52 protein-coding genes and 3 tRNA genes (1 of these 55 running past the window's edge) are annotated in these 57,671 nt (G+C 51.7%); 25 read left to right on the top strand and 30 right to left on the bottom strand.

Annotation, left to right across the window (positions count from 1 at the left end; translation table 11 throughout):
- The 5 genes from BMW31_RS07395 to BMW31_RS07375 form a co-directional block, all read left to right on the top strand.
- Positions 1–1,283: the 3' portion of a UvrD-helicase domain-containing protein gene (locus BMW31_RS07395; protein ID WP_091823392.1), read on the top strand. 2,035 nt of this gene lie to the left of the window's left edge; the window shows 1,283 of its 3,318 coding nt (coding positions 2,036–3,318); its start codon lies off the left edge, out of view; its stop codon occupies positions 1,281–1,283.
- 11 nt (positions 1,284–1,294) lie between these two features.
- Positions 1,295–4,198, top strand: a complete 2,904-nt coding sequence (locus BMW31_RS07390; RefSeq protein ID WP_091823390.1) for a PD-(D/E)XK nuclease family protein — start codon at positions 1,295–1,297, stop codon at positions 4,196–4,198.
- Between the two features lie 57 nt (positions 4,199–4,255).
- Positions 4,256–4,343, top strand: a tRNA-Ser gene (locus BMW31_RS07385).
- A 473-nt stretch (positions 4,344–4,816) separates the two neighbouring features.
- Positions 4,817–5,383: a xanthine phosphoribosyltransferase gene (gene xpt / locus BMW31_RS07380; protein ID WP_091823388.1), complete on the top strand. Its 567-nt coding sequence runs from the start codon at positions 4,817–4,819 to the stop codon at positions 5,381–5,383.
- A 42-nt stretch (positions 5,384–5,425) separates the two neighbouring features.
- Positions 5,426–6,769, top strand: a complete 1,344-nt coding sequence (locus BMW31_RS07375; RefSeq protein WP_091823385.1) for a nucleobase:cation symporter-2 family protein — start codon at positions 5,426–5,428, stop codon at positions 6,767–6,769.
- Between the two features lie 83 nt (positions 6,770–6,852).
- On the opposite strand, the gene BMW31_RS07370 is transcribed toward BMW31_RS07375, so the two are convergent.
- From BMW31_RS07370 to dnaB, 7 genes are all read right to left on the bottom strand, one after another.
- Positions 6,853–7,539 carry a tetratricopeptide repeat protein gene (locus BMW31_RS07370; protein ID WP_091823382.1) on the bottom strand — a complete coding sequence of 229 codons (687 nt, stop codon included), beginning with the start codon at positions 7,537–7,539 and terminating at the stop codon, positions 6,853–6,855.
- 88 nt (positions 7,540–7,627) lie between these two features.
- A complete protein-coding gene (gene leuB / locus BMW31_RS07365) occupies positions 7,628–8,686 on the bottom strand; it encodes a 3-isopropylmalate dehydrogenase (protein WP_091823379.1) in 1,059 nt (352 codons plus the stop codon).
- Between the two features lie 11 nt (positions 8,687–8,697).
- A complete protein-coding gene (locus tag BMW31_RS07360) occupies positions 8,698–10,257 on the bottom strand; it encodes an alpha-isopropylmalate synthase regulatory domain-containing protein (RefSeq protein WP_091823377.1) in 1,560 nt (519 codons plus the stop codon).
- A gap of 3 nt (positions 10,258–10,260) precedes the next feature.
- A complete protein-coding gene (gene leuD, locus BMW31_RS07355; protein ID WP_091823374.1) occupies positions 10,261–10,854 on the bottom strand; it encodes a 3-isopropylmalate dehydratase small subunit in 594 nt (197 codons plus the stop codon).
- A gap of 37 nt (positions 10,855–10,891) precedes the next feature.
- Positions 10,892–12,283 (bottom strand): 3-isopropylmalate dehydratase large subunit, encoded by a 1,392-nt coding sequence (gene leuC / locus BMW31_RS07350; protein ID WP_091823372.1) that lies wholly within the window; start codon positions 12,281–12,283, stop codon positions 10,892–10,894.
- Positions 12,284–12,294: 11 nt separating this feature from the next.
- Positions 12,295–13,794, bottom strand: coding sequence for a 2-isopropylmalate synthase (locus BMW31_RS07345; RefSeq protein ID WP_091823370.1), 1,500 nt, complete (start codon positions 13,792–13,794; stop codon positions 12,295–12,297).
- A gap of 315 nt (positions 13,795–14,109) precedes the next feature.
- Entirely contained in the window at positions 14,110–15,624 is a 1,515-nt protein-coding gene (gene dnaB, locus BMW31_RS07340) for a replicative DNA helicase (RefSeq protein ID WP_091823367.1), read from the bottom strand.
- Between the two features lie 132 nt (positions 15,625–15,756).
- On the opposite strand from dnaB, the gene ispE reads away from it, so the two are divergent.
- Entirely contained in the window at positions 15,757–16,596 is an 840-nt protein-coding gene (ispE, locus tag BMW31_RS07335) for a 4-(cytidine 5'-diphospho)-2-C-methyl-D-erythritol kinase (RefSeq protein ID WP_091823365.1), read from the top strand.
- A gap of 117 nt (positions 16,597–16,713) precedes the next feature.
- Here the strand turns inward: ispE and BMW31_RS07330 are convergent, their stop codons facing one another.
- The 11 genes from BMW31_RS07330 to hcp form a co-directional block, all read right to left on the bottom strand.
- Positions 16,714–16,872: a DUF4295 domain-containing protein gene (locus tag BMW31_RS07330; protein WP_091823362.1), complete on the bottom strand. Its 159-nt coding sequence runs from the start codon at positions 16,870–16,872 to the stop codon at positions 16,714–16,716.
- A gap of 16 nt (positions 16,873–16,888) precedes the next feature.
- Positions 16,889–17,077, bottom strand: coding sequence for a 50S ribosomal protein L33 (gene rpmG, locus BMW31_RS07325; protein WP_091823359.1), 189 nt, complete (start codon positions 17,075–17,077; stop codon positions 16,889–16,891).
- 5 nt (positions 17,078–17,082) lie between these two features.
- Entirely contained in the window at positions 17,083–17,346 is a 264-nt protein-coding gene (gene rpmB, locus BMW31_RS07320; RefSeq protein ID WP_091823357.1) for a 50S ribosomal protein L28, read from the bottom strand.
- A 196-nt stretch (positions 17,347–17,542) separates the two neighbouring features.
- A complete protein-coding gene (locus BMW31_RS07315) occupies positions 17,543–18,070 on the bottom strand; it encodes a CinA family protein (RefSeq protein ID WP_091823354.1) in 528 nt (175 codons plus the stop codon).
- Positions 18,071–18,078: 8 nt separating this feature from the next.
- A complete protein-coding gene (gene tsaD, locus BMW31_RS07310) occupies positions 18,079–19,122 on the bottom strand; it encodes a tRNA (adenosine(37)-N6)-threonylcarbamoyltransferase complex transferase subunit TsaD (protein WP_091823351.1) in 1,044 nt (347 codons plus the stop codon).
- A gap of 19 nt (positions 19,123–19,141) precedes the next feature.
- Positions 19,142–20,005 (bottom strand): type I methionyl aminopeptidase, encoded by an 864-nt coding sequence (map, locus tag BMW31_RS07305; RefSeq protein WP_091823348.1) that lies wholly within the window; start codon positions 20,003–20,005, stop codon positions 19,142–19,144.
- A gap of 242 nt (positions 20,006–20,247) precedes the next feature.
- Entirely contained in the window at positions 20,248–20,862 is a 615-nt protein-coding gene (locus BMW31_RS07300) for an HAD family hydrolase (RefSeq protein ID WP_091823345.1), read from the bottom strand.
- Positions 20,859–23,645 (bottom strand): methionine synthase, encoded by a 2,787-nt coding sequence (gene metH, locus BMW31_RS07295; RefSeq protein ID WP_091823343.1) that lies wholly within the window; start codon positions 23,643–23,645, stop codon positions 20,859–20,861. The genes BMW31_RS07300 and metH overlap by 4 nt, the downstream gene beginning before the upstream one ends.
- Before the next feature lie 39 nt (positions 23,646–23,684).
- Positions 23,685–24,164 carry an SsrA-binding protein SmpB gene (gene smpB, locus BMW31_RS07290; protein WP_091823340.1) on the bottom strand — a complete coding sequence of 160 codons (480 nt, stop codon included), beginning with the start codon at positions 24,162–24,164 and terminating at the stop codon, positions 23,685–23,687.
- A 21-nt stretch (positions 24,165–24,185) separates the two neighbouring features.
- Positions 24,186–24,692 (bottom strand): DMP19 family protein, encoded by a 507-nt coding sequence (locus BMW31_RS07285; RefSeq protein ID WP_091823337.1) that lies wholly within the window; start codon positions 24,690–24,692, stop codon positions 24,186–24,188.
- Between the two features lie 410 nt (positions 24,693–25,102).
- Positions 25,103–26,755: a hydroxylamine reductase gene (gene hcp, locus BMW31_RS07280; RefSeq protein ID WP_091823334.1), complete on the bottom strand. Its 1,653-nt coding sequence runs from the start codon at positions 26,753–26,755 to the stop codon at positions 25,103–25,105.
- Positions 26,756–27,077: 322 nt separating this feature from the next.
- Here hcp and BMW31_RS07275 point away from each other — a divergent pair, with 322 nt between their 5' ends.
- The gene (locus tag BMW31_RS07275; protein WP_091823331.1) at positions 27,078–27,860 is read left to right on the top strand and encodes a ZIP family metal transporter; all 783 of its coding nucleotides are present in this window, start codon (positions 27,078–27,080) and stop codon (positions 27,858–27,860) included.
- Between the two features lie 258 nt (positions 27,861–28,118).
- Here BMW31_RS07275 and BMW31_RS07270 read toward each other — a convergent pair.
- The 8 genes from BMW31_RS07270 to BMW31_RS07235 all read right to left on the bottom strand — a co-directional run bounded on the left by BMW31_RS07270 (position 28,119) and on the right by BMW31_RS07235 (position 33,224).
- Positions 28,119–28,192 (bottom strand) — tRNA-Asp (locus BMW31_RS07270).
- A 40-nt stretch (positions 28,193–28,232) separates the two neighbouring features.
- Positions 28,233–28,306: transfer RNA gene (locus tag BMW31_RS07265), tRNA-Asp, on the bottom strand.
- Between the two features lie 77 nt (positions 28,307–28,383).
- Positions 28,384–28,893, bottom strand: a complete 510-nt coding sequence (locus BMW31_RS07260; protein WP_091823562.1) for a GNAT family N-acetyltransferase — start codon at positions 28,891–28,893, stop codon at positions 28,384–28,386.
- Positions 28,890–30,086, bottom strand: coding sequence for a glycosyltransferase family 2 protein (locus BMW31_RS07255; RefSeq protein ID WP_091823328.1), 1,197 nt, complete (start codon positions 30,084–30,086; stop codon positions 28,890–28,892). Before BMW31_RS07255 ends, BMW31_RS07260 begins: the two co-directional genes overlap by 4 nt.
- A gap of 7 nt (positions 30,087–30,093) precedes the next feature.
- The gene (locus BMW31_RS07250; protein ID WP_091823325.1) at positions 30,094–30,531 is read right to left on the bottom strand and encodes a hypothetical protein; all 438 of its coding nucleotides are present in this window, start codon (positions 30,529–30,531) and stop codon (positions 30,094–30,096) included.
- Between the two features lie 36 nt (positions 30,532–30,567).
- Positions 30,568–31,179 carry a recombination mediator RecR gene (gene recR, locus BMW31_RS07245; RefSeq protein ID WP_091823322.1) on the bottom strand — a complete coding sequence of 204 codons (612 nt, stop codon included), beginning with the start codon at positions 31,177–31,179 and terminating at the stop codon, positions 30,568–30,570.
- Positions 31,179–31,664 (bottom strand): outer membrane beta-barrel protein, encoded by a 486-nt coding sequence (locus BMW31_RS07240; RefSeq protein WP_091823320.1) that lies wholly within the window; start codon positions 31,662–31,664, stop codon positions 31,179–31,181. The genes recR and BMW31_RS07240 overlap by 1 nt, the downstream gene beginning before the upstream one ends.
- A gap of 36 nt (positions 31,665–31,700) precedes the next feature.
- Positions 31,701–33,224 carry a carbon starvation CstA family protein gene (locus tag BMW31_RS07235; RefSeq protein ID WP_091823317.1) on the bottom strand — a complete coding sequence of 508 codons (1,524 nt, stop codon included), beginning with the start codon at positions 33,222–33,224 and terminating at the stop codon, positions 31,701–31,703.
- Between the two features lie 108 nt (positions 33,225–33,332).
- On the opposite strand from BMW31_RS07235, the gene BMW31_RS07230 reads away from it, so the two are divergent.
- Together BMW31_RS07230 and BMW31_RS07225 are read left to right on the top strand one after the other, a co-directional pair.
- A complete protein-coding gene (locus BMW31_RS07230) occupies positions 33,333–35,012 on the top strand; it encodes a glycoside hydrolase family 10-like protein (RefSeq protein WP_091823314.1) in 1,680 nt (559 codons plus the stop codon).
- Positions 35,013–35,041: 29 nt separating this feature from the next.
- Positions 35,042–35,560 (top strand): hypothetical protein, encoded by a 519-nt coding sequence (locus BMW31_RS07225; protein WP_143049171.1) that lies wholly within the window; start codon positions 35,042–35,044, stop codon positions 35,558–35,560.
- Between the two features lie 271 nt (positions 35,561–35,831).
- On the opposite strand, the gene BMW31_RS07220 is transcribed toward BMW31_RS07225, so the two are convergent.
- A complete protein-coding gene (locus BMW31_RS07220) occupies positions 35,832–36,674 on the bottom strand; it encodes a DUF5715 family protein (protein WP_091823308.1) in 843 nt (280 codons plus the stop codon).
- Positions 36,675–36,834: 160 nt separating this feature from the next.
- On the opposite strand from BMW31_RS07220, the gene BMW31_RS07215 reads away from it, so the two are divergent.
- The 15 genes from BMW31_RS07215 (at position 36,835) to BMW31_RS07145 (ending at position 54,271) form a co-directional block, all read left to right on the top strand.
- Positions 36,835–37,836 (top strand): PhoH family protein, encoded by a 1,002-nt coding sequence (locus BMW31_RS07215; RefSeq protein ID WP_091823305.1) that lies wholly within the window; start codon positions 36,835–36,837, stop codon positions 37,834–37,836.
- Positions 37,837–37,907: 71 nt separating this feature from the next.
- Positions 37,908–38,861: a phosphoribosylaminoimidazolesuccinocarboxamide synthase gene (locus tag BMW31_RS07210; protein WP_091823302.1), complete on the top strand. Its 954-nt coding sequence runs from the start codon at positions 37,908–37,910 to the stop codon at positions 38,859–38,861.
- A gap of 28 nt (positions 38,862–38,889) precedes the next feature.
- A complete protein-coding gene (ubiE, locus tag BMW31_RS07205; protein ID WP_091823559.1) occupies positions 38,890–39,624 on the top strand; it encodes a bifunctional demethylmenaquinone methyltransferase/2-methoxy-6-polyprenyl-1,4-benzoquinol methylase UbiE in 735 nt (244 codons plus the stop codon).
- Between the two features lie 29 nt (positions 39,625–39,653).
- The gene (locus tag BMW31_RS07200; RefSeq protein WP_091823299.1) at positions 39,654–40,412 is read left to right on the top strand and encodes a shikimate dehydrogenase family protein; all 759 of its coding nucleotides are present in this window, start codon (positions 39,654–39,656) and stop codon (positions 40,410–40,412) included.
- A gap of 27 nt (positions 40,413–40,439) precedes the next feature.
- A complete protein-coding gene (locus BMW31_RS07195) occupies positions 40,440–41,609 on the top strand; it encodes an AIR synthase-related protein (RefSeq protein ID WP_091823296.1) in 1,170 nt (389 codons plus the stop codon).
- Between the two features lie 30 nt (positions 41,610–41,639).
- On the top strand, positions 41,640–42,752 hold the full coding sequence (prfA, locus tag BMW31_RS07190) for a peptide chain release factor 1 (RefSeq protein ID WP_091823293.1): 1,113 nt from the start codon (positions 41,640–41,642) through the stop codon (positions 42,750–42,752).
- 210 nt (positions 42,753–42,962) lie between these two features.
- Entirely contained in the window at positions 42,963–43,160 is a 198-nt protein-coding gene (locus BMW31_RS13440; RefSeq protein WP_091823290.1) for a hypothetical protein, read from the top strand.
- A complete protein-coding gene (pyrF, locus tag BMW31_RS07180) occupies positions 43,157–43,981 on the top strand; it encodes an orotidine-5'-phosphate decarboxylase (RefSeq protein ID WP_091823287.1) in 825 nt (274 codons plus the stop codon). Before BMW31_RS13440 ends, pyrF begins: the two co-directional genes overlap by 4 nt.
- Before the next feature lie 371 nt (positions 43,982–44,352).
- Positions 44,353–45,573 (top strand): HD domain-containing protein, encoded by a 1,221-nt coding sequence (locus BMW31_RS07175; RefSeq protein WP_091823285.1) that lies wholly within the window; start codon positions 44,353–44,355, stop codon positions 45,571–45,573.
- Between the two features lie 48 nt (positions 45,574–45,621).
- Positions 45,622–46,659: a UDP-3-O-(3-hydroxymyristoyl)glucosamine N-acyltransferase gene (gene lpxD, locus BMW31_RS07170; RefSeq protein WP_091823282.1), complete on the top strand. Its 1,038-nt coding sequence runs from the start codon at positions 45,622–45,624 to the stop codon at positions 46,657–46,659.
- Positions 46,660–46,766: 107 nt separating this feature from the next.
- The gene (locus BMW31_RS07165; protein ID WP_091823279.1) at positions 46,767–48,158 is read left to right on the top strand and encodes a bifunctional UDP-3-O-[3-hydroxymyristoyl] N-acetylglucosamine deacetylase/3-hydroxyacyl-ACP dehydratase; all 1,392 of its coding nucleotides are present in this window, start codon (positions 46,767–46,769) and stop codon (positions 48,156–48,158) included.
- Position 48,159: 1 nt separating this feature from the next.
- The gene (gene lpxA / locus BMW31_RS07160) at positions 48,160–48,930 is read left to right on the top strand and encodes an acyl-ACP--UDP-N-acetylglucosamine O-acyltransferase (RefSeq protein WP_091823276.1); all 771 of its coding nucleotides are present in this window, start codon (positions 48,160–48,162) and stop codon (positions 48,928–48,930) included.
- A gap of 65 nt (positions 48,931–48,995) precedes the next feature.
- Positions 48,996–49,892 (top strand): tRNA (adenosine(37)-N6)-dimethylallyltransferase MiaA, encoded by an 897-nt coding sequence (miaA, locus tag BMW31_RS07155; RefSeq protein WP_091823273.1) that lies wholly within the window; start codon positions 48,996–48,998, stop codon positions 49,890–49,892.
- Between the two features lie 65 nt (positions 49,893–49,957).
- Positions 49,958–52,459 carry a transglycosylase domain-containing protein gene (locus BMW31_RS07150; RefSeq protein WP_091823271.1) on the top strand — a complete coding sequence of 834 codons (2,502 nt, stop codon included), beginning with the start codon at positions 49,958–49,960 and terminating at the stop codon, positions 52,457–52,459.
- A gap of 45 nt (positions 52,460–52,504) precedes the next feature.
- Entirely contained in the window at positions 52,505–54,271 is a 1,767-nt protein-coding gene (locus tag BMW31_RS07145; RefSeq protein WP_410524433.1) for an AAA family ATPase, read from the top strand.
- A gap of 24 nt (positions 54,272–54,295) precedes the next feature.
- On the opposite strand, the gene BMW31_RS07140 is transcribed toward BMW31_RS07145, so the two are convergent.
- Positions 54,296–54,694, bottom strand: a complete 399-nt coding sequence (locus BMW31_RS07140; protein ID WP_091823265.1) for an L-rhamnose mutarotase — start codon at positions 54,692–54,694, stop codon at positions 54,296–54,298.
- 205 nt (positions 54,695–54,899) lie between these two features.
- Here BMW31_RS07140 and BMW31_RS07135 point away from each other — a divergent pair, with 205 nt between their 5' ends.
- A complete protein-coding gene (locus BMW31_RS07135; RefSeq protein ID WP_091823262.1) occupies positions 54,900–56,381 on the top strand; it encodes an alkaline phosphatase family protein in 1,482 nt (493 codons plus the stop codon).
- Positions 56,382–56,636: 255 nt separating this feature from the next.
- Here BMW31_RS07135 and BMW31_RS07130 read toward each other — a convergent pair whose 3' ends face one another.
- Both BMW31_RS07130 and BMW31_RS07125 read right to left on the bottom strand, forming a co-directional pair.
- The gene (locus BMW31_RS07130) at positions 56,637–57,215 is read right to left on the bottom strand and encodes a 30S ribosomal protein S16 (RefSeq protein WP_091823259.1); all 579 of its coding nucleotides are present in this window, start codon (positions 57,213–57,215) and stop codon (positions 56,637–56,639) included.
- A 175-nt stretch (positions 57,216–57,390) separates the two neighbouring features.
- Positions 57,391–57,671, bottom strand: a 281-nt coding sequence (locus BMW31_RS07125; protein ID WP_143049170.1) for an IS30 family transposase, incomplete at its 5' end; no start/stop codon positions are given.

The following is a 57,671-nucleotide window of genomic DNA, read 5'->3' as shown; positions in this document are numbered from 1 at the left end:
ACTTCCGCCACGAAGACAGGCTCAAACTGCAGTCTTTGTCTGTCTACGACCTGTCCGAAGAACTTATCCGACGGTTTCAGCTGAATTCCATTAACGGGCAGTCGGCCTATCTCTGCGTGTTCCTGGACAAGCTCAACGAATACCTGACAGACAACACAGCCAACCTGAATGACGTTATCCGGGAATACGATGAGAACATCTGCAAGGTCAGTATTCAGGTCGACAATGCAGATGGCATTCGCATGCTCACCATCCACAAGAGCAAGGGACTGGAGTTCCCGCATGTCATCATTCCCTTCTGCGACTGGGCGTTGGAGCGCGACAGCAACACCATCTGGTGCTCTCCCACCGAGCAACCGTACTGTGACATGCCGTTGATACCGGTCGATTATCAGGCCAACCGGATGCAGCAATCAATCTACAGGAATGACTATTACGAGGAACACCTGCAGAACATTGTCGACAATCTCAACCTGCTGTACGTGGCGTTTACCCGGGCAGGGAACAATCTTTTCGTTTACGGCAAGGCCGACCCAGGCCAAAAAGGCAGGGAGAACCGCTCCGAACTCATTGCAAAGTGTCTGGACAGCATGGCAAACGAGAAGCAAATGGGACAACTGGAAGCAACTGAAAAAGGCGAAAAGGCCTACCGCTACGGCCGGCTTTACATCGAAGAGCCCGACAGGAACATAGCCACTGCGAGCCTGAATGTATTCAACCAGAGCAGCACCCAGGAGTCCTTGCAGCTGGAACTCTTCGATAACCACGTGCAGTTCAGGCAAAGCAACCAGAGCCGAGATTTCCTCATGCCCGAAGACGAAACAAAACGCAGCCAGTACATCGAAATGGGCAACATCCTGCATCAGCTCTTCTCAAACATCCAGACCTTAGAGGATATCGAGCCACAACTAAACAAGATGGAAGCCGACGGCATTCTCTACGACCGCGAACTCACACCGGCAAAGCTGAAGGAGGTCCTGCAGGAGAGTTTCCGCTCACCTGTTGTACGCGAGTGGTTCTCGCCCAAATGGACGTTGTACAACGAGTGCAACATCCTTTCCGTTGACCCTCAGACCCACGAAGTGGTCAAGCACCGCCCCGACCGCATAATGACTGATGGCCGGCAGATGATAGTCGTAGATTTCAAATTCGGCAACAGGCACCGCGAATACGAGTCGCAGGTAAGGCAGTACATGACGCTTCTCACCGCCATGGGGCATGAGCATGTTCAAGGGTTCCTGTGGTTTGTCAGATTAAACGAAGTCGTTGAAGTAAAACTTTAATAGCAGCAAGCATGAAATCATTCTTAGAATACGTAGCTACCGATATATACCAGCAGTTCAACGGCAACCTCCAGCGGGTTGCGGTGGTATTTCCCAACAAGCGTGCCGCCATTTTCATGGACGAGTATCTGGCACTACAAACCCGCCAGCCGCTCTGGAGTTCGGCTTATACCACCATCAGCGACCTCTTCCGCAGTCACTCTTCGCTCACCGTGGGCGATCATCTCATACTTATCAGCTTGCTCTACCAGGTGTTCTACAAGCATACCCGGGAAGCCCGCATGCAAGAGGGCATGACCGACGAAAGCCTCGACAAGTTCTGGGGATGGGGCGAGTTGCTCCTGTCCGATTTTGACGACATTGACAAGAACCTTGCTCCTGCAGCCAGCGTTTTCAGGGAGTTAAAGGACTACCACGCCCTTGATGGCGACCCCACTCTCAGCGAGCAGCAGAAAGAGAGCCTCAACAAGATATTCTCCGAGTACCGGAGAGAGAACCACGACACGGCCCTGCAACGCAGGTTCGAGCGGCTGTGGTCGCACCTGTACGATATTTATGCCGACTATCAAACCGTCTTGCGCAGTCACGGCACGGCCTATGAGGGCATGCTCTACCGCGACGTCATTGGCCAGGCCGACCTCAACTTCGAGTATGACGCCTATCTGTTCGTGGGTTTCAACATGATGCAATGCGTTGAACGCGAGCTCTGCAAGAAGATTGAAGCGGCCGGCAAGCAGGTACGCTACTACTGGGACTACGACCATTATTATCTTGACAACCCCATTAACGAAGCCGGCCACTACATACGCCAGTACCTGCCGCACCTGAAAAACGCGCTGCCTGACAACGATACCGACATCTACGACAATTTCCGCAAGCCTAAGGATATAACCTACATCAGCGTGCAGACGGCCAACATCCAGGCCCGCTACATCAGCCGGTGGCTACGGGAGAACAACCGGATAAAGGACGGCAGGCGCACTGCCATCGTGCTGGCCGACGAAAGCCTGCTGCCTACGGTCATCCACAGCCTGCCCGACGAGGTCGACAAAGTGAACATCACCACGGGCTTCCCGCTCTCGCAAACGCCCGTGGCCTCACTGGTAAGCCTGCTCTTCAAGCTGCAGACGGAGGGCAATCCGGGGCATGGAGACATCTTCCGCCTGCGCAATGTGAACGATGTGCTGCGCCATCCGCTGGCCCGATACATCTCACCCGGTGTGCTGAACTTACGCAAGAAACTGATTACGCGCCGCAACAACCACCTTCGGCGCAACCTCCTGCAGGCAGGCGACGACGGGCGCAAGCTGCTCTTCAGTGCCATTTTCGATGGTGCCGAAGGCAATGGAAACCTCCAGCTCATTGACTGGATGCAGGAGATAGTGAAGTACATAGGCGCGCAGGCCTTGGCAGAAGCGGAGCAAAACGGCGAAAACGAAAACCCGCTGCTGCAGGAGTCGGTATTCCGAATGTACACGCTGCTTAACCGCATGCGTACACTCATCGAACAAGGATATCTGGAGGTAGAGACATCCACCCTGCAGAAACTGCTCACACAGCTCATCGCCGGCACCACCATCCCGTTCCATGGCGAGCCTGCCATAGGTGTTCAGATTATGGGAGTGCTCGAAACCCGCAACCTTGACTTTGACCATGTGCTGGTTCTCTCGTGCAATGAGGGAAACATGCCCCGCGACGTCAACGACTCCTCCTTTATCCCCTATTCCATCCGCAAGGCCTATGAACTCACCACGATAGACAACAAGGTGGCCATTTACGCCTACTACTTCAACCGCCTCCTGCAACGGGCCGGCGACATCACCCTGATGTACAACTCCTCTACCGAGGGCACCCACACGGGAGAAATGAGCCGCTTCATGCTCCAGCTCATGGTAGAAAGCAACCACCCCATCCGTCGGGTTGCCCTGCAGGCAGAGCATGGCAGCGTGGAGCAGCAACTGCGCAGCGAGATTGCCAAGTCGCAAACCGTGCTCCAAATACTCAATGACATGAGCTACCTGTCGCCCTCGGCCGTGAACGACTACCTGCGCTGCCCCACCAAGTTCTACTATCACTACGTGGTCAAGCTGCAGGAACCCGACAACGAGGACAGCGAGATAGACAACATTCTCTTTGGAACCATCTTCCACGAGGTTTGCCAGAAGATTTACGAAGGCTACATAGGCCAAACCGTAGACAGCCGGATAATAGACAACATCCTGAAATCCAAGGACGTCATTCCACGCCTGGTTGATGAGGCTATAGCCCGTAACCTCTTCAACATCAGCGGCAGCATGCCCCGCAACGGCATCGAGCTCAACGGCCTCCAGCTCATAAACCGGCAGGTGATAATGGACTTCGTGCGGCGCCAGCTGAACATTGACAAGGCCGTACCCTTCCGTATCGTAGCCCTGGAGGAGAAAATCATCGGCCAGATAGCTATCGACGGAGGCAGAAACTTGCAGATAGGCGGCATCGTAGACCGCCTTGACGAAATTGACGGATACCTCCGCGTAGCCGACTACAAGACCGGAAAGGCACCCACCGGCTGCCCGGCAGACGTGGCAGACGTCTTTACCTTCAACAAGCGCAAGCACACCGACTACTACCTGCAGACGCTGTTCTACTGCTCGCTCATAAGGCACAACGAGACCTACAACCCGCAGCACCTCAAGGTGAGCCCGTCTCTGCTCTTCGTGCAGAAGAAGGCCGCCCACCCTGCCGACTACATGCTCCGCTTCAACAAGGACCGCAAGAGCACCCCAATAGAGGACATTGCCGATTACGAAGACGAATTCCGCGAAAACCTGACGCGTGTCCTGACCGAGATATTCAACCCCGACGTGCCCTTTACCCTTACCTCCGACGCTGATTCGTGCCAGTATTGTCCGTACCGGAACCTGTGCAACAGATAAAAGTAACAAAAAGTTTTGGCAGTTCGTAAAAAAAGAGTTACTTTTGCACCAGCTAAAGGAAGAATGGCAGAGTGACCGAATGCGCTGGACTCGAAATCCGGTATACCCTTTCCGGGTATCGGGGGTTTGAATCCCTCTTCTTCCGCACAAGGTTTCCGGTTGCCCGCTCGGCAGGCAACGGTTCACTTCTTTACAAAAACCAAATCGCTGCCGGTTCAACGCCAGGCAGCGATTTTCTTTTTACCGTCAGCCACAGGCGTCTCCCCCATCTTTAGCATTCAACGCATCTGCTCCTATCCTTTAAGCCTCCCGAATGTGTGATTTGGGGGTGCTGAACGGCACCTTCATGAACTTTCGACACTTGTCGTACGATTGTGCGACACTTGTCAAATTCATGTGCGACACTTGTCGAAAGTTCATGAAGCATACCTTTTACAACTCCGCACGCGGTTTTTCAGGCCCGGAAGCCGCACGAAACATCACCTTTCCGCCACGCACGGCAACCAAGCCTTACTGTAAAGCGGCCAATACGCAAAACTACAGGGATTTATTGCCCCACGGACTTTGCCAGTTCGTTGTTTTTTGCTAATTTTGCGGGCATTATCATCAAATAATGTAATGAAAGCATTGAAAGAACGCATTCTCAAGGACGGCAGGTGCTATCCCGGGGGCATCTTGAAGGTTGACAAGTTCATCAACCACCAGATGGATCCACAGTTGTTGAAGCAAATCGCCATTGAATTCATACGCAGATATGCCTCGACAGAAATCAACAAGATACTTACCATCGAGGCCTCGGGCATTGCACCGGCCATTGTCATGGGCTTGCTGCTCGACCTGCCGGTGGTGTTTGCCAAGAAGAAACAGCCCTCGACGATGGAGAACATGCTCTCTACGACCGTATTCAGCTTCACCAAGCAGCGCGAATACCATGTGGTGATATCGCAGGACTACCTGAACAAGGACGACAAGGTGCTCTTCATAGACGATTTTCTGGCCTACGGCAATGCCGCCAAGGGCATTATAGACCTGTGCAAGCAGGCCGGCTGCGAGCTTGTGGGCATGGGTTTCATCATAGAGAAGGCCTTCCAGAACGGGCGAAAGGTAATAGAAGAGGCGGGCGTGAGGTGCGAGAGCCTGGCCATTATCGAGTCACTGGACAACTGCGAAATCAAAATCAGATAGCGGGCTTACGGCCGTGCACCTGCAGCCGGGCAAACAACAACTATGAATAAAGAACTCATTTACGGCCTGAATGACAGGCCGCCACTGCGCGAGACCATTTTCGCCGCGCTCCAGCATCTGCTGGCCATCTTTGTAGCCATCATCACCCCGCCGCTCATTATATCGAGTGCACTGGGCTTCGACATCCGGACCACGGGCTTCCTGGTATCCATGTCGCTGTTCGTATCGGGCTTAGCCACCTTCATCCAGTGCCGCCGCATTGGCCCTGTAGGCACCGGACTGCTGTGCATTCAGGGAACCAGCTTCTCGTTCATCGGCCCCATCATCGGTGCCGGAACTTTAGGGATGATAGGCGGCAAGCTGAATGTGGAAATGGCGCTGAGCTACATCTTCGGGGCGTGTATGCTGGCCTCGGTGGTAGAGATGCTGATATCGAGAGCACTGAAATATACCAAGAAGATTATTACTCCGCTCGTTTCGGGCATTGTGGTCACGCTCATTGGCATGAGCCTCATCAAGGCCGGCATCAACTCCTGCGGTGGCGGAGCGGCTGCACAGGCCAATGGCACCTTCGGAAGTTTCATGAACTTGGGCCTTGCGGCACTGGTGCTGGTAAGCATCATCTTCTTTAACCGCAGCTCGAACCGCTTTCTGCGCATGAGTTCCATTGTGCTGGGACTGGTCATAGGCAGCACTGTTGCCTATGCGTGCGGCATGATTGACTTCGCCCAGGTAAAGAGCTACGCCGGCATCAACGTACCCGTACCGTTCAGGTACGGCATCAGGTTCGACGTTTCGGCCATCATTTCCTTGGGTCTCATCTACCTTATCACAGCCATAGAAGCCTACGGCGACATCACTGCCAACTCGCTTATATCGGGCGAACCCGTTGAAGGGCCCGTCTTCATGAAGCGTGCCTCGGGCGGCATCCTGGCCGACGGCTTCAACTCCTGCTTGGCAGCAGTCTTCAATTCCTTCCCCAATTCCATCTTTGCCCAGAACAACGGCATGATACAACTCACGGGAGTGGCATCGCGCTACGTGGGCTACTACATTGCCGGTGCCCTGCTGTTGCTGGGACTGTTTCCTGCCGTGGGGCTGGTGTTCTCTCTCATTCCCGACGCCGTTCTGGGTGGTGCAACGCTGCTCATGTTCGGTACGGTGGCCGCGGCGGGCATCAGAATCATCGCCAGCCAGAACATTAACCGCAAGGCCATACTCGTAATGGCGCTGAGCTTTGCCATGGGCTTGAGCGTTGAGATGGTTCCGGGCATACTGGACCAGATGCCGGAAACCGTCAGGAACATCTTCTCGAGCGGCATAACGACGGGCGGACTGACGGCCATCATTGCCAACGCAGCCATCAGAATTAAAGAAACGGAATAAGCCCAAACGGCATATCATGCAAACAGCGGAGGCCGGCATTGCTGCTGGCTTCCGCTGTTTGCTTAGCTGAACCGCCGTAATGGTTACGGCAGAGCCTTCAGCCGTTTGTAAAAATCGGCCAAAGCAGCCCTTGGAACGCCGAGCGACAATAGGCGTTCAAGGTCGGTGCGCGCTTCTTCACGACGGCCCAACAAGAGGCGGATGTCGGCCCGGCTAACCAGAAAGTCAACCTCGTCGGGATTGCGCTGCAAGGCCTCGGTATAGTCATACTCGGCCAGTTCCAACATACACCTGCCCTTCTCCATCCCTGCCCTTGCTGCATAAGCAATGGCACTGTCGGGATATTGGTCAATCAGGCTGTTTATCTGGTCGTAAGCCTCGGTGTAATGCTTGTCCTTCTCATTGAGAAGCGCCAGCCCCAACTGTGCCTCGAAGTTGCCCGGAACCACCAGCAACAGGTTTTCGTAATCCAACCGGGCAAAGTTGAAACGGTTGAGTTTCTCGTTCACATAAGCGCGATAATATAGCCCGGCAATGTTGGCAGGCTGCTTGGCCAGCACATAGTCGTATTCGTCTTTGGCATAGCTCCACTGCTCCAGCTGGATATTCCACGCGGCTTTCTTGAGCCGCAGGTCGATGGAATCAGGATGATAGGCCAGTATCTCGCTGGCACGCGACAGCGAATCGCGCAACTCCTGATGGCTCTGTGCCGATAATGACGTTGCAACTGAGAGAGAAGCTGCAACAAGGAATGATGTCAATAACCTCATGCTACATGATTTTGAGTACAAAGATAAACAAAAAGGCAGGACCCACATGTCATGAGCCCTGCCTCTTATAGTTTTTAATCTTTAATTGTCAACCTTTAATATAATCAACAATCCACTGGCCTACTTCGCTTGTGCCGTAATGCTTTCCGCCTTCGACCTGTATCTCTGGAGTACGGACATTGGCATCAAGGCTGGCTGTAACGGCATCGCGTATGCACTTGCCTTCGGCCTTCAGGCCAAAGTGCTCCAGCAACATGGCAGCTGAAAGTATCTGTGCTATGGGGTTAGCCAAATTCTTGCCTGCGGCCTGCGGCCATGAACCATGAACGGGCTCAAAGAGCGGCGTGTGCTCGCCCAAGGAAGAAGAAGGCTGCAAACCCATGCTGCCTGTTATGCAACTCGTTTCGTCGGTAAGGATGTCGCCAAAGGTATTCTCGGTTACAATCACGTCAAAGAAACGCGGTTCCGTCAGCACCCGCATGGCTGCATTGTCTATAAACATATAGTCGGTGGTAACGTCAGGATACTGAGGTTCCATCTCTTTGGCTATCTGTCGCCACAGGCGGGAGCTGGCAAGCACATTGGCTTTGTCTACAACCGTGAGATGATGACGGCGGCTACGTGCACACTCAAAGCCCACTTTCAGGATACGCTCAATCTCGGGGCGGGTGTAGATATCAGTATCGTAGGCCTTGTCGTTGTCCTGATACTTCTCACCGAAATACATACCGCCCGTTAGTTCGCGGATAACCACGAAATCGGCACCCTTGATAAGATGCTCTTTCAGGGGCGACATGTGTAGCAAACAGTCGAAAGTCTCTACCGGGCGCACGTTGGCATAGAGCCCGAGTTTCTTGCGCATGGCCAGGAGGCCGGTCTCCGGCCGCACCTTGATGGTGGGATTGTTGTCAAACCTGGGGTCGCCTACGGCGGCAAAGAGCACGGCATCGGCATCCATGCAAACCTGGAAAGTTGCGTCAGGAAACGGGTCGCCCACCTCGTCAATGGCGTGAGCACCGCAGATGGCTTCGTGATACTCGAACTCATGACCGAACCTGGCGGCCACGGCATTCATTACGGCAACACCCTGTTCCATAACCTCGGGACCTATTCCATCGCCCGGCAAAATAGCAATATTCAGTTTCATATATTTGTGGTTTAATGTTTACTTGACTGATGTTCTTCTACAATATTCAGCATCTTGAAAGTTGCCTTGATGGCAGCTTCGGTCTGGTCGGCGTCCAGTCCGCGCGTCCGCAGCAGCCCATTGTCAGTATGCCACGAAATGACTGTTTGCACCAAGGCATCGGTACGGCCTCCCGGAGGGATACTTACGGCATAGTTGGCCAGCAACGGGAAAGTGCGCCCCAAGTTCTCCTTGTAAATCTTGCGCAATGCTTTTACGAAGGCATCGTACTGACCGTCGCCGGTAGCATCGGCCGTATAGTCCTTGCCATTCACTTCAATCTTGATGCTGGCGATGGGCTTCAGGCCGTAGCTGGTTGTCACCATATAGCTAAGGAGTTTTACACGGTCTTCCTTGACATCGTGCTTCAATACATCGGCAACAATGTAGGGAAGGTCGTCCTGCGTAACTCGCTCCTTGCGGTCGCCAAGCTCCGTTATACGTCTCGTTACTTTCTTGGTCTGCTCGGGGGTTAATTCCAATCCTATTTCCTTGAGGTTCTTGGCAATATTAGCTTTGCCCGAGGTTTTACCCATAGCGTATTCGCGCTTGCGCCCGAACCGTTCCGGCATCAAATCATTGCAGTAGAGGTTATCCTTGTTATCGCCATCGGCATGAACACCGGCCACCTGCGTAAACACGTTTTCACCCACGATAGGCTGGTTGGGCGCCACGGCTATGCCGCTGTAACTTTCTACCAACTGGCTCACGTCATTGAGTCGGCCTTCGTCGATGTTTGTTCGGGCATGGAACTGATCCTTCAGTATCACCTGCACACTGGCCATGGGAGCATTGCCGCAACGCTCGCCCAAGCCGTTAACTGTTACATGGAGGCCCTTGCATCCACTCAGAACGGCAGCCAGGGAATTGGAAACTGCCAAATCGTAATCGTTGTGTGCGTGGAAGTCGAAGTGTTTATCAGGATAGCGACGCACCATTTTGCGAACATACTCTACACATTGCAGCGGATTCATGATGCCCAGTGTATCGGGTAGCAAGAAACGCTTTATCCTTGCATCTTTGAGCGAGTCCATGATGTGATAGACGTACTCGGTACTGTCTTTCATACCTGAGCTCCAGTCTTCGAGATACAGGTTAACCGTCAGTCCTTGTTTTTCGGCATAATCGAGCGAATCCTTGATGTCGGCAATATGTTCGTCAACGGTTTTGTGAAGCTGCTGCTCACAATGCTTCCTGGAACCTTTGGCAAGCAGGTTGATAACCCTTCCTCCGCAGGAACGAATCCAATCTATCGAAATATGGCCGTCTACAAAGCCAAGAACTTCTACCTTGTCGAGTTTGCCTATGCGCTGGGCGTAACGGCAAATCATCTCCACCGCTTCGCGCTCTCCCTCTGAAACTCTGGCCGAGGCAACTTCTATTCTGTCTACCTTGATATCTTGAAGAAGCATGCGGGCAATCATCAGTTTCTCGTGCGGCATGAATGAGACCCCGTTGGTCTGTTCGCCATCACGGAGCGTAGAGTCCATGATTTCGATGAAGGGAGACAAAGAAGAGAAATTCTTTTTCATCTTTCAGTGTTTGTTTTTCTGTTCCCAGGCTATGGTTTTGTCTTGGTTCTGCATCAGGAAATCGATGTCATCAAGCCCATTCATCAGACAATGCTTCTTGTAACTGTTGATTTCGAAATGCTCCTGCCTGCCCGTAGCCAGATTGGTAACCGTCTGGTTAGGCAGATTTACCCGCACCTGGGTGTGGTGATCTTGCTCTATGGAGGTAAAAAGTTCTTTCAGGAAATCTTCGGTTACAACAACAGGCAGAACAAAGTTGTTGAGCTCGTTATTCTTGTGGATATCAGCAAAGAAAGAACTGATGACCACACGGAAACCATAACCGGCAATGGCCCAAGCCGCATGCTCGCGACTTGACCCGCTGCCAAAATTCTTACCGGCCACCAAGATGCAGCCTTTATAAGAAGGGTCGTTAAGTACAAAATCCTTTTTCAACGTTCCGTCTTTGTTGTAACGCCAATCACGGAACAGATTATCACCAAAACCTTCCTTGTCAGTTGCCTTCAGGAAACGGGCAGGTATTATCTGGTCAGTATCTACATTTTCGAGTGGAAGGGGAATGCAGCTACTCGTTATGATGTCAAATTTTTGTTTCATTGTCTTTTCTTTTAAAAAAAGCATTACACGACTTGGCTCAAAGCATTCTCGGGTCTGCAAGTACCCCGGTTACTGCAGCGGCGGCTGCTACCAATGGACTGGCAAGAATTGTGCGTGAGCCGGGGCCTTGCCGGCCTTCAAAATTACGATTGGATGTAGACACTGCGTACTTGCCTGCCGGCACCTTGTCATCATTCATGGCAAGACAGGCAGAGCAACCAGGCTGGCGAAGTGTGAAGCCTGCCGTCTCCAGAATTTCGTCAAGTCCTTCTTTCTTTATCTGTTTCATCACCTCCCAAGAACCGGGTACCAGCCAGGCTGTTACATTCTCAGCCTTCCGCTTGCCCTTTACAAGTGAAGCAAAAGCCCTGAAATCTTCGATACGACCATTGGTGCAAGCGCCCAAGAAGACATAATCAATAGGGTGACCCAGCAGTTTCTCCCCCGGTGCAAAGCCCATATACTGCAACGATTTCAGGAAAGAAGCCCTGCTCTCTTCATCAATTTCATCAATCGTAGGAATTGACTCTGTTATACCCATGCCCATACCGGGATTGGTTCCATAGGTTATACGCGGGGTTATGTCAGCTCCATCAAAATAAAGTTCCTTATCAAAAACTGCGTCGTCGTCGCTTTTCAAAGTTCTCCATTCAGCCACAGCTTTGTCCCACTCACGTCCTTTGGGGGCATATTTCTTACCTTTTAGATAGGCAAAAGTTGTCTCATCAGGTGCCACAAAACCGCCACGCGCACCCATCTCAATGGACAGATTGCACAGTGTAAGACGGCCTTCCATACTCATGTTGCGAACTACATCGCCCGCATATTCAACGAAATAACCCGTAGCACCAGATGTTGTCAGCTGCGACATCAGATAGAGTGCCACATCCTTGGCCACGACCCCCGGGTTCAATTTACCATTAATATTGATACGCATGGACTTGGGCTTTTGCTGTAAGATGCACTGTGAAGCCATAACCATTTCGACTTCAGACGTGCCGATGCCGAAAGCTACCGCACCCACAGCGCCATGCGTAGAAGTGTGAGAATCGCCACAGACAATCGTCATGCCGGGAAGACTCAAGCCGGTTTCGGGTCCTACAACATGAATAATTCCGTTTTCGGGCGTATTCATCTTGAACTCTTGCAAATCAAAGTCGCTGCAATTCTTGTCCAAAGTATCCACTTGTTTCTTTCCAATGGGGTCTTCAATAGGTTTATCTTGATCGTGCGTAGGGATATTATGGTCGGGCATACAATATATTTGCTCAGGTCTGAAACATTTCAACCCTCTTTTCCGCAAACCTGCGAAAGCCTGGGGAGAAGTAACTTCATGGCAATACAGGCGGTCAATATACAGCTGTGTTGGTCCTCCCTCAACAATTTGCACGACATGCTTGTCCCAAATTTCATCAAATAACGTATTCATTCTTATTATAATTAATTTCTGAACTTATTAATGCAATCAATGTATGCCTCTACAGATGCAGTGACTATATCGGTATTGGCACCAAAGCCATAATAGAGGTTCCCGTCATATTCTACCTGCATGTGTACCTTACCAACATCATCAGAGCCTTTGGAAATGGCTTGAATAGTAAACTCCTTCAGAACCATCTTTCTGTGAATAATACATTTCAGAGCTCTGATGGCTGCATCGACGGGACCGTTGCCGGAAGATGCAGCTTCAAACTTCTCGCCACTGATGTCAAGACCGATGCTGGCGACACTCTTTACTCCCTTGCCTGTAGTAACCTGGAGGAAATCGAGACTCACAGCATGCGTCTCTGCCGTGTCAGCTCCTGCAAGCATCAGTATGTCTGCATCGGTAACTTCTTTTTTCTTATCTGCAAGTTTCAGGAAAGCCTGATAAATCTTATCCAAGCGGCTTTCATCTTCAATATCTACTCCATTGACATGCAAGCGATATTTCAAGGCAGCCCGGCCACTTCGCGCTGTCAGCACGATAGCGTTGTCCTCCAATCCCACATCCTTAGGGTTCATGATTTCGTAAGTCTGCACATTCTTCAGCACCCCGTCCTGATGAATACCGCTCGAATGGGCAAAAGCATTTCTGCCTACAATGGCTTTGTTGGGCTGAACAGGCATATTCATCAAACTAGAAACCATTCTTGATATCGGATATATCTTGGTTGTATTGATATTGGTATCGATTCCGATGCCTTTATGGCACTTCAATATCATGGCAATTTCTTCCAAAGAAGTATTTCCGGCACGCTCTCCGATACCATTGATAGTCACCTCCACCTGCCGTGCTCCATTCAGCACGCCTTGCAAGGTGTTGGCCGTTGCCATGCCCAAATCGTTGTGGCAATGCGTAGATATCTGTGCTTTTTCGATACCGTCTACATGCTCCATCAGGTATTTTATCTTGTTGCCGTACTCCGTAGGCAAGCAGTAGCCGGTAGTATCGGGAATATTCACGACCGTAGCTCCGGCCTTGATAACGGCCTCAACAACACGAGAAAGATATTCGTTCTCGGTTCTTCCTGCATCTTCTGCATAGAATTCTACATCCTCTACATATTTCTTGGCATAGGCCACGGCTCTCACAGCCGTCTCCAATATCTGCTCGCGAGTAGAGTTAAATTTATATTTGATATGAGAATCGGACGTACCGATGCCGGTATGAATACGCTTGCGCTTGGCATACTGCAAGGATTGGGCAGCTACGTCAATATCTTTTTCCACTGCCCGTGTCAAGGCGCAAATGGTAGGCCAGGTAACTGCCTTACTGGTTTCAACAACCGAATTGAAATCCCCTGGGGAAGAAATAGGGAACCCGGCCTCTATAACATCCACGCCAAGTTGCTCAAGCTGCTTGGCTACCTGTATCTTTTCCACTGTATTCAATTGACAACCAGGAACTTGTTCGCCATCTCTTAATGTCGTATCAAATATAAATAATCTGTCACTCATATAGTTTTTTGTTATTATGTCATCATCGAAAAGAGCCTTTCACACTCCGGAAGTGAGAAAGGCTCAATATATTCTGCCATCTGAGAATTTATAAGCACACCTCAACACTTCCGCCTACCTGTTGCAGTCGAATTCGTAGAGTAATGCTTATAATAATCTCTGATATGTTCATCTTCATTTCTTGTTTTGTGAGCACAAAGGTAATCATTCCAACCAACAAAAACAAATAAATCATCAGATTTTTACCATAAAATATTCCAATCACACACAAAACACATACGATTAGCTTACGATTGCGTCCCAACCTGGGCAAAATCAGAAAGGTGTTACGGTATCGGGAACACCTCCGAGCGGGTCATCCTCGTTCATGCGGCTGCCCATGATTTCTCCTTGCGGGAGCCCTGCACCCGAAGCTGCAGCAGGATAATCGTTGTCCGGATTCTGAAAACGCGTAAACTCTCCACGAAATCTCAACAGCACATCGCCTGTTGCACCCTTACGGTGCTTGGCAATGATAATCTGTGCCATGCCTCGAAGGTCGTTACCCTTCTCATCTTCATAGATATGATAGTATTCCGGACGGTGTACGAAAAGTACCATATCGGCATCCTGCTCAATAGCTCCTGACTCACGGAGGTCACTCAGCTGCGGGCGTTTGCCTTCCAGCCCCTCACGGTTTTCTACCGTTCGGTTCAGTTGCGAAAGTGCTATAATAGGAATATCAAGTTCCTTGGCCAGCCCCTTCAGAGAACGAGAGATGGTTGAAACTTCCTCCTGCCGGCTGTTGAACCTCATGCCATTTGCATTCATCAGCTGCAAGTAGTCAATCATAATGAGCTTTACTTTCTGTTCGCGAACCAACCGGCGAGCCTTTGTACGCAATTCGAATACCGACAATCCCGGTGTGTCATCTATATAAATAGGTGCATTGGTAAGTTGGATAAGGTTCTTGTCCAACCGCTCCCAGTCGTCGGGCGACAGCTGTCCGTTCAGTATCTTGCTGCCGGGAATCTCGCAGGCATTTGAAATCAGACGGTTCACCAACTGTACGTTGTTCATTTCGAGCGAGAAGAAAGCTATCGGTTGCTGATAATCTACCGCCACATTCTTGGCTATACTCAGCGCAAACGAGGTTTTACCCATGGCAGGTCGCCCTGCAATGATAACCAGATCTGAGGGCTGCCAACCAGCAGTAATATCATCGAGTTTTGTATAACCCGAAGGAATTCCGGTGATGCCGCCGGCATTGGCCGATGCTTTCTGAATAATCTCAATAGCCTGCTTTATCACAGGATTAATCTGAACATAATCCTGCTTCATGTTTTTCTGCGAAAGCTCGAACAGCTCTCCTTCGGCAGTCTGCATCAGTTCGTCCACATCCACGGACTCGTCAAAAGCATGGGTTTCCAGCTTGCTTGCGTATGAAATGAGCTGACGGGCCAGAAACTTCTGTGCCAATATCTTGGCATGATACTCGATGTGAGCCGAAGAAGCCACATGCGAACTCAACTCGATCACATAATCCATACCACCCACATCCTGCAGCGTTCCCTCATGTTTGAGTTCTTCTATGACTGTGGCAATATCTACAGGCTTCTCGTCCATGTTGAGTGTCTGTATGGCTTGGAACACTTTCTGATTACGCGGCTCGTAGAACGTTTCTGGATAAATGATTTCCGAGATAACCGAGAAGGCATCCTTGTCTATCATCAGTGCACCCAGCACCAGCTTCTCTATATCGAGCGCCTGGGGCTGCAAGTGCGCATACGTACTGTCAATAGGAGTAGACCTGCGTTTCTTGTTGGAACTTTGGCTGTTATTTTCTGGCATATTCATTTATATTGGATTGCAAATCTACAAAAAAATATCCAATAGCAAACGGCCAAATCCTTATTTTTATTATCTTTGCAACATAATAACTGCAAACCACAAAACCCAGAACTAACGTAAGAACAGACAAAGATGATAACATTTCCCTGTGCAAAAATAAACCTGGGGCTCAACATTACCAGCGTGCGTCCCGACGGATACCACAATATAGAAACGGTATTCTACCCCATTCCGCTTTGCGATGCGCTCGAAATCAAACACATGGACGAGCGTTTCCCGTCAGAAGTTGACTGCGACCTCAAGGTTTCAGGCAATTCGCTCGAAGGCAACGAGACCGGCAACCTGGTAGTAAAGGCCTACAATCTGCTGGCAAAGGACTTTGAACTCCCACGCGTCCATGCCCACCTATACAAACGAATACCCTCGCAGGCTGGCTTGGGTGGCGGCTCTTCCGATGCTGCGTTCATGATACGACTGCTCGATGAACGCTTCCGACTCAACATGGGAAATGCCGAAATGGAGCGTTATGCAGCCAGGTTAGGTGCCGACTGTGCATTCTTCATTACTGCCGAGCCGTCGTTTGCCACCGGCATTGGAGACATCCTTGCCCCGGCCGATAGCCCGCGCGGAAACCTGAAAGGCTACCATATAGCCATTGTAAAACCGCAAGTAGCCGTTTCTACCAAGGAGGCTTATCAGCTGATTACGCCACAACGACCGGCAAAGTGCTGCAGGGATATTGTCAAACAACCCATTGCCACTTGGAAAGACGAACTGACAAACGACTTTGAAGTTCCCGCTTTCCGGCAACATCCGGAGCTGCTTGCCATCAAACAGAAGCTGTACGAGCTTGGTGCCGAATATGCCGCAATGAGCGGAAGCGGAAGCGCTTTATTCGGCATTTTCAGAGCCCAACCCACTGATGTTGTGCATCAGTTCAGCGATTGCTTTACGTTTGCAGCAGAGCTGTAGCCCTGTTGCCGGTCATAAGCTAACAAGTACGCCCTTTACAACAACCTCCGAACTGGATACAAAAGAAAAAGGCCGGAAGCTGATCGCCTCCGGCCTTTGATATGATATTGATAAGAATTAATCCTTGAAGAAATCCTTAACAGCCTCGTTGGGTACCATCTGCTCATCAAAAACATAGGCGCCGGTCTTCGGGCTCTTAACCATCTTGATTACTTTTGTGTATGCGCGACCGTCCATAGAACCTTCATGGAGGGTAGCAACCGCTTTCTTTGCCATACTTTAATTCTCCTTGTTACTTAATTTCCTTGTGAAGAGTCATCTTCTTCAGGATGGGATTATACTTCATAAGCTCCATGCGCTCAGGCGTATTCTTACGATTCTTGGTGGTTATGTAGCGGCTCGTGCCGGGCATGCCGGAGTTCTTCATCTCCGTGCATTCCAAAATAACCTGTACCCTATTACCTTTAGCTTTCTTTGCCATGACGATTATTCTCCTATAACTTTAATGTCCTTCCAGTCACAATAGCCCTTGGCAACAGCCTGCTTCAAGGCTGCATCAAGACCTACCTTATTAATAAGACGAAGACCAGCGGCACTGATCTTAAGGCTAATCCAGCAACCTTCTTCTACATAGTAGAATTTCTTGCTGAAAAGGTTTACATCAAAGCTGCGCTTTGTACGGTGCTTTGAGTGAGACACATTATTACCTATCTGTGCCTTCTTTCCTGTAATCTGACAAATCTTAGACATCGCTATCTTTAATTTTTCGTTTCTAATGTTGATACTTATTCCAAACAGGGTGCAAAATTACAAATATTTTTGGATTATACAAAACAAATCTTGAAAGAATGTAGACAATTAAGGATTTTTTGTATTTTTGCGATGCAAATTCCTGAAGAACATGCACTTTTGCACACTTCGCAGCTTCCGATTGGTGCATATCAACTTATTCAGCTGACACCTGCCCCATGTCCGAATTTGCGGCGGTAGCCTCTTTCAGATAGTCCAGAAACAGCCGCAACGCCATGTTGGTTGCAGTGGCCAGATTTCTGTCACGGCCCAAATCCTCCGACAACATGAAGGCTCTCACGTCGTCCTTGGTGCCGTAGCCTATCCAAATGGTGCCTACGGGTATGGCAGGCGTACCCCCGGTTGGGCCTGCTACGCCTGTTGCAGATATGGCATAGTCGCAGTCCAGCGCCTCGCAGGCACCTACCACCATTTCTCTGGCAACCTCCTCGCTCACGGCCGTGTGGGCTTCCAGCGTGTCGTGACTCACGTGCAGCAGCCGTTCCTTCACCTCGTTGGTATAGGAAATGATGCCGCCCTTGAAGTAGTTGGAAGCTCCGGGAACGGCTATAATGGCTTCGGCAATGCGGCCGCCCGTGCAGCTCTCTGCAGTACACAGCGTTTTTCCACTGTCGTAGAGAAGTTCCTGAATTTCTCTGCTCAATATTTTAGTTCCGAATTTCATCTGTAATCTTAATTGAATGTTACTTTACTGAATGCGGGCATATCTATCGTTGCGAAGTCCCCGTCTCGATATTTAAAAGTTCCAACGCTGGCTATCATGGCAGCATTGTCCGTTGTATAGCTGAACTTGGGGATGTATATCGTCCATCCGTACTTTGCAGCGTGCTCTCTGAAGGCGTTGCGCAGCCCGTTGTTGGCCGATACTCCGCCTGCCACGGCAACATGCTTGATACCTGTTTGCTTCACGGCAAGGCGCAGTTTCTTCATCAGAATATCCACTATCGTGTGCTCCAGGCTGGCAGCAAGGTCCTCCTTGTGGTGAGCAACGAAGTCGGGATCCTCTGTCGTCCACTTGCGCAGACTGTAGAGGAACGATGTCTTCAGCCCCGAGAAGCTGTAATCCAGCCCGGGTATGTGCGGCTCTGAGAACTGATAGGCCAGCGGATTGCCCTGACGGGCCAGCTTGTCAATAATAGGACCGCCGGGATATCCGAGCCCCATTACCTTCGAGCACTTGTCAATGGCCTCTCCGGCGGCATCGTCTATCGTCTGCCCCAGCACTTCCATGTCGTTATAGGCATTCACCTTTACTATCTGAGAGTTACCTCCCGACACCAGCAGGCAGATAAAAGGGAACGGCGGCATGTGGCTGTCGTCCTCGCTCTCCTTGATAAAATGAGCCATGACGTGCCCCTGCAGATGGTTCACATCTATCAGCGGAATTTCCAGCGAGCGGGCAAAGCCTTTGGCAAAGCTCACTCCCACCAGGAGCGAACCCATCAGTCCGGGGCCGCGAGTGAAAGCAATGGCACTCAACTGCTCCTTTGTAACACCGGCCCGCTTGAGCGCCTGGTCCACCACCGGCACCACATTCTGCTGGTGCGCACGCGATGCAAGCTCGGGCACAACGCCTCCGTAGGCCTTGTGAACCTCCTGCGAAGCCGTTACATTGCTCAGTATCACCCCGTTCTTCAACACGGCAGCCGAGGTGTCATCACAGCTGGACTCTATGCCCAGGATAACTACATCGCCTGCGGATTTATCTGTTTCCATACGTTCCTCCAGTATTTTTCTAATAGGTAAGCACCTCTACGCCGTGTTCGGTCATCAGGAATGTATGCTCCCATTGTGCCGATGGCATCTCGTCTCCTGTTATTATCTCCCATCCGTAGGGGTCATCAGCATCCAGAAACACCTTCCACGTGCCCATGTTTACCATCGGTTCGATGGTAAAAACCATACCGGGAACCAGCAGCATGCCGGTACCTTTGTGGCCGAAGTGCATCACGTCGGGCTCTTCATGGAAGTCGAGGCCCACGCCGTGGCCGCACAAATCGCGCACGATACCATAGTGATACTTCTCTGCATGCTTCTGGATGGCATGGCCGATATCGCCCACGAAGCTATAGGGCTTGGCTGCCTCGGCGCCTATCTCCAGACATTCCTTGGCAACGCGAACCAGTTGTTCCTTCTCCGGAGTCGTCTTGCCGACAATGAACATGCGGCTGGCGTCGGCATAATAGCCGTCAAGTATGGTGGTCATGTCCACGTTCACGATGTCGCCCTCCTGCAGTACATCCTCTTTCTTGGGAATGCCGTGGCACACCACTTCATTGATGGAGGTGCACACACTCTTCGGAAAGCCCTCGTAATTGAGGCATGCGGGCGTGGCATGATGTTCCTTGCAGAAAGCCATGCAGATATCGTCTATCTCCTGCGTGTTCATACCCACGTGTATTTGTTCGGCCACCGCGTCCAGGCATCCTGTATTTACAACGCCGCTGCGGCGTATTCCTTCTATCTGTTCTGCAGTTTTTATCAAGCTGCGAGTAGGCACTTCCTTGCCTTTGTTTTCCCAATACATCACCTTCTTGTCAAGCTCCGTAGGTTCTTGGCCCGGCAGGCAATGCCATCTTCTCTTCTTGTTGAAAATCATCTTAAAAGCCTTTAATTGCATGCAAAGATAGTGCAAGTTATGCAATTGACCAAATAAAGTTGTAAAAACGACCTGCAAAATCACACCTGCCGATGCCGGACAGGAACTTTCGACAAGTGTCGAACGATGGTGTGACAAGTGTCGAATTCATGTGCGACACTTGTCGAAAGTTCCCGAAGCATAGCTTTTGCACCGTCGCCTGAAATCTTGAAGAACCGCGGAGTGGCGGTTCGGGCACGGGATTACAGAAGATCGAGAAGCCGTTGCGTCCAGTCCTGCCCGTTTACTGGGCAAAAGGTGCGGATGCCCAGCTTGCCGGCAGCCTCGCAGTTTCGCGGGCCATCGTCCACGAAGAGCATGTCGGCAGGCGCCACTGCTTCCTTGTTGAGCATGAAACGGAAAAAGCCTTCGCCGGGTTTCATCTCCTTTATCTCGTAGCTTCGGTACATGGCATCGAAGTAATCGGCCATAGCGTGCCCCTCGCCGTCAAAGTCTCGGTCGGCCCACTCCATCATGCAAGGGTTTGTGTTTGATGCCAGCACCACCCTGTAGCCCTCCTGCCGAAGCCGGCGGAGCAGTTCCAGGTTCCTTGCCGGCACCTCTTTCTTGTATCCCTGCCACGCATAGCGGCAGTCGGAGATGGTCAGGGGGCGCCCCGTCAGCCGTTCCAGGGCTGTCCGGAATTCCTCTTCGTCTATCTTGCCGGCCTCCAAATCGCCGAAGATTCCTGTCTGCGTATAAGCGTCAAGGCGCGTCTCGGCGTCGGCAAGTCCCAGTTCACGGAACCTCCGGATGGCCTGCATACGGTCTATGGTTATCACAACACCGCCCAGGTCGAAAGCTATTACTTTTATCATTCGTCTTTATCAAATAGGTTCAACTTGTTTTTCCGCGCCTCTTCCAGCGAGATTATCTGCTGCTGTTCCCGGTCGTAATCCTGCCTTAACTGCTCGTATTTGTCGTTGAGTTCCTGCTCATAGGCCTTCTCTTCCTTTGCATTGAGCAGCCGGGCAGCCGCCAGCGCATTCTGCGAGGCATCCTTCATCCACACCACAGGGCCGCCATAAACGGGCGCTATCTTCAGCGCCACGTGCAGCTGACTGGTGGTTGCGCCCCCTATCATGATGGGTATGCGCAGCCCGGCTCGCTGCATTTCCTTGGCCACATGCACCATTTCTTCCAGCGAGGGGGTAATGAGACCGCTCAAGCCTATCATGTCCGCCTGTTCGTCTATGGCCTTTTGCACTATCTGCTCGGCCGGAACCATCACGCCCATGTCTATTACCTCGTAGTTGTTACAGGCCATCACCACGCCCACAATGTTCTTGCCAATGTCGTGCACGTCGCCTTTTACCGTTGCCAAGACCACTTTGCCGGCCTTGGCAGAGCCTTCCGTCTTCTCTGCCTCTATGTAGGGCTGCAGAATAGAGACAGCCTGCTTCATGGTGCGGGCCGTCTTCACGACCTGCGGCAGGAACATCTTGCCGGCTCCGAAGAGCTCTCCCACTTCGTTCATGCCGGCCATCAGCGGGCCTTCGATGATGTTCACGGCGTGCGGATACTGCTGCAGCGCCTCGTGCAAGTCCTGTTCCAGATAATCGCCTATGCCCTTGCGCAAGGCATAGCCAAGCCTGCGGGCCACCGGTTCGCTGCGCCATGCCTCTGCGGTTTCGGCCGTTTGCTGTACCGAAACAGAGGACTGGCCGGCCGAAAGAGCAGCTTTTTCGGCCTTAATACGGTTGGCCATGTCTATCAGGTCTTCCGTTGCTCCTTCCCGGCGGTTAAGGACAACATCCTCTATCACCTGCAGCTGCCCGGGCGGAATGTCCGCATAGGTTACCTTGGTGGCCGGATTAACGATGCCGAAGTCCATTCCTGCCCGGATGGCATGGTAGAGGAACACGGCATGGATGGCCTCGCGAATGTAGTTGTTGCCCCTGAACGAGAACGAGAGGTTGCTCACTCCGCCGCTTACATGGGCACCGGGCAGATGCTTGCGTATCCACGCCGTGGCCCGTATAAAGTCCACCGCGTAGCTGTCATGCTCCTCTATGCCGGTGGCGATGGAAAGGATATTGGGGTCAAAGATTATGTCCAGCGGGTTCAGCCCCACCCTTTCGGTGAGTATGCTGTAGGCCCGCCGGGCTATTTCTACTTTGCGTTCGTAGGTTGTGGCCTGCCCTTTCTCGTCGAAACACATCACTACCACGGCCGCCCCATAGCGCTTCACGTCCATGGCATGGCTGATGAAGACGTCTTCGCCCTCCTTGAGAGAGATGGAATTGACGATGCTCTTGCCCTGCACACACTTCAAGGCAGCCACGATGACGTCCCACTTGGAGGAGTCGATCATCACGGGAACCTTGGCAATATCAGGCTCCGAGGCTATCAGATTGAGGAAGTGGGTCATCTCCTCCTTGGCATCAAGCAGGGCGTCGTCCATGTTCACGTCAATAACAAGGGCCCCGTCGGCCACTTGGTTGCGTGCAATGCGGGTTGCCTCTTCGTATTTTTTCTCCTTGATGAGGTTGCGGAACTTGCTCGAACCGGCCACATTGCACCGCTCGCCCACGTTAACGAAACGCACCTGGGGCGTTACTTCGAGCACTTCCATGCCCGAGAGGCGCATCGTTTGGGGCCGACAGGGCACTCTGCGGGGACTTTTTCCCTTGGCCATTTGGGCATAACGGGCTATGAACTCATCAGTAGTGCCGCAGCAGCCGCCTATGATGTTCACCAGTCCTTCTGCCATCAGCTCCTCTATCTGGGGAGCCATAGACTCTGCAGTCTCGTCGTACAGGCCCATTGAGTTAGGCAAGCCGGCGTTGGGATAGGCACTTACATAGTACGGGGCAAGCCGGGCAAGCTCCTGCAAGTAGGGCTTCATCTGCCTGGCTCCGAACGAGCAGTTGAGTCCAACGGAAAAAATGGGGTACGCATCTATGCTGGCCAGGAAGGCCTCGAGCGACTGTCCGCTGAGCGTTCGGCCAGCCAAATCGCTTATGGTAACGCTCAGCATGATGGGCAACTCCCTGTTCATGGCGCGCATGGTGGTGCAGGCAGCGTCGATGGCTACCTTGGCATTGAGCGTGTCGAATATGGTTTCGATGAGCAGCACGTCAACTCCGCCCTCTATCAAGGCCTCTATCTGTTCCCGATAGGCGGCAAACAGCTCATCGTAAGTCAGGTTGCGGGCTGCCGGGTTGCTCACATCGGGCGAGATGGAGCACGTCCGGTTGGTTGGTCCTATTGCCCCGGCAACAAAGCGGGGGTTGCCAGCGGTGCTGAACTCGTTGGCACACAAGCGCGCCAAACGGGCCCCCTCGTAGGCCATCTGCCCGGAGTAGTCCTCCAGATGATAGTCAGCCTGCGAGATGCGCTGGGATGAGAAGGTGTTTGTCTCTATCAAGTCGGCCCCCGCCCGCAGGTATCGGCGGTGTATGTCCTGCACAACGTCGGGGCGCGTAAGGTTGAGCATGTCGTAGTTACCTTTGTAAGTAACCAAGTGACCCAAAGGTTCACGGTACAGTTTCAGCCCTCCCCGGAAGTCATTCTCGGTCAGTCCGTAACTCTGAATCATGGTTCCCATGGCCCCGTCCAGCACGACTATCTTCCGTTTAACTATATCCTGCAAATCCATATCCTGCTACTCTGCCTTCATCTTATAATCCACCGGCCATCAAAAACGCTTCACGGCCCTGTCCATTTCGCGCCGGTCTTCTTTCTCCTTCAGCGTCTGCCGCTTGTCGAACTCCTTCTTTCCACGGGCCAGAGCCACGTTAACCTTCGCCCTGCCGTGCTCGTCTATGAAGACGAGAGTTGGCACAATGGTGAAGCCCACGTCCTTGGAGTCCTCCTGCAAGCGGCGTATCTCGCGTTTGGTGAGCAGCAGTTTGCGGTCGCGCTTGGCCTCGTGGTTGGCATAGGAGCCGTAGAAATAGGGGCTGATGTTCATGTTCCTAACCCATATCTCACCTTTTTCTATATAGCAATAGGAGTCTACCAGCGACGCCTTGCCGGCCCGGATAGACTTTATCTCCGTACCGGTGAGCACGATGCCGGCCGTATATGTATCTACAAAAAAATACTCGAAGGCGGCTTTCTTGTTCCTTATCTGGACCGAGTTCTGCCTGCGAGCATCCTGTCCGTTCTTGTTCATTGGCTTTGTACCTTATGTTTTTTACTTCTCGATTGTAGCAAAACTGTCGATGTGTTCATCGATATAGTGGGCTATCTGTTCGGTATAGCGCTCTTCACCCTCAACGAAAGCGTCGTCGAAATCATCAAATTCGGGGTATTTCTCAAAGAGCGCCATGAATTCTTCGTCCGAGCAATCCTTCTCGATGTCCTCATGATGGCGGGCAAAGTAGATGTGGCTCTTGCTGATTAGCCTGTACAAGTCCTGCAATCCCCATGCACGCACGGCCTTGGCAAAGGGGTTCAGGTAGATGAACTCGCCCCAGCCGTTGTGTATCAGCTGCACGAAGCCGCCGTCCATCACCTCCTCGCGCAGCGCATGATAGCCCAGGAGCGTTAGCTGGTCGGCATTCAGCTGGGTCATGGTGTCGGCATTCAGCTCGCCGCCAATGGCCTCATAGATAGCATCGACAAACACCTGGACGAACTCGTCCATGCCTTTTGCGGCAGCCTGCTGCAAGGCGGAGTCTTTTATTTTCACTTCTTTCATAGCTGCAAAGTTACAAAATTATTCGCTTGAAGATGAATTCTCTTTCACTTTTTCCACATCAGCGGCCTACAATTCCGTTTGCTCCCACACTTTCGTCCACGCCTTAACGGGAACGGCGGAGGGTCATACGCCCGCACCGGATACCGGTTGCCACACCGCCGCCTTCGGCAACCAACTTTCCCGGAGCTATGCTTCAAGAGGCTTGAAGGGCACATTCAAGGCCGCCGAAGCATACCTTCAAGGGCCTTGAAGCATAGCTCTGGGAAAGCCTCTGGTACACAGCAGGTTATGCACCGGCAAGAGAATGCCGGGCAAACTCGCGTTACAGGCGCTGCCAACACCATCAAAACAAAAGGAAGCCCCACGCGAACGGCGAGAGACTTCCTTACTTCCAGCCTGCTGCGGAGCTCTTAGCCTACCAGCAGCTTCAGGTCTTCTTCAACGGTGGTGATACCGCCCAACCCGAAATTATCTGCCAACACTTTCAGTACATTGGGTGAAACAAAGGCCGGCAACGTGGGCCCTATGTGAATGTTCTTGATGCCCAGGCTAAGCAGAGCCAGCAATACAATGACGGCTTTCTGCTCATACCAGGCGATGTTAAACGCTATGGGCAAGTCGTTAATGTCGTTGGCACCGAAGATTTCCTTCAGCTTCAGCGCCACTACTGCCCAGCTGTAGGAGTCGTTGCACTGGCCGGCATCGAGCACACGGGGTATGCCTCCAATGTCTCCTAAATTCAGTTTGTTGTACTTATACTTAGCACAGCCGCTGGTCAAGATAACCACGTCACGGGGCAAAGCTTTCGCGAAGTCGGTGTAATAGCTACGACTCTTCATCCTGCCGTCGCATCCGCTCATGACAACGAACTTGCGTATGGCGCCTGCCTTTACTGCTTCTACTATCTTGTCGGCAAGTGCAAAGACCTGTGCATGCGCAAATCCGCCTACTATTTCGCCTTGCTCTATCTCTTCGGGAGCGCGGCAGGTCTTGGCAAGGGCTATCACTTCCGAGAAATCCTTGTGGCCGTCGGCACCCGTCTCGATATGCTTCCATCCCGGGAAACCTGTGGAGTTGCTCGTAAACACACGGCCGGCATAGCTGGCATTGGGCTTTGGCGGAACTATACAGTTGGTTGTAAAGACGATGGGACCGTTAAACTTATCGAACTCTTCTTTCTGTTTCCACCAAGCATTGCCATAGTTTCCAACCAGATGCTTGTATTTCTTGAGCTGCGGATAGTAATGTGCCGGCAACATTTCTCCGTGTGTGTACACGTCTACGCCCGTTCCTTCGGTCTGCTTTAGCAAGTCTTCCATATCCTTCAGGTCGTGGCCTGAAATCAGGATTCCGGGGTTCTTTCCTACGCCTATATTTACCTTTGTAAGTTCCGGATTGCCATAAGCACCCGTGTTGGCCTTATCGAGCAGGGCCATTGCCTCTACGCCATACTTGCCCGTCTCCAGCACGGTATCGAGCAAGGTCTGCATGTCCGCATCCGGATTGGAGATGACTGCGAGCGCATGCTCCATAAAAGCGATGATGCTGTCTTGCCGCTCTCCCAGCCTTGCTGCATGGTCATAATACGCCGCCATGCCTTTCAGGCCCAGAACGGTGAGTTCTTTCAGCGAGCGTAAATCTTCGTCGGCGTTCCTTAAAACGCCCTCGCGTTCGCCTTCCTGCAGGTAGTCAGCCTTCTCGCCGCCCCACTTCACTTCCTGGTAATCGGGCAACTGCACGTGATGTTCGGCTGCCATGTCAAGCAGCAACCTCTTCAACTTCACGCCCTCATCTACCTTATTTAATATAGACTGGTCGTCGAAGTTGGCATTGGTAATGGTCGCAAAGAGCGCATCAACAATGTAGTCGCCTGCATACTGCGGCGTCTCGACTCCCTTGTTACGCAGAGCATCGGCTATGATGCCTACTCCTCTCACGACACTCAGCAGCAAATCCATCCAGCGGTTGGTTTCTGCATTCTTGCCACACACGCCCTTGACGGTACAGCCTGTACCCTGGGCAGTTTCCTGACACTGGAAACAAAACATCTTGTTCTCTATCATAACTTATTCTGACTGAAATAAAAATATGCCTGCAAAGTTACCCTTGCCTAAATGGGTCGATGATAACAAATGTGTCCGAAAGCAGTTAACGTAGGTTAAATGTCCGTCAGCACACCCTCTGTTCAAGCTAACTTCGGTCTTATGCCCGGTTTGATATTCCGGCCAAACCTGCCCGCAAAGACTCATCCTTCAGTCGGTCGGCGCCTGTTCCGGCCGTGGGCATAACAGCTGCCACGTTGATTCAGCCTTCCAAATTGTTGGCGGAATGATTTTTTTCAGTAACTTTGCAGCCGATTATTGCATTGATAAAGAAATATAAAACATGAATAACGGCGTTATATTAGCAATCCTCATCCCGTTTCTGGGAACGACACTGGGTTCGGCATTCGTGTTCTTCATGAAAGACGAAATGCCCGATCGCCTGCAGAAAACACTCTTAGGTTTCGCCTCGGGCGTAATGGTAGCGGCCTCCGTATGGTCGCTGCTCATACCAAGCATGGATATGACAGCCCACTGGGGCAAGGCTGCCGTTGTTCCGGCAGCCATCGGTTTGCTGGCTGGTATGGCCTTCCTGCTGCTCATCGACTCGCTTACACCCCATATCCACGTAGGTTCCGACCATCCCGAAGGCATCAAGTCGCACCTCTCTCGCACCGCCATGCTCAGCCTGGCCGTTACCATCCACAATTTTCCGGAAGGCATGGCAGTGGGCGTTGTCATAGCAGGCGCGCTGCAGGGAGGCGAATGGATATCGGCTGCTGCAGCCATGGCGATGAGCTTGGGCATAGCTATACAGAACATACCCGAGGGAGCCATCATCTCCATGCCTATGAAGGCAGCCGGCGGCAGCAAGCTGAAGTCCTTTACGATGGGCACACTGAGCGGAGCCGTAGAACCTATAGGCGCCGCACTGGTCATTCTGCTGGCCTCCTTCATGACCCCTATCCTGCCCTATCTGCTTAGCTTTGCAGCAGGCGCCATGCTCTATGTGGTGATTGAGGAACTAATTCCGGAGGCATCGGAAGGTGAACACAGCAACCTTTCAACCATCGGATTTGCCATTGGCTTTGTGCTGATGATGGTGCTCGACGTTGTGCTCGGCTAAACCGAATACAGCATGCCTTGCGGACACTGCACGCCCGCAAGGTAACCGCACGGGAGATTTCGCGGTGCCAAAGACCGCAAACGTGAACTTTCGACACTTGTCACAAGATTGCTCGACAGCTGTCGCATATCCGTGCCACAAGTGTCGAAAGTTCCCGAAGCTATACGGACATCCCGTTTTTCGGCATCATCAATAACGCAACCGGAGGTAAGAAAGGGGCACGAAAAAAGCCTCCAGAAATCAATCTGAAGGCTTCTGCGGTGCGTACGAGACTCGGACTCGTGACCTCCTGCGTGACAGGCAGGCATTCTAACCAACTGAACTAACGCACCAGTTGCAAATTCCAAACTCACCCCAACACTCCTTTAACGGCGGTGCGTACGAGACTCGGACTCGTGACCTCCTGCGTGACAGGCAGGCATTCTAACCAACTGAACTAACGCACCCAGTAAGGCCGGTTTCTTATTTGCGGTTGCAAAGGTAACTACTTTTTTCCTTTCTGCCAAAAGTAGCAAGCACTTTTTTACAAAAAAGTTTGCATCATAATGGCGCCATGATACTCTTCTCCGTCGAAAAGCCAATCCTTGAGTTCGGCTGTACTGCTGAAGCCGGCTCTGTCAAACAATCGGATGGAGTCCTGGTTGTTCTCATCGACCACGGCATAAATCTGATGCAGGTGCAAAACTACTTTGGCATATTCCTTGAGCAGGCTAAGTGTTGCGGCGGCATAGCCCCTGCCCCGATACTGGTTTACTATCACTATGCCTATCTCGGCACGCAGATGCTGAGGGTCGAAGTTCACAACATCGGCTATGCCCAGCGTCTCTCCCTGCTCGTTGTCAATCATGAAGCGCACCTGCTTGTCGGTATAGATGTCGCTCGAAGCATTGGCTATATAGTCATGGAGGGCGTAACGAGAATAGGGAACGTTCGTTGTTCCGACCCCCCACAGCTTGTTGTTGTTCTCTATCTGGTAGAGCATGTCCAGATCTTCCGGCTCCATTGCCCGTATGATTACTTTGGGTAAACTCATGTCCATACCTCTTCTCCTGTTATAATCTTGTTTGTCTGATTGTCAAAAAAGCCCATCCGGACGTTCTTGTCCGGCTGTTGGCTGAAGATAGCGAAGATGTCTTCGTAGGCATACGAGGCCACATCATAGACAACGTAGGTGGTAGTCCGTGCTTTGTCTGGTGATATCCGACCGAGATGCCCGGCCGGAAGAGCAGCCTTGCTGCCTTCCATGTACACGGCATTCAACCCGCGGCGGACAGCTATCTGCCTGCATTGCTCCAGCGACTCCTTGCTGCCCATGAAGACATATTGCGGTTCCGGCTCGCGTCGCTTGCCGCTAAATCCGAGCATGCGTCTCATCCGATACAAGCCCATACCGATGAAAGCCGACGACGCCTTGACAAAGATGGCCGTCTTGATGGGCAGGCTGAGCAGGACCGACATGCCCCCGTAGTGCTTGCGAAAGAAGATGAACATGGCCTCATAAAACACATGCACATACCGGAACGAACTCTTCTGCGTGCTCTCGCCCTTGTAATGGAGAATGTGCGAGGGCACATACCAGTTCTCCCATCCGGCTTTCAGGAGCCGGTAAGAGAAATCAATGTCCTCGCCGTACATGAAGAAATCCTCGTCCAAGTTGCCGATTTGGGCTATTACCTGATGCCTGAACAAGCAGAAAGCGCCGCTCACGACTTCTATTCTGGCTGCTTTGTCCCACGGAAGGTAGCTCATGTAGTAGCGCGCGAACCTGCGATGACGGGGATAACGGGCACAAAGACCGCACATCTTGTAGAAGGCCGTCATGGGCGAAGGGATGCCCCTGCGCGACTCCATCGCCTTGCTGCCGTCGGCATGCAGCATACATACGCCTGCTGCTCCTATCTGCTGTCGGCCGTCCATCACGCTGATGACATCCCGCAACGTATGTTCTCCCACCACGGTATCAGGGTTCAAGAGCAGTACATACTCGCCCGCACACTGCCTGATGGCTATGTTATTGGCCCTGGCAAAGCCTAAGTTGTGGTTGCAGCTGATGACTTTTACCTGCCGGAAGCGTTCCTGTATGTAGGCTGCGGAGCCGTCTTTGGAGTGATTGTCGACTACAAACACCTCGGCATCAATGCCTTGCAGTGCCCTGCAGAGCGCCTGCAGACACTGTTCCAGGTAATCTTTGACGTTATAGCTGACAATGACGACGGAGAGTTTCACCTGTTTCTTAATTTTCTGCCAAGGTGTCGTCTACACACCTTGCCATAGAAGGATATACGAAGAACAAGCAAAGCAGCAGAATAATAGCCATGTACCCAAAGGCCACATTCATAAAGAGATAATATAATAAGGTATTAACCAGCAACGGCAGGCACAGCATGTTGAGCCGCAGCGAGCCGTAACGCAGCAGACTGCTCCAGCGCACGTCCTCGGGCGCTTGATGCAATTGACGGTGAATGTGCTTGAACTTGAACAGCCGCAAAGCCAGCGGAATGAGGCAGATGGTTAATAATTCCATCACCGTGGCGATAACAAACTCCAGGCTTTTATCGGTTGCCCACACGCCATCTGCAAGCCATTCCGTCTCATAGAGAACGACAATGATGAGCGACAAGGCCACCGGCAGCCAGAACTCTAAGGTCAATATAGTCTGTATTCGTTTCATATCAAATAGGTTGGAATGGGCATTTATCGGTTTCGGTCAGTTCTGGAAAGGGGTTCGGTTCAGTATCGAACGGCCCAAAGTCACCTCATCCGTGTATTCCAGTTCATCCCCAACGGAGATGCCCCGGGCAATAACGCTCACGTTGACGCCCGTGGGCTGCAGCTTTCGGGAGATATAGAAGTTGGTGGTATCGCCCTCCATCGTTGAGCTAAGGGCGAGTATCACCTCGTTGATGCCGCCTTCCTCCACCCGCTGCACAAGCGAGTCGATTTCCAGATCGGCCGGACCAATGCCGTCCATCGGCGAGATGATGCCTCCCAGTACATGGTAAAGGCCATGAAACTGCTGCGTATTCTCCACCGCCATTACGTCCTGTATGTTCTCTACTACGCAAATGGTACTGCCGTCGCGGTGCGAATCAGCGCAGATGGGGCAAATCTCGGTATCGCTGATGTTATGGCAAACCTTGCAGTGCTTAATCTCTCTCTTCATGGTGGAAACAGCCTGTGCGAAGCCTTCGACCTCCTCATTCGACTGCCGAAGCAAAAAGAGAACAAGACGCAAGGCTGTCTTGCGTCCTATTCCCGGTAATTTCGCAAACTCATTAACGGCTTTTTCAAGCAGCAATGAGGGATATTGCTGTTCCATTAAAGATAAACTCCAATACCTATCTTCAGGCCAATCGTTGAATAGTTGGAATGGTCTTTGAACGACTGGTCGTAGTAGATAGACGGCTCCACCGTTACAGTACGGCTCAAAAAGAAGGCGTAGCCAACCTCTACACCCGGCATGACGTCGTTGTAACTGTGGTTGGCGTGAATGAGCTTACAGCCCGCTCCCAGGTACAAACCATTCTGGATGATATAATATCGGCCGCCAACACCAAGGGAGTAACGGTCGGCCACAGCGTCATTACTGCTGTGCTGCAGCGATGCCTGGCCTGTTATCATCCAGTTGTCCGTAAAGAGATAACCGGCTTTGGCTTCCACTCCCAAATTCAAATCATCTGTTCCGTTGTAGCTCAGGTTGAGCCCCGTAAGCGAAGCTCCTACATAAACCTTGCCTTCTTCGAACTGTGCACTCGCAGAGATGGTCATCATCAGCGCTGCAATCATCATTAAAAACTTTTTCATAAACTTACTTTCTACTTGAATGATACATATAATTAATTACTTACTTGTCTTCATCTGTTTGAGATACCAGGCCAGAAACCACACGCAGGCCACTGCCAGGCAGCATCCGCCAAGGATGTAGGCAGTGGTATGTTCGAGGCCGAAAGCCTGCTTGCTGACAAACAAATAGGTTGAACATACAGTCGTCATGAACAGCGCCGGCACCAGTGTAACCCAGAAAGCCTTATGCTGCTGCACCAGATAAACGGTGATAGTCCACAGCGTAAACACAGCCAAGGTCTGGTTGCTCCATCCGAACCACTGCCAGATAACATTGAAGCCATTGGGATCGTTCATCTGCCAAACCAGCAAACCAATGGCCACGGCAAACATCGGAATGGCGATATAGAAACGCTTGAGGACTGACTTCTGCTCCAGATGCAAGGCTTCGGCGATGATGAGCCGTGCCGAACGGAAAGCCGTATCGCCGCTGGTGATGGGCGCGGCCACAACACCAAACACGGCCAACAAGCCTCCGAAGAACCCGAGCCAGCCCGTACAAACCTTCTCCACCACATTGGGAGCCGAGAAGAATTGTATCAAGCTCTTGCCTCCTTCGGTGTTGGCCTGAGCCAGGAACTGGTTAACAGTTGCGGCGTCAACACATTCTTTCCAACCACCATAATAAAAGAAGTAGGAAGAAACCGTGGCCCAAATCAGCGCGACAAGGCCTTCGGTTATCATGGCTCCATAGAAGATGGGACGCCCCATCTTCTCATGGTTCACGCAGCGAGCCATCAGCGGGCTCTGCGTAGCATGGAAACCGCTGATTGCACCGCAGGCTATCGTGATGAACAAACAGGGAAACAGCGGATTTTGTGCAAAGAAAGAGTCAGTACCAAGCAGGCTTTGCGGTTCGTTCAAATTGGCTGCATCGAGGTCGCTCCACACCTCCGGAATATCCGGCATCTTCACAAAGAGCATCACCATGAGGGCTACAGCCATGAAAAGCAGTGCGAAAGCGAATATCGGATAGAACTTACCGATTATCTTGTCTATGGGCAGCATGGTTGCCAAGACATAATAGACAAAAATCAGGATGACCCAAACCAATGGCGTCCAATAATAATCTTTTAAGATAAGTGCAGGGCTGTAGACAAACACGACGCCCACCATTATCAGCAGGAAAACCGAGAACACGAGCATCACTTTCTTTGCCCGTGCGCCCAGATAGTCGCCAACCAGCTCCGGAAGGTTCGCTCCGCCATGACGGATGCTGAGCATTCCGCTGAAATAATCGTGCACCGCACCCGCAAAAATACAACCAAGCACTATCCACAGATAGGCCGACGGACCATACCATGCACCCATGATGGCACCGAAGATGGGGCCGGTTCCTGCTATGTTAAGGAACTGAATCATGAATACTTTCCAACTCGGCATGACTATATAGTCAACACCGTCGGCCATGGCCACGGCCGGTGTCGGCCTGTCATCAGGCCCGAAGATTCGTTCTACAAATTTACCATAGAGCAGATAACCAACAATCAGAGCCAAAAGGGCGATAGTAAAAGATATCATAATATCATGTTGTATTTTATTTCTTACTTGCAAAGATAAGGCAATTTATTTGAAATGCAAAAAAATATCCGTACCTTTGTGCCAATTAATTAGATATTATTTGAACGAATGAAACCGCTATATCGTTTCTTAACAGTTTTATCTCTCCTTTTTACGGCATGCCGGTTGCATGCTCAAAATCCACTTCCACCAAAGTACGAAGTACGCGCCGTATGGCTTACTACCATTGGCGGACTGGACTGGCCGCACTCCTATGCACAAAGCTCATACTCTGCAGAGAAGCAGAAAGATGAACTGAGAAATATACTTGACAAACTCCAGAAGGCTGGCATCAACACCGTGCTCATCCAGACACGTATTCGCGGCACCGTCATCTATCCCTCCGCCTACGAGCCTTGGGACGGATGCCTCAGCGGTTTCCCAGGTAAAAGCCCCGGATACGATGCTTTACAGTTTGCCATTGACGAGTGCCACAAACGCGGCATGGAGCTGCACGCCTGGGTGGTGACCATGCCCGTTGGCAAATGGAACGCCTTGGGATGCAGCCGGCTGCGCAAGAAGCTGCCCGGACTGATACGAAAGATAGGCGCCGAAGGATACATGAATCCCGAAAATCCGCAAACAGGAGCCTATCTGGCCGACATCTGCCAGGAGATTACCCGCAACTACGATATCGACGGCATACACCTGGACTACATCCGATATCCCGAGACCTGGAACATCAAAGTGGGCGCCCAAGAGGGCCGACGTAATATAACAAGGATAGTGGAGGACATACACCGCAAGGTAAAAGCCCTGAAGCCGTGGGTTAAGATTAGCTGTTCGCCCGTAGGAAAGTTCAGCGACCTGAGCCGTTACTGGAGCCACGGATGGAATGCCTACGCCAGAGTTTGCCAGGACGTGCAGGGCTGGCTGCGCGACGGATTGATGGACGAAATCTTCCCGATGATGTACTTTCAGGGCGAGCAGTTCTATCCCTTTGCCATCGACTGGGCCGAGTCTTCCCACGGCAGGATTGTAGTTCCCGGCCTCGGCATCTACTTCCTGTCGCCGCAAGAGAAGAACTGGCCACTCGGTATCATTACCAGAGAGATGAAGGTACTGCGCCGTTACAGGCTCGGCCACGCCTATTTCCGGAGCAAATTCTTTACCGACAACACCAAGGGCATCTACGATTTCGCTTTAAGAGAGTTCACTCCCTACCCTGCCTTGGTACCACCCATGACGTGGGAACATGCCACCGCCCCTACAGCTCCTGGACAGCTGAAAGCCGAAGGCACCCTGTTGAGCTGGCTGCCTGCCCAATCCTTGGGCCACCAAGGTTCCCTCTCGTACAACGTGTACAGCAGTACGGCCTACCCGGTAAATACCGCCGACGCGCGCAATCTGGTACGCATACGGATGCTTCAATGCGCAATCCGGATTCCCGAATACGACGGAACGCGTTATTATGCCGTTACAACCACCGACCGCTTTGGCAACGAGAGCCCGGCCACCCAGCTCGCCCGCCCAGCCAAAGCCACCACGGCAGCGGGCCGAAACATCTTGAAATGCGACGGCCAGCGCGTGGAGCTGCCTGCCAAAAGCGAAAATATGGATGCCGACCTCATCACCATCGAGACGCTCCAGGGCAGCATCGTTGCATCCCGGAGCTATCAGGGCAGAACGGCCGATGTACGCAGTCTGCCCGAAGGCATATACATTATCCGTTCGCTGAACAGCAAGGGAGTTGCCCACAAATTAGGCATCTGCCAAATCAAACGCCGCACTCTTCAGTCTTTACCTTAAACTTTCAAACACAAACATCTCATATACAAATGATTAGAAACATAAAGAAATCTCTGCTACTCGCAGTTTGCTGCATCATTGCCACCTGCACTTTGGCCCAAACTCCCATTGCCAACAGGGTGAAGGCTGCCGCCGGCAAGCTGCCCAAAGGTGCTGCGCTGATAGCCAGATACACGGACAGCCCGCGCCATTGCCTCTATTTCACGAACCAGAACCGCCTGTACAGACTGGATGTTATCAGAGACAAGACCGACGACATCAACTTTGCCAGCGAGGGATACGACAAGATTATCTCCACTTTCCTGGGAGAACGGGGGCGCTATCTCTTCGTAACAGTCGACCGCCGCAGCATGGCTTCCGACTATCAGCAGGACGGGCGGCAGCTGTGGTGCATAGATACAAAAACGCAGGAAGTGAGTAAAGTGGGCGAAGGATACAAGATAGAGATAAAGAACAACAGAATAATCATCACCCAAAAGGACAAGATGCGCACCTACGACATGGCCGGCCACGCCATCTCCCCCGTCGACGAATTCGACATGAAGTAAACAGTACCGTGTCTTCTCCTAACTTCAAGCATGCTGAACAGGCATGCTTTATTTTTGAAAAACACGAAAACCGGGGTGCCGAAAATGTGAATCCAGGTGCTTGGAAATATCCTTCGGGAACTTTCGACACTTGTCGCACATATATTCGACACTTGTCGCACGATGGTTCGACACCTGTCAAAAGTTGCAGGTGCCGGCCTCTTGCACCGTTGTTGACTTAACAACGGATAGCAGTTACAGGTAACAGAATAAGGAAGAAGATGCGAGTACGTTACCGCACGGTGATGTGGAAGCAGCCTTGGTGCACTTCATACTTCACGTAGCAGCGGTTCTGTTCGCGCATGTCGTTCAGCACCTCGCTCAATACCCACTTCAAGGTGTCGTTGCGAACCTGCCTCCGCTCCTCGCCGGGAGCCTCAACCGTCTTGTAGCGATTGTAGCAAACGTCGAATGTAGTGCCGTAAAGGTGGCAGCTGTTCTGCGTGGCGTTGCCGTTGTGGCTGCGCAGTTTCTGCACGTCGTTCTTGCTGCGCATGACGCTGGTCACTATAATCTTGTGCAGCGGTACGCCCTTTACCTGCAGGCTGTCGAAGAAGTTACGCCCTATGTCCTGCAAAAGTACGGAGGCACGGGGCACCAGATACGGGATACTGCTGTGCAGGCGGTCGATGTAGAAGTAAGGATTTCCGCCCACATATACCAGCTCGGCCTTCCGACTTTCGGCCTCCGAACGGTCGGCAACGGGCGTAACGCCCCACTTCTGTGCCGCCACCAGCTGTACGTCATTTTGGTCAGGAAAAGCCCGACCGAAGTTGGGCACGCTGTAAATGCGGTTCTTGACCGGCGTGCCGTCGGCCTTGAAAAAGAGCGACTTCACCCCTTCAGGCAGCGGCATGGCGGAGTCTTTGGCCAAAGCAGTCATGGGAACAGACGCACGGACATCAGCATCACCCCCGGCGGCCACGGAGTCGGTATCGGCCGGTAGCACCGGTTGAGCCACGGCCTGCGGGCCACCATCCTGTCCGGCTATAGAGGGGTGCATGCACCGCAGCATGGCCAGAGCCACTACCACGAGACAAAAACCTTGCAAATATCTTTTTTTCGAGATTTTCATTCCAAACAGTCAGTTTTCGAGTGGCAAAGATACTAAAAAGTTAAAACAGCGAAGAGGAATAGCTGAAGTTTTTTGATTTATAGCCTTTTATTAATTATTGTTTTGTTTGTTCATATCACTTTCTTTTCGTAATTTTGCAGCGTTTACAGACAAATAGATTTTGATAGAGAAGCATATCATACTCGAAGACATTGACCCCGTAGTTTTCTACGGTGTAAACAACAGTCATCTGCAGATGATAAAGTCGCTGTTTCCCAAGCTTCGCATCGTGGCCCGCGGCAACGTCATCAAGGTGATGGGCGACGAGGAGGAGATGGTCAAGATAGAAGAAGACATCGAGTCCATGCGCCGCCATGTACTGAAATACAACTCGCTGAGCGAGGAAGACATCCTTGACATCAGCAAGGGGCACAAGACCAAGGCCGATGCCGTGAAGGGAGTACTGGTGTACAGCACGGCGGGGCGCCCCATCAAGAGCCGCTCGGAGAACCAGCAGAAGCTGATAGAGGCCTATGAGAAAAGCGACATGATATTCGCCGTGGGGCCAGCCGGTACGGGTAAAACCTACCTGAGCATAGCTCTTGCCGTGAAAGCGCTGAAAGAGAAGACGGCCAAGAAAATCATCCTCTCCCGCCCCGCCGTAGAAGCAGGCGAGAAACTGGGCTTCCTGCCCGGCGACATGAAGGACAAAATAGACCCCTATCTGCAACCGCTTTACGACGCGCTTGAGGACATGATACCCGCCGTTAAGCTGCAGGACATGATGGAGAAGCACATTATCCAGATAGCGCCGCTGGCCTTCATGCGCGGCCGAACGTTGAGTGATGCCGTCGTTATACTGGATGAAGCCCAGAATACAACCCCCGCCCAAATCCGTATGTTCCTTACCCGCATGGGCTGGAACACCAAAATGATTATCACGGGCGACATGACGCAGATTGACCTTCCACACGAGCAGAAAAGCGGCCTGAAGGAGTCGCTCAAGATACTCTCGGGCATCGAGGGCATCTCCGTCATCCTGATGAACAAGAAAGACATTGTGCGCCACAAGCTCGTTACCCGCATCGTGAATGCCTACGAAGCCTACGACAAGCGGATGGAGGAAAAACAAAAGGGCGCACACGCGGCAACTGCAACAGCCGAAGAAGAAAAGGAAAAGTGAGTTTAACCATTTAATAAAAAGGAGACCCAAGAGCCCTGTCTTCCCGGACAAGGCGCTGGGCAGGCAAAATTATGAGAGCTTTAACAAGTACTGATTTCCATTTTAACGGACAGAAGAGTGTGTACCACGGCAAGGTTCGCGACGTTTACAACATCAATGACGACCTGATGGTCATGATAGCGACCGACAGAATATCGGCGTTCGATGTTGTTCTGCCCAAAGGTATTCCTTTCAAAGGGCAGGTTTTGAACCAGATTGCTGCCAAGTTTCTGGATGCCACGAGCGACATCTGCCCCAACTGGAAACTTGCAGTGCCCGACCCAATGGTCACTATAGGACTCAAGTGCGAAGGTTTCAGGGTGGAGATGATCATCCGCTCCATCCTCACCGGCAGCGCCTGGAGAGCCTACAAGGACGGCTGCCGAGAGCTTTGCGGCGTCAAGCTGCCCGACGGCATGCGCGAGAACGAGCGTTTCCCGGAGCCCATTATCACACCAACAACCAAGGCGGACGAAGGTCACGACATGAATATCTCACGCGAGGAAATCATTGCCCAGGGGCTGATGAGTGCCGAGGATTATGCTGTCGTGGAAGACTACACGCACAAGCTGTTTGCCCGCGGACAGGAGATTGCTGCCAAGCGTGGGCTCATTCTGGTCGACACTAAGTACGAATTCGGCAAGCGCGACGGCAAGATTTACCTCATAGACGAAATCCACACCCCCGACTCCAGCCGTTACTTCTACGCCGACGGCTACGAGCAGAAGTTCAACAACGGCGAACCGCAGAGGCAACTCTCCAAGGAATTTGTCCGCCAGTGGCTCATCGAGCACAACTTCATGAACGAACCGGGGCAGACAATGCCAGAGATAACCGAGGAATATGCTGAGAGTGTGAGCGACCGCTACATTGAGTTGTACGAGCACATAACGGGCGAGGCCTTTGATAAGGCTGCAGAAGAAGATGGCGACATCGCTGCAAGAATAGAGCAGAACGTGGCCAGCTATCTTGCCACACGCCAATAACGCACTCCAAAACACAGAGCAACCGCAAGTGTACGAACAGGAAAAAATAAAGCCGTACGACGGCAACGGAGAGAAGAGCAAGCTCGTAGCGGGCATGTTTGACAACATTGCACCAACCTACGACACGCTCAATCACCGGCTGTCATGGAACATCGACAAAGGCTGGCGCAAGAAAGCCATCCGGCAACTGCTGCCCTATCGGCCGCAGACACTGCTGGACATTGCGACCGGAACGGGTGACTTCGCCATCCTGGCAGCCAGGATGCTCACCCCTAAATCACTCATCGGAGCCGACATCTCGGAAGGAATGATGGACATCGGACGGCAGAAAGTAAAGCGAGAGGGGCTGGACAAGGTTATCACTTTCAAGAAGGAAGACTGCCTGAACCTCTCTTTTGAGGACGAAACCTTTGATGCCGTGACGGCCGCTTTCGGCATCCGCAACTTTCAGGACCTCGACCAAGGACTCCGGGAGATATGTCGGGTGCTCAAAAACGGCGGCCATCTGAGCATTGTCGAGCTCACCACGCCCGTAAGTTTCCCCATGAAACAGCTCTTCCGCATCTATTCGCACACAGTGCTCCCCATCTATGGAAAGCTCATCAGCAAGGACAACAGCGCCTACAGCTATCTCACCTCGACGATAGAAGCGTTTCCGCAAGGCGAGCAAATGATGGAGATATTCAGAAAGGCAGGCTTCAGGGAGGCGTCGTTCAGGCGGCTCACCTTCGGCATCTGCACGATGTACTTCGCAGAGAAATAACAAACAACTGATTGATAAACCTAACTACAATGGACAAATACGGACTGATAGGCTATCCGCTGGGCCACTCGTTCTCCATCAGCTACTTCAACGAGAAGTTTGAGAACGAAGGTATCAACGCCGTGTACGAGAACTTTGAGATAGCTGACATCACGAACCTAAGAGAGATTTTGGACTCTTATCCCAATCTCAAAGGCCTCAATGTGACCATTCCCTACAAGGAGCAGGTCATCAGATATCTTGATTCGATAAGCCCCGCGGCCAAAGCCATCGGCGCCGTAAATGTAATCAGGATTACCCACAAGGGCAAGAAAGTGTTGCTCAAAGGGTTCAACAGCGATGTTATCGGGTTCACCCGCAGTATAGAACCCATGCTCGAACCGGCTCACAAGAAAGCTCTCATTCTGGGAACCGGTGGCGCCTCAAAGGCCATTAACTACGGTCTGCGTTCCTTGGGAATAGAAACAAAATTCGTGAGTCGCAGCAAGAAGAAGGACATGCTCACCTACCAAGAGCTTACCCCGGCCCACATGCAGGAATACAAGGTTATCGTTAACTGCACTCCCCTGGGCATGTATCCCAAGTTCGAGGAATGTCCGATGCTGCCCTATGAGGCCATGGACGACAAGACTCTGCTCTACGACCTCATCTACAATCCTGATGAAACCCTGTTCATGCAGCAGGGTCGCAAATACGGAGCAACCGTTAAGAACGGCTTGGAGATGCTCTTGTTGCAAGCCTTTGCAAGCTGGGACTTCTGGAACGGAAAGGAACAAGACAACCTCTAACCCCAAACAGACACAAGAAAACAGTACATGAATAATCAAGGTAGATATATGATGCGGGGCGTCAGCGCCGCCAAAGAAGACGTACACAACGCTATCAAGAACATAGACAAGGGCATTTTTCCGCAGGCCTTCTGCAAGATTATACCCGATATACTGGGCGGTGACCCCGAATACTGCAATATCATGCACGCCGACGGAGCCGGAACCAAGTCGTCGCTGGCCTACATGTACTGGAAGGAAACCGGCGACCTGAGCGTGTGGAAGGGTATTGCGCAGGATGCCATCGTGATGAATACCGACGATTTACTTTGCGTTGGCGCCGTAGACAACATTCTTGTATCGAGCACCATCGGGCGCAACAAGATGCTGGTAACGGGCGAAGTGATATCTGCCATTATCAATGGCACGGACGAGTTGTTGTCAGCCTTACGCCGGATGGGCATCGGCATCTGGCCCACCGGTGGCGAGACAGCCGACGTTGGCGACCTGGTGCGAACCATCATCGTAGATTCCACCGTTACCTGCCGCATGAAACGCAAGGACGTTATCAACAACGCAAACATCCGTCCGGGCGATGTCATCGTGGGATTGAGCTCCACCGGACAGGCCACCTACGAGCATGAATACAATGGCGGCATGGGAAGCAACGGACTGACCAGCGCGCGCCACGATGTTTTTGCCAACTACCTGAAGGATAAATACCCCGAGAGTTACGACCATGCCGTACCCGATGAGCTGGTGTACAGCGGCAAGTACAAGCTCACCGACGAAGTAGCAGACAGCCCGCTCACTGCCGGCAAGCTGGTTCTCTCCCCCACCCGCACCTATGCACCGGTCATCAAAAGGCTCCTGGACGAGCTGCGCCCTACCATTCACGGCATGGTTCACTGCACCGGCGGCGCACAGACCAAGGTGCTGCACTTCGTTGGCGAGAACTGCAAAGTAATCAAAGACAACATGTTCCCGGTACCTCCGCTGTTCCGGGCCATCCACGATTGCAGCGATACCGACTGGAAAGAGATGTACCAGGTGTTCAACATGGGGCACCGGATGGAGATATACGTCGGCCCCGAGACAGCCAAAAGGGTAATCGAGATAAGCCGGAGCTTCGGTATCGATGCCCAGGTCGTGGGCCGCATAGAGGAAGGCAGGCGCAGCCTGACCATTGAGTCGGAATACGGAACATTCAACTATTAATCAAGCAAAGCAAACAGTAAACCATACAACATGGCGGATAATAACAGCATATTAGAAAAGTTAGACGGCCTTGAAAGCCGGTTTGAAGAAATCAGCACGCTGATAACCGACCCGGAAGTCATAGCCGACCAGCAGCGCTTCGTTAAGCTGACAAAGGAATACAAAGACCTGAGCGACATCATGGATGCCCGCAAACGCTACGTGACATGCCTCTCTGCCATCAAGGAAGCCAAAGACATCATAGCCAACGAGACCGATGCCGACATGAAAGAAATGGCGCGCGAGCAGCTCTCGGAGAATGAGGCGCTGCAGCCAAAGCTGGAAGAAGAAATCAAAATAGCATTGGTTCCGAAAGACCCGGAAGATGCCAAAAACGTGCAGATGGAAATCCGCGCCGGAACCGGAGGCGACGAAGCAGCGCTCTTTGCGGGCGATCTCTTCAGCATGTACAAGAAGTTCTGCGACTCCAAAGGCTGGAGCCTGAGCATAACTTCGGCCTCGGAGGGCGCCGTGGGCGGATTTAAGGAGATTGACTTCGCCGTTTCGGGCGACAACGTGTACGGCACCCTGAAATACGAGAGCGGCGTTCACCGCGTGCAGCGGGTACCCGCCACCGAGACCCAAGGCCGCATGCACACCAGCGCGGCCACAGTGGCAGTGCTGCCGGAGGCCGACAAGTTCGAGGTAAACATCAACGAAGGCGACATCAAGTGGGACACTTTCCGCTCCAGCGGTGCCGGCGGCCAGAATGTCAACAAGGTGGAATCAGGCGTCCGACTGCGCTATCCGTGGAAGAATCCCAATACCGGCGAGACCGAGGAAATTCTCATTGAGTGTACCGAAACACGCGACCAGCCCAAGAACAAGGAGCGTGCGCTCTCACGCCTGCGTACCTTTATTTATGACAGGGAGCACCAGAAGTATGTCGACGACATAGCCAACCGCCGCAAGAGTCTGGTCTCCACAGGCGACCGCTCGGCCAAGATACGCACCTACAACTTCCCCCAGGGCCGTGTTACCGACCACCGCATAGGTTACACTACGCACGACCTGCAGGGCTTCCTCGGCGGAGACATACAGGACATGATAGACCATCTGACCGTGGCGGAGAATGCTGAGCGCATGAAAGAAGCAGAACTATAAACATATCATAGTTATGGGATTTTGGAATGAATTAAAGGAAGAGTGGACTTGGAAAAGCATCAAACGAAATTGGCCTGACTATGTGGCCATCATCCCTGCATTCTGTGTTGCAGAACCATATCGCGGAACTTGGAAGTTTTTCTTGATTTGGTGTATTACCTTTATTATTTCAAGATTTGTCATTCTCGCCGTTAAAAAGTTAATAAGCAAATGACACGACAAGAATTCTTCCGCCCTTTTGTAAAAGCCAAGCATTGGGAAATTGCATTATGCATAGCCATTGGTTGCATAGCCATCTTCTATGCACAATATGCTCCCAGTATCTGGGCGGCCTTGCTGGTATTCTTGCTCTGGTATTGCTTCGTGTTTTTCGTTTTCTTGCTCATTAAACACTTATCTAAAAAATGAATAGACAACAACTCGTAGAACAGATTTTCGCTAAGAAATCGTTCCTTTGTGTGGGATTGGACACCGACCTGAAGAAAGTTCCTGCACATATCCTGAAGGAAGAAGACCCTATCTTCGCCTTCAACAAGCAGATTATTGATGCTACGGCGCCCTATTGCGTGAGCTACAAACCGAACCTCGCCTTCTATGAGGCATTCGGAGTAAAGGGACTCATCAGTTTCGAGAAGACCGTGAGCTATCTCAAGGAGAACTATCCCCATCACTTTATCATAGCTGATGCAAAGCGCGGAGACATCGGGAACACCTCTGCAATGTATGCCCGCACGTTCTTCGAGACCTACGATGTAGATGCGCTTACCGTAGCTCCCTACATGGGCGAAGACAGCGTGCAGCCTTTCCTCGACTATCAGGACAAATGGGTTATCCTGCTCGCCCTCACCTCAAACAAGGGCAGCCACGACTTCCAGCTCACCGCCGACAGCGAGGGGCAACGCCTGTTCGAGAAGGTGATAAGCAAGAGCCAGGAATGGGGAACCTATGAAAACATGATGTACGTGGTAGGTGCCACGCAGGGCGAAATGTTCAGAGACATACGCCGGGTGGCTCCCAACCACTTCCTGCTGGTTCCCGGCATTGGCGCCCAGGGCGGCAGTCTGCAGGACGTGTGCCGGTATGGAATGATTAAAGACTGCGGCCTCTTGGTCAATTCCTCACGTGGCATTATCTACGCCGGCAGCGAGGAAGACTTCGCCGAGATTGCTGCACAGAGGGCGAAAGAACTGCAGCAACAGATGGCTACGGAGCTGGCAAAGATAAGATAACAAGCCACCGAAAGAGCGAAAGATACCCATCGCCGATGCCGTTCTTTTTCCGTCGGCAGGAAAGAGGTATCGTTCAAGCCGCTTGGAGATGCCCATCAAGGCGCTTGAACGATACCTTCAAGAAGCTAAAAGCATACCTCCAAGAAACCGGGTTAGCACCACCAACGAGAAGTGATTGATAATCAACGGATTAAACTAATTGTTTTCAACTCGCTGAAAAGTACTCGGAAAACAGCTTGCCGGCAAGGAGTTTTCTGCGAGCTGACGGTCTCCTGCAACCTGCCCCGACATCCCGCGCGGGCAAAGATGCCGCCACCAACTGCGCGGCAGAACATCCTCCACACGCAAAATCAACTGTAAACACAACGCAAGTGAACGACGCAAAAATCATCAACGACCCCGTATTCGGCTTCATCAAGATTCCCCAGGGCCTTCTGCTCAGCCTTGTCAAGCATCCGCTCATGCAGAGGCTCACGCGCATCAAGCAGCTGGGGCTGGCCTCGGTGGTATATCCGGGTGCCCAGCACACCCGTTTCCAGCACTCGCTGGGCGCCTACTACCTGATGAGTGAGGCCATTACGTCGCTCACACAAAAAGGTATATTCATCTTCGACAGCGAAGCCGAGGCCGTACAGGCTGCCATCCTGATGCACGACATCGGGCACGGCCCCTTCTCGCACGTGCTGGAGAACACCCTCATCCGCGGCATCTCGCACGAGGAAATATCCCTGATGATGATGGAACAGATAAACCGGGAGCTGAACGGAGAGCTCAACCTGGCCATCATGATATTCAAGGATGAGTACCCGAAGCGCTTCCTCCACCAGCTCATCAGCAGTCAGCTGGACATGGACAGGCTCGACTACCTGCGCCGGGACAGCTTCTACACGGGCGTGAACGAAGGCAACATAGGCTCGGCACGCATCATCAAGATGCTCAATGTGGTGGACGACAGCCTGGTAATAGAGTCAAAAGGCATCTATTCCATAGAGAATTACCTCACTTCACGCCGCCTGATGTACTGGCAGGTGTACCTCCACAAAACCGCCGTGGCCTGTGAGAAGATACTTGTAAACCTGCTGCTGAGGGCCAAACAGCTGGTTACGGAGGGCAAGAACCTGTTTGCTCCCCCCGCCCTGCGCTACTTTCTGGAGAACGAGGTCAATGCAGCGTTCTTCCAATCCCATCCGAACGCGCTGCACTACTACGAGCAATTAGACGACAACGACATTTGGAGCAGCCTGAAGGTGTGGGCCGGCAACGAGGACAAAATTCTCTCCATGCTCGCTCGCGACATGGTTGAACGCCGCCTCTTCAAGGTAGAAGTGCGCGATACGCCCTACTCCGAAGAAGAACTCGACGACGTGCGCCGTCGTCTCTCGGTCGAAGCAGGAGTCTCACTTGCCGATGCCCGGTATTTTATGAGCGTCAATACGATACAAAAAGACATGTACGATATCAACGACGACCATATCTCCATCCTTTATAAAGACGGTGCAATCAAGGATATTGTGGATGCTTCCGAAATACTGAACGTAGCTTTGCTTTCAAAAAAAATTCGCAAATATTACCTTTGTTATCAGCGTTTCTGAATTATATTTGCTATATTTGCAGAATAATTCAATCAGATTGAACATAACATGGAATTTACTGCAAGACAAATAGCCCAATTCATTGAGGGGAAAGTTGAAGGTAACGAGAATGCTACTGTCCATACTTTTGCGAAAATCGAAGAAGGAGTTCCCGGTGCGATTTCTTTCCTCGCCAACCCCAAATATACCCACTACATCTACGAAACACAATCCAGTATAATCCTTGTTGATGAAACTGTAGAAATAGAAAAGCCCGTAAAGCCAACGCTCATCAGGGTGAAAAATGCACGCGACTGCGTGGCCAGGCTCCTGCAAATGTACGAAGCCGCCAAGCCCAAGAAGCAAGGTATAGACACCCTGGCATTCATCTCGCCCAAAGCCAAGATAGGCAACAACGTGTATGTTGGCGCATTTGCCTACATAGGCGACGGGGCTGAGATAGGCGATGGCTCGCAAATATACCCGCACGCAACCATCATGGACAACGTAAAGCTCGGGCAGAACTGCCTCATTTATCCCAATGTAAGCATCTACCAAGGTTGTGTGGTGGGCAATCAGGTAACCATCCACTCGGGTAGTGTCATCGGTTCTGATGGCTTCGGATTTGCACCCAACGGAGAGGGGTATGACAAGATACCGCAAATAGGCATAGTAACCATTGAGGACAACGTGGAGATTGGGGCCAACACCTGTATCGACCGGTCGACAATGGGAAGCACTTACGTGCGCAAAGGCGTAAAACTGGACAACCTGGTGCAGATAGCCCACAATACCGATATTGGCGAGAATACCGTTATGAGCGCCCAGGTAGGCATTGCAGGCTCTACCAAGGTGGGCCAATGGTGCATGTTCGGGGGCCAGGTAGGCATAGCCGGACACATCAAGATAGGCAACAAGGTGTTTCTTGGTGCACAGTCGGGCGTTCCCGGTAACATAAAGGACGACCAGACGCTGATAGGCACTCCGCCCATGGAACCTAAACCCTACTTTAAATCGCAGGCCATCTTCCGCAGACTGCCGGAGATATACAAGCAACTGAACGAACTCCAAAAAGAAGTAGAAAACCTAAAGGCTTTACATAAATAACAGCAACAGAGACCAAAGCCTGCATGGCAAATGGAGGGAAATCTTGCCCATAGAGGCACTAAGAGCTCACGGAGCAGGACTTCATCCATAAACTAAAAACGTAATAAATGGAAACAGCAAAGCAGACAACCCTGAAAGGGAGCTTCTCTCTTTTCGGCAAAGGACTTCATACAGGCTTGAACCTGACGGTTACATTTAACCCGGCTCCTGAAAATACAGGATACAGGATTCAACGTATAGATGTTGATGGCCAGCCCATTATTGATGCAATAGCAGAGAAGGTGCTGACCACCGACCGCGGCACTACCATTGGCGATGGAAACATCAAGATATCGACCATAGAGCACGGCATGGCAGCCCTCTATGCAATGGGGATAGACAATTGCCTCATTCAGGTAAATGGCCCCGAGTTCCCTATCCTCGATGGGTCGGCTGCCATGTATGTTGACAAGATAAACGAAGTAGGAATAGTAGAACAGAATGCGCAGAAGGACTATTACATCATTCGCAAGAAGATAGAGATAAAGGATGAAACGACAGGCTCAAGCATCATCATCCTGCCCGATGAGCAGTTCTCCATTACGGCCATGTGTTCCTTTGATTCCAAGTTCATCAGCAGCCAGTTTGCTACACTTGATGACATCAAGAACTTTGCAGAGGAAATAGCACCGGCCCGTACTTTCGTCTTTGTACGGGATATCGTTCCGCTGCTGGAACATAATCTCATCAAAGGCGGCGACCTGGATAACGCCATTGTTATCTATGAACGCGAGGTTAGCCAGGACAAACTCGACCAACTTGCCGATGTGCTGAAGGTTGCCCGCATGGATGCCACGAAGATTGGCTACATCCAGCACAAGCCTTTGATATGGGATAACGAATGCACCCGCCACAAGCTCCTTGACATCATAGGCGACATGGCGCTCATTGGGCGCCCGCTCAAGGGGCGTATCATCGCAACCCGACCGGGCCACACGGTCAACAACAAGTTTGCCCGGCTGATGCGCAAGGAAATCCGCAAGCATGAAATCCAGGCCCCAATCTACGATCCCAACGAAGAACCCATCATGGATAACATCCGTATCAGGCAACTGCTTCCGCATCGCTATCCCATGCAACTGGTTGACAAGGTTATCTCCATGGGGCCAACCAGCATTGTGGGCATCAAGAATGTAACAGCCAACGAGCCGTTCTTCCAGGGGCACTTCCCCGAAGAACCCGTCATGCCGGGCGTACTCCAGATAGAAGCTATGGCACAATGCGGAGGCCTGCTCGTGCTGAGCCAGCTTGAAGAACCAGAACGATGCTCTACTTACTTCCTGAAAATAGACGACGTAAAATTCAGACAGAAAGTAGTTCCCGGCGACACGCTGCTCTTCAGGGTCGAGATTCTACACCCCGTACGCCATGGCATCAGTTCGATGAAAGGCTATATGTTTGTTGGTGACCATGTAGTATCAGAAGCTACATTTACTGCTCAAATTGTAAATAACAAGTAACATGAATCAGATTAGCCCGTTAGCATTTGTACATCCTGAGGCCCAAATAGGAGACAATAACATCATCGGTCCTTTCTGTTATATTGACCGCAATACTGTCATTGGCAATAATAATGTCATGCAGAATGGTGTAACTATCAACAGCGGTGCAAGAATAGGCAATGGCAACGAGTTCTTTCCTGGTTCAAGCATAGCCACCAAACCCCAAGACCTGAAATACAAGGGTGAGGATACTATCTGTGAGATAGGCAACAACAACAGCATTCGCGAGAACGTAACGGTTTCGCGCGGAACTGCCTCCAAAGGCACTACGCAGCTTGGAAACAACTGCCTGCTCATGGAGAACATGCACATAGCACACGACTGTTTCTTCGGAGACAACCTCATAATCGGCAATTCTACCAAATTTGCCGGTGAAGTTACCGTAGACAGCAATGCCATCATTTCGGCCTCGGTACTGTGCCATCAGTTCTGTCACATCGGCGGATACGTCATGATACAAGGTGGAAGCAGGTTCTCTCAGGACATTCCGCCCTACATCATTGCCGGCAAGGATCCCATCCGCTATGCCGGAATAAACATCGTGGGACTGCGGCGTCATGGATTCAGCAACGAGCTCATAGACCACATCCACAACGCCTACCGCCTGCTCTACTCCAAGGGCATCATGGCAGAAGGTATTCAGGAAATTAAGAACAACTTGCAAATTACCCCCGAAATACAATATATCATTGATTTTGTCAGCTCATCCAATCGCGGCATTATCAGATAAATTTAAATGCAGTATGCGGGTATCCGTCTTCAGCGAGCCAGCATGTTGCTTTTTCTTTCCATGAGATGAACTATTTAGTTGTTGTCCTTGGACCTACAGGGGTGGGTAAAACAGAATTATGCCTGCAGATAGCAGAGCATCTGCATACGCCAATCATCAATGCGGATTCCAGACAAATATTCGCAGAACTGCCCATTGGCACTGCTGCTCCTACACCAGAACAACAACAGCGGGTGAAGCATTTTTTTGTAGGCAACCATCACCTGCAAGACTACTACAGCGCTTCCATGTTCGAGCAGGACACCTTGAGCCTGCTTGGCCACCTTTACTGCCAAAACAATGTGGCGTTACTGGCAGGTGGCTCCATGCTTTATATTGATGCTGTATGTAAAGGCATAGACGATATACCGACTGTTGCCCCGGCCATACGAGAAATGATGAAACGGCGCTTGAAGGAAGAAGGATTACCCGCTCTGAGTGAAGAACTTAAGAAACTGGATCCTGTCCATTGGGAGATAGTAGACAAGAATAATCCACGTCGCGTTGTTCATGCGCTGGAGATCTGTCACATGACCGGGAAGACTTATACTTCCTTCAGAACGAATAGGACCAAAGAACGTCCATTCAAAATCATCAAGATTGGGCTTAACCGTGCTCGTGCTGAACTCTATGAACGCATCAATGCACGTGTTCTCGACATGATGGAAAAAGGATTGGAAACAGAGGCACGCAAGGTTTATCCACTCCGAAGGCTCAACTCCCTGAATACAGTTGGCTATCGCGAACTCTTCAGTTATTTTGATGGTTCAATTCCCTGCGAGGAAGCTGTCAGGCAGATACAGTCTAACACCAGGCAGTACATGCGCAAGCAACTCACTTGGTTCAAGAAAGACGCGAGCATCAAATGGTTCCATCCCGACAATATTAAAGAAATTATAAATTATATCGACAATTCGATTTAGATACCGTTATATTTCGTACTTTTGTGCCAAATAACTACTCCACAACAGGAGCCTATCCGTGAATTATGAACAAGATAAAAAGATTTTTCAGCATGACCTGGGGTAAGATCAAGGCTTTTTGGCCTTGGTATAAATCTCTTTACATAGGTAAGCCCTGGTGGAAGAAAACCATTGTTGCATTTGTTTCATGCCTCGTGGCCTTCTTCTTGTATCTGGGCATGGTCGATGTAAACTTCCTCTGGCTTTTCGGTAAGAGCCCCGGTTATTTCTCCGGTATCATGGACCCGCAGACCAGTCAGGCTTCAGAGATATACAGTGCAGACGGCAAGTTGATAGGAAAATACTTCAACGAGAACCGCACGCCAGTTAAATACGACGAGGTAAACCCCGACTTCTTCAAAGCTCTCATTGACACAGAAGACGAAAGGTTCTACCATCACTGGGGTATCGACCCCATCGGAATATTCGCTGCAGCTAAAGACGCTTTGCTCAGTCACGACGGTCGAGGCGCCTCTACCATTACCCAGCAGCTGGCAAAGAACATGTTCCGCGTTCGCAGCCAGTATTCTACTGGTTTGCTGGGAAAGATTCCCGGACTGCGGATTTTGATTGTAAAGAGCAAGGAATGGATTATCGCCACCAAACTCGAAACCGCGTACACCAAGAACGAAATCCTCACGATGTATGCCAATACGGTAGATTTTGGTTCCAACTCGTATGGTATCAAGACAGCAGCCAAGACCTACTTCAACACCACTCCAGCCCAGCTCACCACCGACCAGGCTGCCGTGCTTGTAGGTATGCTCAAGGCCACCACTTTCTATAATCCGCGCTTGAACCCAGAGAACAGTCTCAAACGCAGGAATACCGTGCTCAGCAACATGGTTAAACTCGGCGACTTGTCTAACGAGCAATATGCCAAGCTGTCACAGCTACCCATCAAACTCGACTTCAAGGTCGAGGAAAATTACGACGGACAGGCTCTTTACTTCCGCGAAGCCATTGCCGACTACCTGAAGAAAGAAGGGTTCCTGGACGAAGGATACGACCTTTACTCCAGCGGACTGAAAATATACACCACCATAGACACCCGGATGCAGAAGTACGCTGAAGCTGCTGCCATCAAACAGATGAAGCAGGTGCAGCGAAACTTCGAGAATCATTGGGGAGCTTGGAACAAGCGCGAATGCTGGATTGACGAGAACGGAAACGTCATACCCAACTTCATCGAAGGCATAGCCCAGCGGCAGCCGGTTTACAAATATCTGGAAGCCAAGTACCCCGATCAGCCCGACTCGATTCTGTATCACCTGAACCAGCCTCACAAGGTCAAGGTCTTTGATTACGAAAAGGGAACCAAGGAGATGGAGCTGTCGACCATGGACTCCATTCGTTACATGGTTCATTTCATGCACTGCGCAATGGTAGCCATGGAGCCTCAAACCGGCGCGGTAAAAGCATGGGTGGGCGACATTGACTTCAGCTCGTGGAAATATGACAAGGTTACGGCAATGCGCCAGCCAGGCTCTACCTTCAAGCTCTTTGTCTATACCGAAGCCATGAACCAAGGACTTACGCCATGCGACAAGCGGCGCGACGAGTACATCTCCATGCAGGTATATGACAAGAAGAAACACGAGACAACCACTTGGACACCCTCCAACGCCAATGGTTCGTTCTCCGGAGACTCCATACCACTAAAGAGTGCCTTTGCAAAGAGCATCAACTCTGTGGCCGTAAGGCTTGGACAAGAAATGGGCATCCAACGTATCATCGAGACAGCTCACAAGATGGGCATCAGCAGTCCACTCGACGATGCCCCTTCCCTTGCCCTGGGTTCCAGCGACGTCAATCTGCTCGAGATGACCAATGCTTACTGTACAATCTCCGATAACGGCAAGCACCACGCACCGGTTCTCATCACCCGCATTCTGGATAAAGACGGCAACGAAGTCTACATTGGCCCAACAACTTCCGAGCAGGTTATTCCGTACAAGAGCGCCTTCCTGATGCAGCAGATGCTCCAGGGCGGCATGCGCGAGCCGGGAGGAACCAGCCAGAGCCTGTGGGGATATGTAGGCGATGCACGCGACACAGAGTTTGGCGGTAAGACCGGAACTTCCAACAACCACTCCGATGCCTGGTTCATGGCCGTAAGTCCCAAGTTGGTGGTAGGCGCATGGGTAGGCGGCGAGTACCGGAGCATTCACTTCAGAACCGGAGCATTGGGACAAGGCAGCCGAACTGCCCTCCCCATCTGCGGCTATTTCCTGCAATCGGTTCTCCGCGACCCTGCTTTCCAGCATTATCATGCCAAGTTCGACCGTCCTCACGATGAGGGTATAACCAAGGACATGTACCAGTGTGCCAGCTACTATCAGCCCGTAAGGCGCGATACAGTCAAGCGCGACACCCTCCAGTCAACATCCGAGGAGATAGTACTCGACGAGAATGGCAATCCTTTTATCAAGAAGATAGAGGAAGAAGGCGAAAAGGCGCTCGAACAAAAGAATAAGACCGAGAAACGAAAACCCACCGAGGAAGTCGTCAACTTCGATGACCTTTAACGAATTGCAGAGGCAGGTTTCCCGGAAATCTGCCTCTGTCTGCCTATGGAAATGTCAAAGTCAGAAGTCCAGAACATAGACTTGGGTAACACTGAGTTGCAAAACGCGCTTCAAATTATCCAGTTTACCCGCCGCTCGCTGTTCCTCACCGGAAAGGCAGGGACGGGTAAATCTACTTTTCTCCGCTATATAGCAGCAACCACAAAGAAGAAGCACATCATTCTGGCTCCCACGGGTATAGCCGCCATCAATGCCGGAGGCTCTACCCTGCACAGCTTCTTCAAGTTGCCTTTCCACCCGCTGCTGCCCAACGACTCCAGATATTCGCCCCGTAACATCCGCGACACCTTGAAGTACAACGGCGAGAAGCGAAAGCTCCTGAGAGAGGTGGAACTCATCATCATCGATGAGATTTCCATGGTCAGAGCCGACATCATAGACTTCATAGACAAGGTTCTGCGCATCTACAACCGCAACATGCGCGAGCCCTTTGGCGGCAAGCAGCTGCTCCTTGTGGGCGACATTTACCAGCTGGAGCCTGTGCTCAAGCAGGAGGACCGGCAACTGCTGAACCCGTTCTACCCGTCGGCGTTCTTTTTTGATGCCCGCGTATTCCGCGAGATGCAGCTCGTTTCCATTGAGCTGAAGAAAGTCTACAGGCAATCGGATCCCACTTTTATCAACATTCTCGACCACATCCGCACGTCGCAGGTCAGTGCGGCCGACCTCATGCTGCTCAACAAAAGGGTTGGTGCCGGTTTTGAAGAAACAGGCGACAGCGCACCCCAGTCGTCCACTAACCTCTCCATCACCCTCTCTACCCGGCGCGATACCGTTGATTACATTAATGAGAAGAAACTCGACGAGCTACCGGGCGACAAGACCATGTTCCGCGGTTGGATAGAAGGAGAGTTCCCGGAAAGCAGCCTCCCCACGCCCATGGAGCTGGAACTCAAGGCTGGCGCGCAAGTTCTCTTTATCCGCAACGACAAGGAGAAGCGATGGGTTAACGGCACACTGGGAACCATCATCGGCTTTGGCGACGAGAAAGACGGAATTATCTACGTGAGAACGGAAAGCGGAGAAGACTATGATGTGGAGCGCGAAATATGGAGCAACACCCGATACACATTCAACGAAACGGAGAAGAAAATAGAAGAAGAGGAAATAGGCAATTACACCCAGTTCCCCATCCGCCTGGCCTGGGCCATCACGGTGCATAAGAGTCAGGGCCTCACCTTCAACCGCGTGAAGATTGACTTTACCGGTGGAGTCTTTGCGGGCGGCCAAACCTACGTGGCCCTTTCACGCTGCACCTCGCTTGGTGGCATCACGCTGCAGGAGCCCATACGCCGAGACGAGGTCTTCGTAAGGGCAGAAGTGCAGAACTTTGCACGCAACTACAACAACCTCAACATTATTAATACAGCCCTGCAGCAAAGCAAAGCCGACAAACAGTACTACGATGCCGTGCAGGCTTTTGACAAGGGCGACATGCAGCAGGCGCTCGACAACTTCTTTCTCGCCATCCACAGCCGTTACGATATCGAGAAACCGGCAGCCAAACGGCTGTTAAGGCGAAAGCTCAACATCGTGAACAGGCAGCGTGACGAAATCTGTCGGCTCAAAGAGGAGGCCCGACGAAAGGAGGACATGCTCAAGAGGCTGGCCGTAGAATACGTTTCGATGGGCAAAGACTGCGAGCGCGAAGGCTTTACGGATGCTGCCATCCGCAACTACGAGAAGGCGCTGGAACTATGCCCCGACATACCTGCGGCTAAGCGCAGAATAAAGAAACTGCGCCCCCAGTAGCCCGTCGCGCACCTTGCGCGGGGGTTACCGCGCCTCTCCACCGTCCTCGTACAGATAGAACATGCGCTCCATCAGCTGCCATTTACCGGCACTGGTGTCGCCCTCCTTGCATTTCTGGAAAACGGCCACATAGTCTTCCCACTCCTGCTGGCGCGGCAGGCGGGCCAGTTTCTCCATAGCCTTGTCCCAGTCAAAGTCGAGCGACGTCTCAATCACCATCACCACCCGCGAGCCGATGATGTATTCTTCCATTTCCAGAATACCCACTTCCTTGATGCCGGCCTTTATCTCCGGCCAGAAGTTCTCGCGCCTGTGCGCATCGCGATATCTGCCGATGAGCTCCGGCTCATCTTTCAAATCCATCGTCTCCACGTACCGCTTCACGGGCTGGTCATACTTTTTCACTCTAAATCCTTCAGTCATTTTATGTTGCGTTAGGGTTGCTGCAAAAGTACGCATTTATTTCTTCATATCCAAGTTTGGCACCGGTTTCGGCCGTTTTTGTCAGCATCTGCCTGCCATATCATGTGCGGGTTACGATTGTCATAGCTTTTTATTATCTCTCCATTCCCCGCTCTCACATCTTTTGCTTAACTTTGCAGACAGGTTAATTAAGACACAAAACGACATGTTGAAGAAGCTGTTTATGCTGCTGATACTCTCGGGCGCCGTGCTGACTGCCCAATCCCAAATCAAGAGACCCAAGTTAGTGGTTGGTCTGGTGGTAGACCAAATGAGGTGGGACTACCTGTACTATTATTACAATGAGTTTGGAGAAGGAGGGCTGAAGCGCCTCGTCAATGAGGGATTCAGCTGCGAGAACACCATGATAAACTACGTTCCCACGGTTACGGCCATTGGTCATTCCAGCATCTACACCGGCTCCGTGCCTGCTCTTACGGGCATCACGGGCAACAACTTCTTCATCGACGGCCGCCCAACCTACTGCTGCGAGGACTCTACCGTACGCAGTGTGGGCTCACGGAGCAAGGAAGGACAGATGTCTCCGCGCAACCTGCTGGCCTCAACCATTGGCGACGAACTGAAAATAGCCACCGACTACAAGGCTAAGGTCATAGGCGTAGCACTCAAGGATCGCGCCGCCATCTTGCCCGTAGGCCACACTGCCGACGCCGCCTACTGGTGGGACACCTCGGCCGGCCACTACGTGAGCAGCACTTTCTACATGAATCAGCTCCCCCGATGGGTACAAGATTTCAACAAAGTCAACCGCCAGAAGCCCGGAACCGACGTTAAAACGAGTACGCAGGGCATTACGCTGACTTTCAAGATGGCCGAAACGGCACTGGAGAAAGAGCAGATGGGACAGGACGACATCACCGACCTGCTGGCCGTAAGCATATCGTCTACCGATGCCATAGGCCACACCTACGGCACCAGAGGCAAGGAGAACTACGACGCCTACATGCAGTTGGACAAGGACCTGGCCCACTTTCTCAGCCTGCTCGACAGCAAGATAGGAAAGGACAACTATCTGCTCTTTCTCTCGGCCGACCACGGTGCCGCCCACAATGCCAACCTCCTGAAACATCATCGGATTTCTGCCGGAGGCTACAGCATCAGCAGCCAGAGCCCAAAGCTCAACGAATACCTTGCCCAGCAGTATGGAGTAAAAAATCTGATTGTGGGTACCAACTCCAACCGCATATTCCTGAATCATGCCAAGGCAGCCCAGGCGGGGATAGCACTGGCCGACATCAAACGGACTGCTATAGAATGGCTGAAGCAAGACGAACGCGTGATGTACGCAGTAGACTTCAGCAACGCAGAATATGAAAGCATGCCGCAAGTCATCAAAGAACGCATCATCAATGGCTACAACGCCCGCCGCAGCGGCGACATCTACGTCGTTACGCTACCCGAGTACGTGGAAGACAGCGTCACGCCACAGTACAAAGGCACCAACCACTCTATGTGGAATCCCTACGACAGCCACATACCACTGGTTTTCATGGGCTGGGGCATTGGGCACGGCAGCACCGTTGCTCCCACCCGCATTGTTGACATAGCGCCCACGGTGTGCGCCATGCTCCACATTCAGATGCCCGACGCCTGCGTAGGAGATGCCATCCGGCAGGTTGTGGAATAACCGGCAAAGGTCTAAAAGCATACCTTCGGGAACTTTCGACACTTGTCGCACATGAATGCGACACTTGTCGAACGATTGTGTGACAAGTGTCGAAAGTTCCCGAAGCATATAGATTGCACGGCCGGCAAGCCCTTTTGGGAAGGGAAATACGGGTAGATTGCAAACCTGCTCCACAGCTTGCCCATCTTCCTTTCAGCCGGAAACGAAAAAAGGCGGACCCTTTCGAGTTCGCCTTCTGTGTGTAATCTAAGAAGATTATGCTTCGGCAGGAGTTTCTGCAGCAGCCTCGGGAGCAGCCTCACCCTCTGCAGGAGCAGCGGCGGGAGCTTCTTCAGCAGCCTTTGCAGCCTCGGCTTCAGCCTTAGCGGCAGCCTCGGCAGCCTTCTTGTCTGCCACCTTCTTAGCGATAGCTTCGTTAACCTTCTTCTCTGCCTCCAGCTCTTTGGCAGCAGCTTCCTTCTTGCTCTTCACGTCGTTTTCACGAACCGAGTTGAGCTTCTGGTCCTTGCCGGCCTTCCATGCGTCGAACTTCTGCTGGCATGCAGCTTCGTCGAAAGCGCCCTTCTTTACACCTCCGCGGAGATGCTTCATCAGGTAAACGCCCTCCTTCTGGAGAATGTTGCGCACTGTGTCTGTGGGCTGAGCGCCTGTCTCTACCCAGTAGAGAGCACGATCGAAATTCAAATCTACGCTTGCAGGATTGGTGTTGGGGTTGTAAGTACCAATCTTCTCAGTAAATCTACCATCACGTGGTGCTCTTGCATCGGCGATAACAATGCTGTAGTAAGCATAGTTCTTGCGACCGCCGCGCTGTAATCTGATTTTTGTTGCCATTTTTTTAATTAACTTTTTAAATGAGGTTTGAATTTTATGCCATTAACTCGTAACAGCGGGTGCAAAGGTACTAAAAAACAGAGAGACAGCACGCATGGTGCAAGAAGAATACTTGACGGTTTAATAATTATTAACCAAGGAGCACCAACGGCGGATTCCATAAGCAAGTGCAAAGTTAGGCAATTCTTTCCTTAATGAGGTCTTTAGGCTTCCCAAATCCGTTTTTCTTTCTTGGCCTGTTGTTCAATTTTTCCATCACGTGTCTGATATACTGCTTTGTTATTCCCCTGAAATCCGTCTTCTTGGGTATATACTGCCTGATGAGTCCGTTCATGTTCTCTATGGCCCCCTTCTCCCATGACGAGTATGGATGTGCGAAGTAAACGGTCGTGTCCAGTTCCCTTGCGATGATTTGGTGTGCGGCAAACTCAGTGCCGTTGTCAGTCGTTATGGTCC

The organism is Prevotella sp. kh1p2 (genome assembly GCF_900111525.1).
In the GTDB taxonomy this organism is placed as follows: Bacteria; Bacteroidota; Bacteroidia; order Bacteroidales; family Bacteroidaceae; genus Prevotella.
Note: the sequence above shows the minus strand (reverse complement) of the source record. Positions and strands in the feature narration are given on the sequence as shown.

Bases quoted from the DNA above. Each gene is read 5' to 3' on its own strand.
- tsaD (WP_091823351.1), bottom strand. From the start codon at position 19,122: ATGGAAACAGATAAATCCGCAGGCGATGTAGTTATCCTGGGCATAGAG.
- recR (WP_091823322.1), bottom strand. From the start codon at position 31,179: ATGGAACAGCAATATCCCTCATTGCTGCTTGAAAAAGCCGTTAATGAG.
- smpB (WP_091823340.1), bottom strand. From the start codon at position 24,164: ATGAACAAGAACGGACAGGATGCTCGCAGGCAGAACTCGGTCCAGATA.
- BMW31_RS07195 (WP_091823296.1), top strand. From the start codon at position 40,440: ATGAATAATCAAGGTAGATATATGATGCGGGGCGTCAGCGCCGCCAAA.
- BMW31_RS07230 (WP_091823314.1), top strand. From the start codon at position 33,333: ATGAAACCGCTATATCGTTTCTTAACAGTTTTATCTCTCCTTTTTACG.
- xpt (WP_091823388.1), top strand. From the start codon at position 4,817: ATGAAAGCATTGAAAGAACGCATTCTCAAGGACGGCAGGTGCTATCCC.
- miaA (WP_091823273.1), top strand. From the start codon at position 48,996: ATGAACTATTTAGTTGTTGTCCTTGGACCTACAGGGGTGGGTAAAACA.
- hcp (WP_091823334.1), bottom strand. From the start codon at position 26,755: ATGATAGAGAACAAGATGTTTTGTTTCCAGTGTCAGGAAACTGCCCAG.
- BMW31_RS07285 (WP_091823337.1), bottom strand. From the start codon at position 24,692: ATGAAAGAAGTGAAAATAAAAGACTCCGCCTTGCAGCAGGCTGCCGCA.
- leuB (WP_091823379.1), bottom strand. From the start codon at position 8,686: ATGAAACTGAATATTGCTATTTTGCCGGGCGATGGAATAGGTCCCGAG.
- map (WP_091823348.1), bottom strand. From the start codon at position 20,005: ATGATTTTCAACAAGAAGAGAAGATGGCATTGCCTGCCGGGCCAAGAA.
- rpmB (WP_091823357.1), bottom strand. From the start codon at position 17,346: ATGTCTAAGATTTGTCAGATTACAGGAAAGAAGGCACAGATAGGTAAT.
- BMW31_RS07315 (WP_091823354.1), bottom strand. From the start codon at position 18,070: ATGAAATTCGGAACTAAAATATTGAGCAGAGAAATTCAGGAACTTCTC.
- dnaB (WP_091823367.1), bottom strand. From the start codon at position 15,624: ATGCCAGAAAATAACAGCCAAAGTTCCAACAAGAAACGCAGGTCTACT.
- BMW31_RS07260 (WP_091823562.1), bottom strand. From the start codon at position 28,893: ATGAGTTTACCCAAAGTAATCATACGGGCAATGGAGCCGGAAGATCTG.
- BMW31_RS07135 (WP_091823262.1), top strand. From the start codon at position 54,900: ATGTTGAAGAAGCTGTTTATGCTGCTGATACTCTCGGGCGCCGTGCTG.
- BMW31_RS07165 (WP_091823279.1), top strand. From the start codon at position 46,767: ATGGAAACAGCAAAGCAGACAACCCTGAAAGGGAGCTTCTCTCTTTTC.
- BMW31_RS07220 (WP_091823308.1), bottom strand. From the start codon at position 36,674: ATGAAAATCTCGAAAAAAAGATATTTGCAAGGTTTTTGTCTCGTGGTA.
- BMW31_RS07235 (WP_091823317.1), bottom strand. From the start codon at position 33,224: ATGATATCTTTTACTATCGCCCTTTTGGCTCTGATTGTTGGTTATCTG.
- rpmG (WP_091823359.1), bottom strand. From the start codon at position 17,077: ATGGCAAAGAAAGCTAAAGGTAATAGGGTACAGGTTATTTTGGAATGC.
- BMW31_RS07275 (WP_091823331.1), top strand. From the start codon at position 27,078: ATGAATAACGGCGTTATATTAGCAATCCTCATCCCGTTTCTGGGAACG.
- lpxD (WP_091823282.1), top strand. From the start codon at position 45,622: ATGGAATTTACTGCAAGACAAATAGCCCAATTCATTGAGGGGAAAGTT.
- BMW31_RS07200 (WP_091823299.1), top strand. From the start codon at position 39,654: ATGGACAAATACGGACTGATAGGCTATCCGCTGGGCCACTCGTTCTCC.
- pyrF (WP_091823287.1), top strand. From the start codon at position 43,157: ATGAATAGACAACAACTCGTAGAACAGATTTTCGCTAAGAAATCGTTC.
- BMW31_RS07375 (WP_091823385.1), top strand. From the start codon at position 5,426: ATGAATAAAGAACTCATTTACGGCCTGAATGACAGGCCGCCACTGCGC.
- BMW31_RS07150 (WP_091823271.1), top strand. From the start codon at position 49,958: ATGAACAAGATAAAAAGATTTTTCAGCATGACCTGGGGTAAGATCAAG.
- ispE (WP_091823365.1), top strand. From the start codon at position 15,757: ATGATAACATTTCCCTGTGCAAAAATAAACCTGGGGCTCAACATTACC.
- BMW31_RS07345 (WP_091823370.1), bottom strand. From the start codon at position 13,794: ATGAGTGACAGATTATTTATATTTGATACGACATTAAGAGATGGCGAA.
- BMW31_RS07250 (WP_091823325.1), bottom strand. From the start codon at position 30,531: ATGAAACGAATACAGACTATATTGACCTTAGAGTTCTGGCTGCCGGTG.
- leuC (WP_091823372.1), bottom strand. From the start codon at position 12,283: ATGAATACGTTATTTGATGAAATTTGGGACAAGCATGTCGTGCAAATT.
- BMW31_RS07210 (WP_091823302.1), top strand. From the start codon at position 37,908: ATGAGAGCTTTAACAAGTACTGATTTCCATTTTAACGGACAGAAGAGT.
- metH (WP_091823343.1), bottom strand. From the start codon at position 23,645: ATGGATTTGCAGGATATAGTTAAACGGAAGATAGTCGTGCTGGACGGG.
- BMW31_RS07145 (WP_410524433.1), top strand. From the start codon at position 52,505: ATGGAAATGTCAAAGTCAGAAGTCCAGAACATAGACTTGGGTAACACT.
- prfA (WP_091823293.1), top strand. From the start codon at position 41,640: ATGGCGGATAATAACAGCATATTAGAAAAGTTAGACGGCCTTGAAAGC.
- BMW31_RS07390 (WP_091823390.1), top strand. From the start codon at position 1,295: ATGAAATCATTCTTAGAATACGTAGCTACCGATATATACCAGCAGTTC.
- BMW31_RS07300 (WP_091823345.1), bottom strand. From the start codon at position 20,862: ATGATAAAAGTAATAGCTTTCGACCTGGGCGGTGTTGTGATAACCATA.
- leuD (WP_091823374.1), bottom strand. From the start codon at position 10,854: ATGAAACAAAAATTTGACATCATAACGAGTAGCTGCATTCCCCTTCCA.
- BMW31_RS07140 (WP_091823265.1), bottom strand. From the start codon at position 54,694: ATGACTGAAGGATTTAGAGTGAAAAAGTATGACCAGCCCGTGAAGCGG.
- BMW31_RS07360 (WP_091823377.1), bottom strand. From the start codon at position 10,257: ATGAAAAAGAATTTCTCTTCTTTGTCTCCCTTCATCGAAATCATGGAC.
- BMW31_RS13440 (WP_091823290.1), top strand. From the start codon at position 42,963: ATGACACGACAAGAATTCTTCCGCCCTTTTGTAAAAGCCAAGCATTGG.
- lpxA (WP_091823276.1), top strand. From the start codon at position 48,160: ATGAATCAGATTAGCCCGTTAGCATTTGTACATCCTGAGGCCCAAATA.
- BMW31_RS07370 (WP_091823382.1), bottom strand. From the start codon at position 7,539: ATGAGGTTATTGACATCATTCCTTGTTGCAGCTTCTCTCTCAGTTGCA.
- BMW31_RS07240 (WP_091823320.1), bottom strand. From the start codon at position 31,664: ATGAAAAAGTTTTTAATGATGATTGCAGCGCTGATGATGACCATCTCT.
- BMW31_RS07225 (WP_143049171.1), top strand. From the start codon at position 35,042: ATGATTAGAAACATAAAGAAATCTCTGCTACTCGCAGTTTGCTGCATC.
- BMW31_RS07330 (WP_091823362.1), bottom strand. From the start codon at position 16,872: ATGGCAAAGAAAGCGGTTGCTACCCTCCATGAAGGTTCTATGGACGGT.
- BMW31_RS07130 (WP_091823259.1), bottom strand. From the start codon at position 57,215: ATGGCAACAAAAATCAGATTACAGCGCGGCGGTCGCAAGAACTATGCT.